Genomic DNA, 57,671 nt, shown 5'->3' with positions numbered 1-57,671 from the left:
CTCGACGGCTGCACCGGTGTGTATCATTTTACCATTCTCAACGTGGGCTGTATTTTTCTCTGGTTTACTTGAGGAAACTGGCGCTGCTGCTGAGGGGGAGGCATGGAGCTATTTATTAGTGCTATTCCTTATATGATTTACGCTTGGGTTTGTTTGGTTGTTGTTGCTTTAGTGATTAACCGTAACATTCCTTTATTGGGTAAAATGAAAGCTGCTGAAGAACGTGCAATGACGACAGGAGCAGTATTGTGTGAAGAAGATGCCGCTGCTGAACATGAAATTAAACCGGCAGTGAAAAACAGTCATATGCTTAACTTCTTTATCCCAATCGGGGCACTTATATTTTTCACTTGGTTATTTGATATCGACATTATGGCCGGTGCAATGGCTGCCATTTTTTTAACTGTGGGTTTATATGCGTTACAAAATATCATGCCTATTGGCAACATGTTCGATGCTATTTTAAGTGGCTTTATCGATATGATTGCACCATTAGGCACCCTCTTTTGTGGTTTTATGTTAGCACAGGTAAATGATTCATTAGGAACAACATCCTATGTGATTGAATCTGTATCTCAATTCATGACAGTGGCTTACTTACCCGCCCTTGTATTTATCACAATGGCTGCATTAGCGTTTGCAACAGCATCATTCTGGGGGATCTTTGTTGTGGGGATGCCGATTGTTATACCACTAGCAATGAACTTAGGAGCAGATTTACCGATAGTCGTAGGCGCATTAATATCAGCATCAGCCTTCGGTTCACACGCTTGTTTCTACGGTGACTCAACTGTGTTATCTGCTAAAGCATGTGGCATTAGCCCAATGAATCATGCTTTAACGCAATTACCTTATACATTAATCACAGCAGCCATATCTATTATATTTTTTCTTATTCTTGCTTAAAAGTCTTTAAAAATAGTTAAGTAAAATGACCAAAAAATTAACGGATAATCGCATCATAATGCTTAAACAGCACTTCACAAACATCTAAGCAATTCAGCTTAGATGTCTTTTATATTTTTGAAAAAAACTAAATAAAGGTTTTCTATGATAGATAAAACAGGCTTTTTATACCATGAAATTTGTATGTGGCACGATACAGGTAACCGCTCTATTTATGATGACAGTGGCATTTATTTCCAACCAACAACTTCCTATGAGAATCCGGAAACTAAACGTCGATTAAAAAATTTATTAGAAGTTAGTGGTGCTATGAAGCAACTAAAGTCTATTGATTCAAAGGTGGCGTCGATAGAAGCATTACAACGATTTCATACTGAACGCTACATAGCATCTCTTTCGGAAAAAAGTGCAAAGGGAGCCGGTGATGCAGGAGAAGGTAGTCCTTTTGCTCAAAATGGCTTCACAATCGCTCGTCAATCAAGCGGTATGGCTATTCAAGCAATGGAATCGGTTTTAAAGGGTGACGTTAAGAACGCTTACTGTTTAAGTCGTCCACCAGGGCACCATGCTAAACGAGATACTGGTAGCGGCTTCTGCTTGTTAGGGAATATTCCAATAGCTATTATGGCAGCTCAAGCGAAAAAGTTAGTTAAACGCGTTGCAGTGATCGACTGGGATGTCCATCATGGAAATGGGACGGAAGAAGCATTCTATGACAGTGCCGATGTACTGACAATTTCTATTCATCATGATAATAACTTCCTGCAAATTCAGGTGGTATTTCTGACAGAGGAACGGGCGAAGGTCATGGTTATAACTTTAATATCCCTTTACCTGCAGGGAGTGGTATTGGCGCATACCTGACTACATTAAATGAATTAGTGGTTCCTGCCTTACAACGTTTTAAACCAGAGATCATCGTTGTTGCTTGTGGCTTTGATGCAGCTGCGGTTGATCCATTGGGCCCTATGATCCTTAATAGTGAAACTTATAGAAAAATGACGAATATCCTAATGAAAGAAGCTAACAGACTCTGTAACGATAGATTAGTTATGATTCATGAAGGTGGATATTCACCAAGTTACGTGCCTTTTTGTGGGCTTGCCGTAATAGAAGAAATGAGTGGGCAACGTACAAAGGTTGTCGATACTCTAAGCGATGAAATTGCAGTATGGGGGCAACAAGAAATACAACCACATCAACAGAATCTGGTTGATAGTTTAAAAAGCTATCTTAAAGATATTTGTTAATTAACCAATACGACTACGATTTCATCCCATAAAAAGAACACATCAGTCCATTATTTATAACAGATAATAGACTGATGTTTTAACGTCTTTATTTTAAGTTGTGCTTGCAGATATAAGTGTTGTGACTATCAGCTCTAACTATATAGCGTCAATGCTAGTTAATGAAAGTGGCATTATATTTAAAATTATAATATTTTTCAGATTATACAATGACGTCAGTGTTACGCAGTACGAGGTAATTTATTGAAACTATAACTGAGATCATTTAGCCGCTTATTACCCAGCCGAACAAATGTCTACTTAACCTCAAACTAAGCCTTTTCCTACGTAAATTTAGCTCTCTTAATGAATATATTTGGCATTATTCAAAAAAAGCATAAGAAATACCCTAAATAGTAATTTTACTAACATATTAGCAATGCCAGCTAAGGACAAAAAGAATAACCAAGAATTAATATATATCTACAACAAAGATATAAACGTATAAATTCAATAGCTTAATGAAAATTAAATAGTTAGATATAGTTTATCGACTTGCTCAGACAACCTGAATCAAAAATGATTGATGCCAAAAAGTCCATAATGAATGGAATTATAATGTGATGACCGTCACATAAATTAAGTGCATAATGTTTCCATCGAGTGAGAGAAAAGCCTATAGGGATATGCTACTCACTCTATAAATAACAGTAATAAACTTAACTTTTATAGAGGCAACAATCATGAAAAAATTAGCTACATTAGCAGCAACTTTACTTATCAGCACAAGCGTATTTGCAAGTACACAAGTTGTTCACTCAGACAAACATTTTAACACTGATTCTTTCGCTAACAAAGCACAAGCTTATGAAGCAGGTTTTGATTACTTAGATAACTTAAAAGACTTATCTGATGCAGAATTACGTCAAAAACTGTTAATTATCTCTCAGACACCAGCAACCGATATTGAAATCAACAACTCTAAAGTATTTGTTGAAGAATTCTCTCAAGCTCGTGGCGAAGTCGCTTACCGTGCCGTTATAGATGTAGATTACAACTTTACTACACTTCAAAACGACAACTAATTATATGAAGTAGCTCTCCGAGGGAGCCTTTTAATCACCATACTTGGTATAGAACAGAATTAAGGTATATAAAATGAAAAAATTAACTACATTAGCAGCCGCTTTATTAATCAGCACTGGCGCACTAGCAAGCACACAAGTTGTTCACTCAGAAAAAAACTTCAACACTGATGCATTTACTGATAAAGCACAAGCGTATGAAGCTGGTTTTGCTTATGTTGATAACCTAGAAAATTTATCTGACGCTCAATTACGTCAGAAATTATTAATTATCACTCAATCACCAGCAAATAACATTGAAATTGATAACTCTAAAGTATCAGTTCAAGAGTTTGCTCAACAACGTGGTGAAATCGTTTACCGTGCTGTAGTTGACGTTGATTACCACTTCTCTACGATTAAGTCTGATAATCATTAATCTGATTTGTTAAACTTAACTGCATCAATGCCAGCTTTTATGCTGGCTTTTTTATGTCTGCCTATTTATACATCTCTTTATAATTATCTATGTACGATTCCCAAATAGGTGGAGTGCCTATCATCTTTTGCACTGTATCGATAAATAACTTTACTAATGGTGTTTGATTACGATGTGGGTACACTGCATACAATCCCCAGTTTGTTTCAGGCAATTTATAATCAGTTAATAGCGGCACCAACCCTTTTTCTTTAATATTTTTGTCTAATGCAAATAGGCTGCGTTGTGAAAAACCTAACCCTGCTTCCACTGCATCTAATAACACACTGAGTTCATTTACCTCGAGTCTGCCCGATAAAACATGGGTCTCCATCTGGTCACTATTGGGTTTATCTGAAATGATTAACTTATTCGCTGTGATTTCACCATTTGAATAAATAATAGCGGGTAATTTAACCAGCTCTTCAGGTGTTTTTGGCTCTCCATAGGTATCGATAAAACGTTGAGAAGCTAAAATAGCAGTATCGTTATTTGCTAGTTTACGCGCAATAAGGCTGGAATCTCGGGGTGGTCCTATTCGAAAAGCAATATCAAATCGTTCACCAATAATATCAGCACGTCTATCTTCTAAAACAAGTTTAATATGGGTATCTGGGTACTCAGCCATAAACTGGGTTACCGCATCTTGAATATACATTTTACCAAATAGAGAGGGACTAGTTATTCTTAGCAACCCTTTTGGTGCTGAATGATAAGACTCAGCTAAACGTTGTGTATTAGCCAGTAATTCGCGAACCGATTCTGCCTGCTTTAAAATCTCTTTACCGGCATCGGTTAAAGATAATGCGCGTGTTGAGCGGTTTAGTAATCGCACACCTAAATCATTTTCTAATATTTTTATCTGCTTGGATAACGCAGAACGGTCAATGTTTCTTATCCCTGCCGCTTTTGCAAACGAACCATGCTGTACTACATCTAAAAAGAGATCCAATCTCGTTGACATACCCATTACAATTAATCCTTTAATAAATCATCAGCGTAAACTACTCAGACAACGCATTAGTCTGAAACAGACTGCATTAACTCTCTGTTGAAAACATTTATTTTTATCATAAATATAATATTCTCAACACTGCTTTCTTCATTGCACATTTATAAATGGTCACAAACTAATATAATTATCTATTTTTAACTATTTACAGCAATTATTGATCATATTATTTTCTCCCTTCACTACTAACATACTCAAATAAACTTGTGTAATATCGGCATTATTCTATTCCCTACAATATCGAGTGCACCATGGAAGTTGAGTTATTAGAAATTCAAGACTTTATCAGCCAATATCCCCCTTTTGATGAGCTTCCTGAAGATGCCCTGATAGAGGTTGTTAAAAGCATAGAAATATCTTACCAACGGGCGAATACCAATATCGTTGAGTTTAAAGATGAAATCAATGAATTATATATGCTACGCAGTGGTGTTGTTGAATTATATCGACGAAACGGCAACCTATATAATCGATTAGACCAAGGTGGTTTATTTGGTCAAATGGGATTATTAACCAATAACAAAGTACGCTTCCCTGCAAAAGCAACTAAAGACACTCTACTCTATTGTATTCCAGGTCATATTTTTTATGATCTCTGTGAGCGTTTTGAATACTTTGCAGATTATGTTGAATCAGAAGATAGCGCACGCTTAAAACAAGCTGTGACCAATAAAAGTGAAGGATCTGATTTAACCACTTCTAAAGTAACCACGCTGCTAACTCGTGAACCATTAATTTTAGCAAGTGATACAAGTATTCAACGTGTTGCTCAAATTATGGCTGAAGAAGGTCAATCCGCAGCGTTAATTAATGACCTTAAAAATGAGCAAGAAAAACATTTCGTGGGATTAATTACCGAACACGATCTTTGTGCAAAAGTTGTCGCTTCAGGTTTAAGCGTCGACAACCCTGTTTCAGATGTGATGTCTACGGATCTTATCTCTTTAGATCACAACGCTTATATTTCTGAAGCTATGTTGCTGATGCTACGAAATAATGTCCACCATTTACCTATTTTGAAGAAAGAGCGTCCAATTGGTCTAATCGAAGTATCTGATATCGTTAGGTATGAATCGCAAAACAGTCTGTTATTTGTAAGCAGTATTTTCCAGCAACAAAGCCCCGAAGATTTAGCGCAATTATCTAATCAATTAAAAGATTGTTTCATTCGCATGGTTAATGAAGATGCTAACTCGCACATGGTTGGCAGAGCGATGTCTGAAATTGGGCGTAGTTTTAAACAGCGTTTATTAGAATTAGCTGAAGAAAAGTTCGGCCCACCACCTATTCCCTACTGTTTTTTAGCTTTAGGCTCGATGGCCCGAGACGAGCAACTATTGGTTACAGACCAAGATAACGGACTCATATTAGATAACAACTATGATCCTGAAATTCATGGTAAATATTTTGAAGAACTGTCGCACTTTGTGTGTGATGGTTTAGATGCGTGTGGTTACACTTATTGTACTGGCGATATTATGGCTACTAATCCAGAATATCGTAAAACCCAAATGCAATGGGAGGCCTGCTTTGGTGAGTGGATAGACGATCCAAACCCAAAAGCCTTATTAAACTGTAATATCTTCTTTGATTTAAATGGCGTGTATGGCCGTACAAAGTGGGCAGAACAACTGAACCGCTTTATCCTTAGCCGCACTAAAAACAATAAGCGCTTCTTAGCTTGTTTAGCTCGCAATGCATTAAACCGTAAACCACCATTAGGGTTCTTTAAAGATTTTGTAATGGAAAATGATGGTCGTCATAACAACTCTATCAATCTTAAACGTCGTGGTACTGCACCATTGGCTGATTTAATACGAGTTCATGCTTTGGCTATTGGTTCACAATCTCAAAACTCATTCCAACGTTTAGATGACATTATTGAAGCGGGTATTTTACCAAAATCTAAAGGCGCTGATTTACATCATGCCATGGAGTTAATATCCATCGTACGGTTACGCCACCAAGCATTAGATGTGGAGTCAGACATTGAGCCCGATAATAATATTGAGCCAGAAAATATGTCTGACCTTGAACGACGCTATTTGAAAGATGCTTTCTTAGTCTTAAGTAATGCACAAAACTTTTTAAAATTCCGTTATACGGCTAATACTTTTTAGGGCTATATATGCATAATTTTATAAATAAAGAGATTTTAAATTGGAATGCGTATTTACAATTGCAGGCTCGACATTGCAAAGATAAGCGTTTAGCTGAATTCTATCAGGTCGGTACTTATAACGATGATACACCACTAAAAGATATAGAATTTGTCGCTTTAGATTTTGAAACGACTGGTTTAGATCCAAAGCAGAATAGTATTATCAGCATTGGTTTAGTACCCTTCAATTTAAACCGAGTGTTATGTAGTAAAGCTAAAAAATGGTATATCACTCCACAAGATAAGTTAGAAGAAGAGTCGATTATTATTCATGGTATCACTCACTCCGATTTAAAGGGAGCGCCAGACTTGCTGCGAGTATTAGGTCCTTTTCTTGAGCAAATAGCAGGGAAAGTGGTTGTGGTTCATTATCGTAATATTGAACGAGCTTTTTTAGATTTAAACTTAAGAGCATTAATCGATGAAGGGGTAATTTTCCCCGTTATAGATACCATGCAAATCGAAGCCGCTATACAAAGTAAACAATGTGAAGGTTTTTTAAACTGGTTAAAGCGCAAAAAACCTGGTTCTATTCGCTTAGGAAACAGCCGTTTACGTTATAACTTACCCAGTTACCAACCCCATGATGCGTTAACCGATGCCATCGCCACTGCAGAATTACTGCAAGCCCAAGTCTTGTATCATTACGATCCTGAAACACCTATCAAAGATTTGTGGTTATAGATTCATAGCACTGATTTCCTATTTGCATATTCAATAGATATAAAAAAACCGATTAATCATAGATTAATCGGTTTTTAAATCACTTTAATATAGTTTAGTTAACGCATTACTACTTGCTTAACTTAGGCTCTGTTCTCATTCCCATAATCAAGCTTACACACATGATTAATAGAATAATTGTAAACGGTAATGCTGTTGATATTGCACCCGCTTGTAGCGCTTGAATCGATGACGTTCCACCAACCCATAACAGTGCAATTGCTATCGCGCCTTCTACTGAAGCCCAGAAGATACGTTGTGGCACAGGTGCATCGACTTTACCGCCCGCTGTAATACTATCAATAACTAATGAACCTGAATCAGAAGAGGTAATAAAGAATACCAATACTAATACAACAGCAATTAACGATAAAATATTACCCAATGGTAATTGGTCAAACATTTGGAACATCGCAAGCGATACATCCGTTAACCCATTAGTACCTAACTCACCTACATTATTGATAATTTGATCGATGGCAACACCACCAAATACAGACATCCACAGGATAGTTACTAATGTTGGAATGATTAATACTGCTGTTAAAAATTCACGAACAGTACGGCCACGTGAAACACGCGCAATGAACATACCTACGAATGGTGACCATGAAATCCACCAAGCCCAGTAGAACACTGTCCAGCCATGCATCCAAGCTTCATCTTCACGACCGTGAGGATTACTTAATGGAATAATATTTTCAACGTAACCCATTACAGTTGTTGGGATAGTACCCATTGAAACAGCCATAGTTACTAATGCAACAAACACCACTAATACAATGGCTAATAGCATGTTAACGTTACTAATTAACTTAACACCACCATCAATACCACGAACTACAGATATAATAGCTAAAATAGTCACACCAACAATGATCGATATTTGTGTCGTTAACCCATCATCAATACCAAACACGTGATGGAAACCACTCGCTGCTTGTTGTGCGCCTAACCCTAAGGATGTTGCTAAACCAAATAGTGTTGCAATTACCGCTAGAATATCAACAATGTGTCCAGGTAAACCCCAAGTGCGATCGCCTAATATAGGGTAAAAAATAGAACGCATTGAAAGCGGTAAGCCTTTATTGTAAGCAAAGAAAGCTAATGATAATGCAACAACACCATAAATTGCCCAAGGGTGAAGACCCCAATGGAACATAGTCGCACCTAGTGCTAATTTCGCAGCTTCCGGCGTATTAGGATCAACATTCAACGGCGTTTCATACCAACCAGTGAAGTAAGCCACTGGCTCAGCAACCCCCAGAACATTAAACCAATACCCATACCTGCAGCAAATAGCATTGATAACCATGATAGTGTCGAATAATCACTTTTTGCGCCAGCACCACCTAAACGGATTTTACCAAAGGGTGAAACGATTAGTACCAAGCAAAAAATAACAAACAAATTAGCAGACCACATAAATAGCCCATCAAATGCACCGATGATTTGCCATTTCAAGCCATCTAATGTTGCTTTAGAGACTTCTGGATCCACCAGCATAATTGTCACTAAAAACAGCGCAATAAAACCTGCACTAAATCCAAAAACAGGATTATGAACATCAAATCCCCACTTTTGTACGTTATCTTGACCTACTGTATAGTCAGTATTATCTATACTGTACTTATCCTTATTTAAACTCATTTTTCCTCATTTAGAGCATTTCACTCTGTTTGTTTACCTTTAAAACCGTGACCATGTTAACAAAACCAAGATGACATTTCAGTGATTTAAATAAATTTAACCTTTTAACACTGGCTATAAGATTAAAAAGCTAACAATCTGTCGACTTATCAACCCAAAAAGCACTGAACCTTCAAGCTAGCTTTCTTATACTCACTACTTAAAAATCAACAATATCGATCAATTTTTTCTTTGTTTTGCCTGCTTTTGTTTTACAATATCCTTTTTTAGCACTTCTCTTCATCAAGCTCGCGTTTTCCTTATTAGTTAATCGCCACATAAAACTTAACTTGCTCATGAAGAAGTACTATTCACTTTCAACCTGGAATCTTACATGTCTCTTCGAATTGCAATTAATGGTTATGGTCGTATTGGCCGTAGTGTGGTACGTGCTTTATTTGAAGGCGGCCATCAATCTCAAATAGAGATTGTCGCTATTAATGAACTCGCCGCTGCCGAAGCTATCTGTCATTTAACACAATATGATTCAACGCATGGGCGTTTTCCTTTTACTGTGACACAAACAGAGCAACAATTAACAATTGCTGATCACCCAATTAAATTACTCGCTTTTGAAAACATCGGTGACCTACCATGGCAAGCATTAGATATTGATATGGTTATTGACTGTACAGGTATTTATGGATCGAAAGCCGATGCACAAGCACACTTAAATGCAGGTGCGAAGAAGGTGATCTTCTCACACCCTGCTGACCACGATGTAGATGCGACTGTGGTATATGGGGTTAACCATCAATCATTAACTGGGCAAGAAACTTACATTTCAGGGGCATCTTGTACTACTAACTGTATCGTCCCTGTGATTGCCAGTTTAGATGCTGCTTTTGATATTAAGTGTGGCACAATCACAACGATTCACTCTGCCATGAATGACCAACCTGTGATTGATTCTTATCATCACGACCTGCGCAGAACACGGGCAGCCAGTCAATCAATCATTCCTGTTGATACTAAATTAGCGGCGGGTATAGAAAGAATTTTACCTAAGTTTGCCGATAAATTTGAAGCGATTGCGGTACGGGTGCCAACCATTAATGTGACTGCCATGGATTTAAGTATTACCGTAGATAAAAAAGTATCCATTGATGATATCAACCAATGTTTAAAGAAGATCTCAACCACATCATTATCGGGTATTCTAGGTTACACAGAAGCGCCTTTAGTCTCGGTAGACTTTAACCATGACCCACGCTCTTGTATTATTGATGGAACACAAACACGTGTTAGTGATGGCCACTTAGTCAAATTGCTAGTGTGGTGTGATAATGAATGGGGTTTTGCAAATCGTCTAATTGATACTTGTTTGTACTTTAAACAACTAGCGGCTCAATAATAAAAAAGCAGGCAGGTTGATTAACCTGCCTCCTTCCCATTGTCCTAACTGACTAGCAAAATGATCTTAGTTTGCTGGAATAAACTCATCACTGCACTCGTAGGATCCCATTTCAAAAATTCTACACACCCAAGGTCTGTTTTCATAAATGGTACATAACTTGGTTTCACGATCGACACAAATACACCAACCATCATCTAATTTTTTCATTGTTTCACCACCCCATTGATCACGATCGATATATTTCTCAGGTACACCTGTATCGGTAATCAACATCACCTCTAACTGGCAGCAAGCAGCATTACATTTAGCACAAGTTAATTCACTTTTATCTATATTGGTCACTGATATCGATTCAGCAGTTGGGATTGAGTTATCGTTTGGCATCTGTCCACTAGAATTAAATATAAAATGTTAAGCCTATAGACCTTAGCGTGTAAAAGATACCCATAATATAATTGTTTATTCTACCGCTGGTATAAAACGATTAGGTGACTTAACTCCCTGTTGCACAAACTCAGAAAATTGTGCCATTAATCTTTGCATAAAAGGTGATAAATTATCAAAATCAATATTGTCTAACAGGTTTTTAACTTCTAATCCCAGTTCAGTGTCTCCCTCAATGTTTAAACGACGTTGAAAAAATAGAGTATCAGGATCTTCTTTGCGCCCTGCGATTAGGATCAGGTCATTAACATTAGCAGTAAAACTTACATCAGACACCCCATCAACTGGTTTTATAATTAGTTGGTCAGTAAAACTGACTTGCCAACGTACCGATAAATCATCGATGCTAATGGTTAGCCACTTACCCTTTAAAAAAGCGAGTTCCCCTTCTTTAATTTCTTCAGAAAATAACTGATTTAATATTAAACTTAGCCCTTTTTGTTGCACATAAAAAGGTATCAAGCGAGAAGGAAACGATAACGCTCTGGGTGCATTTATAACAAGTTGATGGTGTATCTCTTTTTTAAATAAGGCCAACATGATCATTACTCTTAGTCAGTGAGAAGGAGAATGATTACTTTAATCTGTTCCGCTAAAAACAACTTGCTGTACATCAATTAATCATGGTTTATCTGATGACTTTATTATATAGATAATCACTATTAACCCACTAATATATGCCCTACATCAATAAAAACATTCACTTACTGACTACAATAAGCCATTTAAAAATGGGAGTAAGCGATGGAATTATTATGCCCCGCAGGCAGTTTACCTGCGCTAAAAACAGCTATCGACTGCGGTGCCGATGCCGTTTATATCGGCTTAAAAGATCAAACTAATGCCCGTCATTTTGCAGGCCTTAATTTTAACGCCTCTAAGCTCAGCAAAGGCGCACAGTACGTCGCTGATCACAATAAACACTTACATGTTGCTATCAATACTTTCGCTCACCCTGGCCAAGAAAAACGTTGGTTTAATGCCGTTGACCAATGTGTTGACTTAGGCGCCAATGCAGCGATTATTGCAGATATCGCGACCTTAGATTATGCCACGCAAAAGTACCCAGATTTAGCGCTGCATTTATCAGTGCAAGCATCCGCGACCAATACGGCTGCCATCGATTTTTATCAGCGTAACTTTAATATTAAACGCGTGGTATTGCCGCGTGTTTTATCACTACATCAAGTGAAACAACTAACGCGTAACAGTGATATGTCACTGGAAGTATTTGCCTTTGGTAGTTTATGTATTATGGCTGAAGGCCGATGTTATTTATCCTCTTATTTCACTGGCGAATCACCGAATACCGTTGGTGCTTGTTCACCCGCTAAGTTTGTTCGCTGGCAAGAAACACCGCAAGGTTTGACCTCTCGTTTAAATAATATCTTAATCAACCGATACCAAGACGATGAAAAAGCCGGTTATCCTACTTTATGTAAAGGCAGATTTAGTGTTGATAACCATCTTTACCATGCCTTAGAAGAGCCAACCAGTTTAAATACCCTGTCGCTTTTACCGGATTTAATTGAGATGGGTATTAGCTCAGTAAAAATTGAAGGACGACAACGTAGCCCCGCTTACGTAGAGCAAATCACCAGCGTCTGGCGAGCAGCTATTGATAGTTACACTCAACACCCTGCTCACTATCAAGTTAAAGCACAATGGAATCAACAATTAGCTAACCTCTCCGAAGGCAATCAAACCACGCTAGGTGCCTATCACCGAGACTGGCAATAAGTGTTAAGGACATATATGAAATTATCATTAGGACCCATCTTATATTATTGGCCAAAACAGCAAACGATAGATTTTTACCAACAAGCTATAAATAGTGACGCTGATATCATTTACTTAGGTGAAACCGTCTGCAGTAAGCGACGAGAATTAAAAACCAGAGACTGGATTGAATTAGCTAAATCACTGAATAAGCATAATAAAGAGATAGTGTTATCAACCATGGCTTTATTAGAAGCCCCTTCTGAACTCAGTGTGATCAGAAAATTATGTGAGAATGGCGAAGTCAGCATCGAAGCTAACGATTTTGGTGCAATCCAACTATTAACAGAGAAAAAGTTGCCCTTTGTATGTGGCCCCGCTATCAACTGCTATAACGCAAATACGTTAAAGATATTAGTTAATAAAGGCATGCAACGCTGGGTGATGCCCGTAGAGTTATCGAGGGATTGGTTATCTAACATTGTTGAAGATACCCATAAAATGCAGTTTCGAGATCAATTTGAGGTGGAGCTATTTGCTCATGGCCACTTACCCTTAGCTTATTCAGCACGTTGTTTTACCGCTCGCTCTGAAAATAAAGCCAAGGATAATTGTGGTTTAACCTGCATCAATTACCCTCAAGGTCGCATCGCTAGCACTCAAGAAGATCAACAGGTTTTTAAACTGAATGGTATCCAAACCCTTTCTGGTTACTGTTACAACTTAATTAATGAGCTGCACAGTATGCAAGGGTTAGTCGATATTATAAGGATCAGCCCCGACTCAACGAAGAGTTTAGCGACAGTGTCAGCGTTCAAAAAACAGATAAATCAATTACCAAACCAACAACAATACTGGCCGCTGGACAGTCTACAATGTAACGGTTATTGGCATAATATTGCCGGCCTAGCGCAGAGCTGATGGATATTAATTAACAATGCTCATGGTTTTAACATGAGCATACACGTGACTGCCTACTGCTAACTGTAATTTGTTAAAAGAGCGTAACGTGATGTATGCATACATATATTGCTCACCTAGCTGTAACGTCAAAATCACCGCTTTTTGCGCATCCATGTGTACCTCTTCCACCGTTACCGATAAACAGTTAAGTAAGGAGCTTCCGACAATAGGTTGTAATGCAACAATCACATCTCGACTGTTTATTTTGACTTGGATCTGCTCGCTATCGGGTTGTGATTCTGCGGAAACATAAAGCGTTTGTAGCTCTAAACACCCCTTGATTAACCCTTCACTCTGATCATAACCTTTTACTAACACATTCAAAATCAAACCTTGATGTGCAAATTTAATCAATGATAAATCACTGTTTAAAAACAGTTGTTGTGGTTCGCCACTGGCTTCTATTTTGCCATCGTTAACCAACAACATATGACGACTTAAATAAAACAGCTCTTGTTCAGAATGGGTAATATACAAAATAGGGATCTGTTGGCTGATCGCTTTAATAAAGGGTAATAACAACTGCTTACTACCTTGATCTAATGATGAAAGAGGCTCATCCATGACTAATAACTGAGGGTCCGTTAATAAAGCACGGGCAATGGCCACCCGCTGTTTTTGTCCACCCGATAATTGTGTTGTTTGATGCGAGAGTAATTCACTAAAACCTAATTTATCAGCTAATTGCTCAATGGAAAAACCAGCATGACCCGCTTTATTCACCGCCAACTGAAGGTTTTGTTGCACATTTAGATGCGGAAATAATCTTGGTTCTTGAAATACCACACCAATACGGCGTTTTTCCGTTGGCAATAACTGTTTTGAGTCAGTAGATAGCCAAGTTTTGTTAGAAAATTGAATGGCACCAGTACAAGGCTCTAAGCCAACTAAACAACGTAATAAGGTAGTTTTTCCTGCCCCCGAATCACCGAAGATAGCGCAAACACCAGACAAGTTAACCTGCGCCTTAAAATGCAGCTCGCGGTTTTGCCCTGTTTGCTTGTGGGTAAATGACTTTTGAATATCAAACTTAAGCATTTAATATCCTCTGTTGGCGTTTTTGTAAAAAGCCATAGATCAACACCAACAATGAAACAGAAAAGGCTAGCAACATAAAAGATAATTGATGTGCTTCACTGTACTGTAGGGACTCAACATGGTCGAACAATTGAATTGATAACACCTGTGTTTGGCACTGGAATATTCCCACCAATCATGAGGACCACACCAAATTCACCAATGGTATGTGCAAAGCCTAATGCTCCAGCAATAATAAAACTGGGTAATAGCATGGGAAAGATTATTTTGTATAACCGTTCATACTTTCCATAACCTAAAGTGGCACTTACCTCTAAATAACGTTTATCTAAATGTACAAAGGCACTCTGCAAAGGTTGCACCACAAAAGGCAAAGAGTAAACGACAGAGGCAATCACTAGCCCGGAAAATGAGAAAGCTAATGAGTGCTCATTGAAGCTTAACCACCAACGCCCTAAAAAATGATTGGGAGAAAAGGCTATTAATAGATAAAAACCTAATACAGTTGGCGGTAAAATTAAAGGCAATGCGACTAAGGATTCGACTAAAGGACGGATCTTAGCTTGGCTTCTTGCTAACCACCAGGCTAGCGGTGGTGCAAACAACATTAACAATATAGTTGTAACACTCGCTAGTTTTAAGGTTAGCCAAATAGCTTGTAGATCACCCTCACTGAACACTAGTTATAACCCTGTGAATGAATTAACTGTTGAATCGGCTTCGACAGTAAATAGTCACGAAACAAGTTTGCTTGCTCTGCTTGTGCTGTGCCTAATACCACACCTGCCTGAATAATTGGTTGATGCCATTTAGCAGGGACCAAAAGATAATGTTGTTGTTTTTTTTGCACTAACGCCGCATAAGCCACCAAGCCTGCTTTGACATTATTAGACTCAACAAACTGGTAAGTTTGGCTAATATTACTGCCTTGAATGTATTGTAGATCTTCCCATTTACCTACGGAAGTTAACGCTTGCTGCGCAGCCACTCCGTAGGGTGCAAACTTAGGGTTAGCAATCGCTAAACGACCTGTATAAGCCATAAAATCTTCGATACTCGGATTTGTCTCAGCGGAAGGCATCCAAAAACCTAATCGCCCTTGTGCATACACAAAAGGTTGATTGTCACCGACTTTGTTAGCCTGTTGCAAAAGATCAACATGCTCTTGATCCGCAGATAAAAAAAGATCAAAGGGTGCACCATGTAATATTTGTTGGTACAAGGTCCCTGTTGATGCACTAGATATATTGACGTCAATGTCGTATTCATTACTAAACTGATCAGCGATATCCTGTGCTGATACTTTGAAGTTACTGGCAACAGCAACATTGATCGTCGCTTGACTAGCAACACTAAAACAACTTAAACCAACAAAAATAACAGAAACTAACAACCTAAGCATAATGGAAAAACCTTAATTTATACCCAATCTCTAGGACGAGTATGAATAGAAAAAAATTAATTACAAACAAAGCCCAATTATTCAGCCCATTTAGACAATGTTTTTTGATCGCTTTCCCTAGCATCAACCCATTTTGTCTGACCGTTTTCCATGGTCTCTTTTTTCCAAAATGGTGCTTCCGTTTTTAAATAATCCATAATAAATTCACAGGCAGCAAAGGCATCGCCACGATGTTGGCTGGCTATCCCAACAAATACAATTTGGTCTGTAACGCTTAACTGTCCGACACGATGGATCACTGTACTAGCAATAATATGCCAACGTGCTTTCGCTTTTTCTACAATGTCGACTAAGCACTTCTCAGTCATGCCAGGATAGTGTTCAAGAGATAAATCACTCACCGCTTGGCCATCGTTAATGTCTCTCACTAAACCAGTAAACGTAACGATCGCACCAATTGAAGACTGACAACGTAAACGTTCATATTCAACCTGTTGATTGAAATCTTGCTGTTGTACACTAATCATTTAACCACCCGTTACCGGTGGAAAGTACGCCACTTCATCACCCGATTTTAAAGTGACATTAGTGTTAACCATGGCTTGATTGACCGCTTTTAAACAAGGTTGTGAGTTTAAAATCGAAGACCATTCTGCTTTGTATTGCGTCAAGTATTGAAAAAGTTGGTCGGTATCTGCAGCTTGTGATGCTTCAACCTGTAAGCTTCTTTTACCTAATTGCTCACTGAGTTTGGCAAAGAATAAAACCGTAATCATTTTACCTCCTCCTATTGACCATGTTGTTGTGAAGAGAAATGCCGGATTTACCGCCGGTTTTTTCAAGTAACTTCACCGCAGAGATAACCATATCTTTTTGAATGGCTTTACACATGTCGTAAATAGTTAAGGCTGCAACCGATGCCGCGGTTAACGCTTCCATCTCAACACCCGTTTTACCTGATAGTTTACATAAACTTTCAATTCTCACTCGATTTGATTCTGGCTCAGCGCTAATATTTACTTCTACTTTAGTTAAGGCTAACGGGTGACATAACGGGATCAAATCTGACGTTTTTTCGCCGCCATAATGCCCGCAATTCGGGCAGTAGCGAATACGTCACCTTTATGGTGTTGGCCATTAATAATCAAAGATAGCGTTTCTTCTGACATCTCGATATAAGCTTCAGCAATGGCTTGACGGACTGTACCTTCTTTATCTGTCACATCCACCATATTCGCTTTACCGTCTTGGTTAATATGGGTAAAACCGCTAGACATTATTTCGCTCCTACATGTGGCATAAAGTTACAAGGTTTATGCTGAGAATTGATCTGCTCTGCAATAATATTTGTCCAAGCTGTTTTACAAGCCCCCGTTGAACCAGGCATACAGAAAATGACCGTATTATTAGCAAAACCAGCCAGAGCACGACTTTGAATCGTTGATGATCCAATCTCTTGATAAGAAACAGCACGGAATACTTCACCGAAACCTTCAACCTGTTTGTCGAATAACACCGACACTGCTTCTGGCGTAGTATCACGGGCAGTAAAGCCAGTTCCACCTGTCGTTAAAATAACTTCTATTGTTGGGTCTGCAATCCATTGAGAAACCACAGCACGAATTTTATAAGGGTCATCAATGACGATTTGTTTATCGGCCAGTTGGTGCTCGGCTGCTTGTAATGATTCCACTAAATATCCACCTGAAGTATCTGTCGATTCGTCACGTGTATCTGATACGGTTAAAACAGCAATATTAGCGGCAGTAAATGCGTTAGTTGATAGATGGCTCATGATGTTCCTTGTCGTCTACTTAATAGTCTATGTAATGTTCTACTTAATGGTCTACGTAATTAAAATAATATCTATTGTTCTATTCTGTGGGCTTAGCCTGGCTTAACCTTGAATAAGTGGTTAAACAATCTTGCCATTGTTCTGGTGTATTGGTGTTTTCAAAGCGCACTTTATCAGTCTCATTTGCAGATACCCCTTCAATACCAAGGGTTTCAAACAAGCGATATAAAGAACGGTATTTTTTATGTGGAGTTTGCATTATGTTGGTCAAATAGGTTTTTAGCGCCCTATTTAAGGTCAAAATAAGCGGAAAAATAGCCTCTTTATAATATAGACCAGCAGCTTGGGGTTGAGCCAAGTAACGATCAATTAGCTCAGTACAATCTTGCTCCGCTAGCAGTGGCATATCTACGGGAATAATAAACAAGGCATCATAATCAGCCGATAATTGCTCCACACAAGCAGCGATACCTGCCAATGGCCCTAACCCTGCATATTGATCTACAATACAGGGGAAATTAGGGTAATCGCCGCTCACAAAACATTGTCCTATTCCAGCCTGTTTTAATAGCGTAAAGGCATGTACCAAGAGTGTATGTTGATCAAGAGAAAGCATCGCTTTATCCTGTCCCATCCTTGATGACTCGCCACCGGCTAATACAATACCAGCTATTTTTAACTTCTCGCTCATGACTTTCTCAATATTCGCGACTACTCACCATCAGTGAATAGCAACCAACTAGCCCAAGGGAAAGTGTGACGTTTTCTTTGGACTGCAAACATACAGCTATTTAACCGCCAATTGAGGCTAAATGAGGTGTCCCACCGGTTAACCCTAAATCCAGAAAATGTGAAGATTTTTTCTCTTTTAAAGCGGCTAAGATGGTGCTTTTAAGTTCTGCTTTATCTTTACTATCTTGTAATAGGTGTCTTAAATCAACACCGTCTTCACCAAATAGACAAAGATGTAAACGTCCCACCGCAGAAACACGTAGACGATTACAATTATCACAGAAGTCTTTACTGTAGGGCATAATTAACCCTATCTCACCTGTATAATCAGGGTGAGAAAACACTTCAGCTGGGCCATCATTAATCACACGGGGTTTCTGTTGCCATTGCTGCGCTAATAAGGTTTGTTTAATGGTCTCACCAGACTGGTGATAACGATTAAAAAAATCATTATTATCATCGGTTTGCATTAACTCAATAAAACGCAGTTGTATTGGTTGGGTTTTGATCCAATTAAGGAAGGTATTAAGGTCATTATCATTCAAGCCTTTCATCAACACACTATTGACTTTGACTTGATCAAATCCGGCGTTTACGCACGCGTCGACCCCTTCCATCACTTTATGGAAGATGTTCTTACCAGTAATAATATTGAAGGTATTGGCATCTAAGCTATCAACACTGACATTAATGGCACTTAATCCAGCTTGATACCAATCCACGGCATGTTTACTCAGATTAAAACCATTAGTGGTTGTCACCACTTTTTAATACCAGGTGTCTCGGCGATTTGCTCAATAATACCAGAGAAATCTCTGCGCAAGCTGGGCTCACCGCCTGTTATCCTTACTTTACTGGTACCTAATTCTGCAAAAGCATTGATTAGGTTTTGTATTTCACTTTGTGATAAAAATTGTTTTTGATGGGTCCGTTGGTAACCATCGGGTAAACAATAATTACATTTGAAGTTACACTCATCGGTAATCGATAGGCGCAAGTATTCAAACTTTCGATAATATTTATCGACTAATTGCATGGTCAGTTCCTTTCCAAACACGGGAGGCAAACCCATTTCTAAGTTTACCCTTCTTAACCAAACACTTAGTTAAGCGGCTAGTATCACATATTTCACAAAAAACATGTTAAACTTAGTGATAAAAGCTCGGAGCTAAATTATATATAAATGACATCCATTCCCTACTCGGGTCTTTCAATCAACTGGTAACCTTTTATTCTTAACTATCTATGAAGATTAATCTACTATTACACTCACTTTCTATAACAAAAGTGATTTCGACAATCGCTTTACTGATTTTAATACTTTCAGGTACGCACGTTTTCATTTTTATGACAACGACGCAAAGCCAAAGTAGTAATCATGATGCTATCAAAAGTTTAACAGCACTGCGACATGAAGCTGATAGTTTTATTAATCCCAATCAACTTGATCGACAACAGATTCAACTTACCGCTACCGAATATTCTCCATTAGTGGCTAATCAACTATTACAAAATAAATTTTTTGATGTTAATCAAATACATGAGGCGAATATAGAATTAAGGTTTGAGTTAATAGCGATTCAACAACAACTCGATCAATTATCCGACCAAGCACTGACCTTAAAACTCAAGCAACTGGTCAGTAGTATTGAATATACCATTAACCAATATCGCACATTAATTGATAAAGAGTCTTCAGTTATCTTTGTTTCACAGATTATAATGTTTACCTTTGTTGCGCTGAGTGCACTATTTCTGCTGTTTTACTGCCGACACTGTATAGTTAGACCACTTAATAAGCTCGAAGAAAACGTTTACTCTATCTCTAATCACCACTTTAATGTGGATTTTATTGAGAGTAATAACGAAGTTGGTTTTTTATCAACAGGTTTAAAAAGCATGTCAGAAGAGTTGGAATCATTAATTACTGCCATGCAAAAGAAAGTATTCGATAAAAAAACCGAATTAGAAACAGCCAATGAAAGTATCCAATTCTTATTTACGATTTCACAAACCCTAAGTACAGTGAAGTTAACTCACCCAATCATTATCGAAGCCTTAAATGCCCTCGCGAAACAAACTAATTTAAGTAAGTTATGTTTAGAGTTGGTTAATGGCGTGGAAATAGACAGTGATTATGGCTGTGCGACAAGAGATAGTAGAAGTAATAAACGTATCCCGATCATGATTAACGGGGAACCTTTTGGATATTTAAATTATATTCAAGCCACACCTATGTCTGAGAACACCTCTATCATAGTGAGCTTTAGCAGCTTGCTCGCACGTGCTTTATATCAAGAAGAGTATAGCTTACAAGAGCAGAAATTATTGCTAATGGACGAGCGTGGTGTGATTGCTCGTGAATTACATGACTCTATTGCACAAGCATTATCATTTTTGAAAATTCAATGTGCAGTGTTAAATAGACAAATTGATGCTGATAGTGAAAAAAATGACGTTAAAGAATCTGTCAGTAATATTAAAGAAGCCGTCGGTGATGCCTATGTACAACTGCGCTCACTGCTCTCAACCTTTAGGTTAAACATCAGTGAATCTGACTTTAAAGAAGCAGTATTAGTGATGATTTCGCAACTACAGAAACAAACCACGGCTAAAATTCAATTAGGTGACTTTGAATCAAACTTTCAAACTCATGCAAATCAGCATATACATCTATTGCAAATTATTCGTGAAGCTATGGTTAATGCAATGAAACATGCAAACTGTAGCAATATTATTGTAAACTGTGTCATTATAGATCAAAAAGTTATCATAAGTATTATCGATGATGGCATTGGCATTAAAGAAAAGCCTGGCAAAGATAATCACTACGGCATTGAAATTATGAATCAGCGTGCAGCTGAGCTAAATGCTAAGCTTGAGATTAAAAATTTACCGCTAGGCACTGAAATTAAACTCATATTTGAAATCTAATTTTCACAAAAATCACTTATATTTCATTTTTTAACTATTTTTAATTTACATTATATTGTTTTCGATTATTGTATTTTAACTATGACTCGATAAAGGAATCGCAAATGAACAATGTATCTACCGTTATTGTTGTTGATGACCACCCGCTAATGCGTAAAGGCGTTACACAACTACTCAGTATTGACCCCAATTTTGTGGTAATAGATGAAGCAACCAACGGCATTGAAGCTGTGAGCATGGTTAAAAAGCAACACCCAGATATGGTACTGCTAGATTTAAACATGAAAGCCGTGTCTGGCTTAGAAACTCTAAAAGCACTTCGCAATGACGGCATTAGCAGCAAAATCGTTATTTTAACGGTATCCGATGCTAAACAGGATGTTATTTCATTAATTAACCAAGGTGCAGATGGTTATCTTTTAAAAGATACTGACCCAGAGATTTTATTAGAAAATTTACACCGTATCCAACAGGGTAAATTAGTAGTAAGCGAAGAGTTAACGGAATACTTAGATTGCTTAGACCAAGAAAATAACATCAGAGAGAAGATCTCGACATTAACGCGTCGTGAAAATCAAATTATGGGTGAAATTTCAAAAGGCTTAAGTAATAAAGAGATTTCAGATAACCTTAATATCTCTGAAGGTACTGTAAAAGTGCACGTTAAAAGCTTGTTGAAAAAGCTTGAAATTAAATCCCGTGTTGAAGCAGCGGTATTGTTTTTAGAACAGCCTAAATAGCTAGCTTTTAAGTTGTTTTAAGTAACTAATTAACCGTTACAACTCCTTCAATATCAAACAATATCGTCATATCATATAGCGATATTGTCGCAGATAGTAAACCTTTATTTTGGTACACTGCCAAGTAAAGGTTTTTTGCGTTTAATCCCACTCCACTTTCTGAACCACAACATGAGATACAATAATAATAGCTATGCTTTCAGACTCACTAAAAAAAGAAATTCGTAATAATTACGAACTCATCACCCAAGCTTTGCCGCAATTTAAAGCGCGTAAAGCACAAAACTATTTAGTGGCAGAAATAGCAAAAGTATTAGCAGGCAATTATGATAAATCTCGTCGTATTTTGGTGGCTGAAGCAGGTACAGGCATTGGTAAGTCTCTCGCTTATATTTTGGCGGGGTTACCAGTGGCATTGCGCGCTAATAAAAAACTGATTATCTCAACGGCAACAGTGACACTACAAGAGCAATTAATCACTAAAGATCTGCCCTTCTTTCTCCGTCATAGCGACTATAAATTTACTTTTACGCTTGCCAAAGGTCGGCAGCGTTATTGTTGTGAGCATAAATTACTTAACCAACAGACTGATAATCCAGAACAAACACAATTATTCACTGAAAAACCACAAGTGGGTGATCGCGAGTTATTAGATCGGCTTAAAAATGCTTATTTAGATGGTAAATGGGATGGCGATCAAGATAGTTGGCCTAAACCTATTCCACGCCGTGTTTGGCAGCAGATTGTCTCCGATAAACATAGTTGTAAAAAAGCCTTGTCGAATCACCGTCAATGTCCTTTTCATCGTGCCCGAGACAATATCAATAAAGCAGATGTGATTGTGGTCAATCATGCCTTGCTATTAGCTGATTTAGAGTTAGGTGGCGGTGTCATATTACCTGAGCCAGATGCCTCCTTTTATGTATTAGATGAAGCACATCACTTGCCAAAAATTGCTCGTGACTTCTCTAGCGCCAATGTGAATATAAAAACCAGTCAAGAGTGGCTTAAAAAGATTAAACAAGTTAGTACTCATGTAAATCGTGTGGTGCATCGCCAAACGACCATCACACCAGGTATTAACATGCTGGAAAGTGCCAATGAGATGGTCAAAGATTTAAATGATATTGAGCTCTACTTTAGAAATAATCCACCCAATTACAATAAATCCAATCAATACCGCTTTAGCATGGGGGAGGTCCCACAAGGCATTGTTAACTCTCTCATTAGTTTAAAAGAAGAGACTAAAAAATGTTTAAGCGCTGTTAATAAACTATCTAACATCACCTCTGAAGAGTTAAAGGATGACAATATTAAACTCAGTGATGCAGAGCCGTTATTAGTAGAGACAGGCTTTTATATACAGCGCTTAGAGGCACTTTCTGACCTGTGGAAAATGCTATTAAAAGAGCGCAGCTCACACCAAGCACCAATAGCGGCTTGGATAAACAATGAAAATGACGCTTATACTTTGTGTGCAAATCCTTTAGAAGTCGGTGGTTTATTGGAATATATGTTGTGGTCGCAGGCTGCAGGGGTGATCTTGTGTTCAGCAACACTAACCTCCTTGAATAGTTTTGATTATTTTATGCGCCAAGCAGGTTTAACCCAAAATGATGGCACGCAGTATTTACGTTTAAAATCCCCTTTGATTATCCGAATATTGAATTACATGTTGCAGCGATGGCAAAAGATCCAACGGAATCAGGTTTTGATAATGAGTTAATTGAGAATATTACTCAGCGTATTGAACAAAAAGAGGGTAACTTAGTGTTGTTTGCCTCCTATTGGCAGATGAATTTAGTGGCCGATAAACTACGTCGCAAATTTCCTAAATCTTTATTGATACAAGGTGAAACGTCACGAACTAAGATGATTGCAATGCATAAACAGAATTGCGATCAAGGTTTAACCAGTATTTTATTTGGTACAGGTAGTTTAGCTGAAGGTTTAGATCTACCGGGCATTACCTCACTAACCTTATTATTACTAAACTCCCTTTTGCTGTACCTGACTCTCCAGTAGAAGAAGCTCATGCAGAATGGATAACCTCTAAAGGTGGTAACCCATTTATGCAAATTACTATTCCAGAGGCGAGTAAAAAATTGATTCAATCCTGTGGTCGTTTAATTCGAAAAGAAACTGATACAGGTAAAATTACTTTATTAGATAAACGTGTGATCACTAAGCGTTATGGTAAAAGTCTGATCGATTCCCTTCCTCCCTTTGCTTTAAAGATAGAGAAATAGATGACAGAGTTTGTTTTAGACCCACACAGTTGGATGTTACTCGCCTTTGTTGGATTACTGGCTGGATTTATCGACGCCGTTGTCGGCGGTGGTGGCATGTTAACCGTGCCAACGCTATTGAGTGTTGGTCTGCCCCCTCACCTCACCTTAGGCACTAATAAACTGTCTGCCAGCTTTGCTTCCGGTACCGCTGCTTTCACCTATTTTCGTAAAAAGCTATTTGATCCTGGCTTTTGGAAGCACTGTTTTTACAGTACCTTAATCGGAGCATTGAGTGGCACTATTGTGGTTAATTACATCTCTACTAACTTTCTTAATAAGTTTTTACCTGTGGTGATTTTAATCGCCGCAATTTATACTTTGTTAAGCCGCGTCAAAGAGATTGATAACGCAACATTACCTGAGAAAACCACCAAGCACAGGTTAACTCAGCGTATTCAAGGTTTTATTTTAGGTTTTTATGACGGAGTTTCTGGGCCAGGAACCGGCGCTTTTTGGGTGATCTCAAATATGCACCTATACCGTTTAAACATTCTACTTTCTAGCGGCATAGCAAAGGCGATGAACTTCACCAGTAACTTTGTCTCATTACTGACCTTTATCTACTTTGGTCAGGTTAATTGGTTTATCGGCTTAACCATGGGCGCATGTTTGATGCTTGGTGCCTTTATTGGTGCACATTCAGCTATCTACTTTGGTGCTAAATTTATTCGTCCATTATTTATAATTATTGTCTTAATCATGGCAGTCAACCTAGGATATAATGCATGGTTCAGTCCGTCGATTTAAAACATTTAGCCGCGCTTGAGGAACAAGTCAAAGCTTTACATTTACGCTGCCAAGTATGGGATAGTAAAATAACACTGACGGAAAATAAATCGTTTCGCTTTGAAGTACACCTATTCCAACAAAGTAGTTTAACCTTAAGCGGTTATAGTGAACAATTAAATAACACCCTTGCCCATTTACGCTATGTGATCAGTCATAATATGGGTGACACTATCATCAATTATGAGTGTGAGCAGTTTGTTAATCAATTTTCGGCCTTACTTAATATTGTTAATCAATTGGACGCAGGTAAAGCAGAAGGGTTATATAAACGCTATTCAACACAACAGGAAAAAGTGTACCAACAGTTACAACGTCAATACCAGTATGAAAAAAGACTCTTGACCATGATTGATGAAGAAAATACTTTATACGAAGCCGCATCGCTAGCACATAAAGAGATTCATAGAAGTCGTGTTGGTGTGTTAAAAGAACGTTACCAAAAATGTAATGAGTTTACTCAATCCTTAGAATTTAAAATGGATGCCTTAGATAATGACTAAAGAAGTTACCCAAACTACTCCCCCTTTGGCTGACGCCCCTATCGAGATTAAATTAGCAGTGGATCTTATCCAACTGTTGGAAGACACCGATGTTGAATTGGAAACCACCATAGCCGCGTTAGAGATAGCCTTAACAGACTTTAAAAAGAAACGCCCTCAATCGATATCTAAGTAATATCTCTACCTATGAATTCACCATCGTCCGTCTGTTAATAAATAATCGAGCACAAAAAAGGAGAACCTAAGTTCTCCTTTATTAACTAACTGATAACTACTTACTTGGTTACTTAACTACACTTTACGCCAAGTTGTACCGTTTGCACCATCTTCTAACACAACATTTAACGCGGCTAATTTATCACGTGCATCATCAGCACTTGACCAGTCTTTATTTGTTCGTGCTGTATTACGCTGTAAAATAAGTGCTTCAATTTCAGCAGTTTCATCACTTTCACCTGTATTTCCTTGCAAGAATTGCTCAGGTGTTTGTGCTAATAAACCTAATACATTAGCGAAATTAACTAACAAACTTGCTAAAAAAGCAGCCTGTTGTATATCGTTGTTTTTGGTGCGATTTACTTCTTTCGTTAAATCGAATAATACCGCTAGCGCTTCAGGTGTATTAAAGTCATCATCCATCGCTTTAACGAATGCTTGATAGTATTTGCTATCATTCGTTTGTTGCTCAAATTCATTCAAATCAACTAATTCAATATCACGAATTGCAGTATATAAACGCTCTAAACTTGATCTTGCTTGTTTTAAATTATCTTCAGAATAATTCAATTGACTGCGGTAATGACCTGAAATCAAGAAATAACGTACTGTCTCACTGTCGTATACCTCTAATACATCTTTAATAGTAAAGAAGTTATTTAAGGACTTAGACATTTTCACTTTATCAACTTGTACCATACCTGAATGCATCCAAGTATTAACGTATTGACCATGGTGAGCACAACAAGATTGCGCTATTTCATTCTCATGATGAGGGAAGCTTAGATCTGAGCCACCTCCATGAATGTCAAAGACTTCACCTAAATGTTTTCGATTCATTGCGGAACATTCAATATGCCATCCTGGACGTCCTTCGCCCCATGGAGATGCCCATGAAGGCTCTCCTTCTTTTGCCATTTTCCACAGAACAAAGTCCAACGGATCATGTTTACTATCTTCCACTTCAACACGAGAGCCTGCTTGCAGCATCTCTAAGTTCTGTCCGCTCAACTGTCCATACTCTGGAAATGAGGACACTGAAAATAAGACATCCCCCGAATCTGCTACATAGGCATGCCCTTTTACAATGAGCTTTTCAACCATTTCAATCACGTCTGGCATGTGGTCCGTAACACGTGGTTCGATATCAGGGCGAATCATATTTAATGCATCAAAATCCGCATGCATTGCATCGGTAAAGCGTGCTGTTAACTGCTCACAAGTTTCGCCGTTTTCAGTTGCACGTTTTATAATTTTATCATCAACATCGGTAATATTACGTATAAAGCTTAAATCATAACCACTAAAGCGAAGGTAACGTGCGACAGTGTCAAAGGCAACAAAAGTACGACCATGACCAATATGACAATAATCGTAAATTGTAACACCACATACATACATACCCACTTTGCCAGCAACAAGGGGTTTAAATTCTTCTTTGGTTCGAGTTAGGGTGTTATAGATTTTTAACATTTTCCATCCAATGCGATTACTGTAAAAAAGGTTATTCTAACCTGCCAAAAGGACAAATTCACGCTTTCTCTGAGTTGATTGAAGCAATTAATGAATTTCTGTTGTCAATAAATTAGCTTAAGCACTAAGTCATTAAAATATTAGCTAAAAAACAGCTAATTTAAATAGTGTTTTTAGGTTTCTCAAGTTGCCTGTCTTTTTAATTTAAAGACGTTTAAGGTATGATGTAGCTCTTTTTATAGATAGGATTTAACAATGATTACTTTACACACAAACTTCGGCGATATCACTTTAGAAATGAATGAAGAAAAGGCACCAAATACAGTGGCTAACTTCCTAAATTACGCAAAAAGTGGTTTTTACGATAACACAATCTTTCACCGTGTGATCGACGGATTTATGATCCAAGGTGGTGGTTTTGCACCAAACATGGAAGAAAAAGATAGCCAAAAGCCAATTAAAAATGAAGCAAACAACGGTCTATCAAATGTAAAGTACTCAGTGGCAATGGCTCGTACTATGGAACCGCATTCAGCATCAGCTCAATTCTTCATTAATGTAGGCGATAATAAATTCCTAGACTTTAAATCAGAAACGACTGACGGTTGGGGTTACTGTGTATTTGCTTACGTCGTCGCTGGTGAAGACGTGGTAGACAAAATCAAAGGGGTAGCAACAGGTAATTCTCACTTTGTACACCAAGATGTACCACTTGAAGATGTTGTTATCACTAAAGTTACAGTAGCTTAGATTATTATGCGCACTTTATTCATTGCTGACTTGCATTTAAGCGAAGATCATCGACACATTACAGACGCCCTATTTGGTTTTCTTGATAAAGAAGCAACCAATGCTGAAACCCTCTATATTTTAGGGGATATGTTTGAAGTTTGGATTGGAGACGATGAACATACACCATTAATGGATGAAGTTGCGCAAAAGCTCACTAGCTTTGCTAAAAAGAATAATTGCAAAATTTACTATATTCACGGTAATCGAGATTTTATGCTTGGTAAGCGTTATGCCAAACAAGCATCAATGACATTGTTACCAGAGCATACTGAAATTGATTTGTATGGTACCAAAACCTTAATCATGCACGGTGATACTTTATGTCTTTTTGATAAGAATTATCAGCGTCTGCGTAAGGTGATCCATAACCCTTTCTTACAGTTTATTTTTAACTGCTTACCATTGAGTTTACGTAAACGTATTGGTTGGAAAATTCGCACTGCAAGTCAATCAAAAAAGCAATATAAAAATAATAATATGATGGGTGTGACTGAACAGGAAGTAATTCGTTTAATGGAATACCATGGTGTTCAACAATTAATTCATGGGCATACACATCAAGCCTTTAACCATCAACTTGAAGTCAATGGTCAATCAGGTAATCGCTTTGATGTGGGTGATTGGTATAAAAACTTAAGCTTTGTGGATGCTAATTCTGAAGGTACGGAACTAGTTGTTTTGCCTATCGACTTTTACCAACAATAGCCCTCTTCTAATAAAGATAAGCCTGTTATATACAATAATCGATATTAATTATTCGCTTATTTATTATCATGAGTATTATGGCTTTTGTTTTAATAGACGCCTTAATACTTTACCTACATTATTTTTAGGTAAGTTATCCACTATTTTTATAGTTTTAGGCTGTTTATAACCCGTTAAATAATCACGACAATGGGATTTTATGGCATCAACCGATATTTGTAGATCATTGATCACAACAAATAATATAACCACTTCATTGCCATCCTTATCTTTTTCGCCAACCACTGCAGCTTCAAAAACCCCTCTAATTTCAGTACAGTTTCTTCAATCTCATTAGGATAGACATTAAAACCAGACACTAAAATCATGTCCTTTTTACGGTCAACGATACGCAATAGTCCCTCATTATCGAACAATCCAATATCACCCGTTTTAAACCAACCTTGATCAAAAGCAGAGGCAGTTTCGGTAGCATTATTCCAATATTCAGTCATGACTTGCGGGCCTTTGACTTGCACTTCACCTGCGCAGTTCTGTTGTTCAACAGCCTCACCATACTGGTCTATCAAACGTATATCCGTACTTGGCATAGGTAGACCTACTGCACCAGTATGTTTAGGAGAGTTATACGCATTAACACTCACGATAGCTGCTGTTTCAGTTAACCCATAACCTTCAATAACCGTATTACCTGTAATACGCTTCCAATCCGCTGCTACCTTCTGTTGTGTAGCCATGCCTCCGGCCACCGTAAATTTAAGAGACGAAAAGTCTACCTTGCCTATTTTAGGATGATTAAGTAATGCCCTATACAAGGTATTAACACCGGTAATGAAAGTAAATTTATTATTACTTAAGTACTTAACAAAAGCGCCAACATCACGTGGATTTTCAATCAGTAAGTTTGTATCACCTCTTTTAAGGAAAAATAAACAATTAACACTCAATGCAAAGGCATGAAATAATGGTAATGCAGTAACCATCATCTCTTTACCTTGCGTTAATCCCAGCCCAAAGGTCTCCTCAGCTTGAGCAAGCACCGCAGCTATATTGCAGTGGCTCATACTCGCGCCTTTTGAAATACCTGTCGTTCCACCTGTATATTGAATAAAAGCGATATCATTAATACTGATCATTGGACGGGTATATTGATAGTTAGCCCCTATTTTTAATGCAGCATGGTAATCGCAAGTGTTACTTAGTGTAAACTTAGGCACCATGCGTTTAATATGAGCCACCGTAAAGTTAACGACTTTTCGTTTCAATAATGGCAATCCATCACCAATTTTGGTCAGTACGACGTGTTCAATATTCGTTTCTTGAATAATACTTTGTAGGGTATGAGCAAAGTTCTCAGCAATAAAAATAGCCTTTGCACCGGAGTCATTTAACTGATGCTTTAGTTCAAAAGGTGTGTATAAAGGATTTACAGTAACAACGATTAACCCCGCCCTTAATATACCGAGTAAGGTGATCGGATATTGTAATAAGTTAGGCATCATCAAAGCGACACGGTCACCTTTTTTTAACCTAGTTGCATGCTGTAAATAGCTAGCTATATGGCGAGATTTTTCCTCTAAATCAGAAAAAGTTAATTCATGCCCCATATTAATGAAGGCAGTATGGTTAGGGTGGCGATCAAATATATCTTCCACCATATCAACTAAGTTGATTAACGTACTTTCATTAATTTCAGCACTGACGCCAGGGGTATTTATTAAGCCAAGGCTTATACATGAGTCATTCCTACAGACATAAAAAAGCCGACTAAACAGTCGGCTTTTAAAATTATTTTTAAACCGACATTACATGTTGGCATAATCCAAAGTGATATGTCCTGCTTCAATCAAAAATGCGTCCAAAGGTTCAAAGTCATCGGGTACATCATCTAATGATTTAACCGTTTTAAGACCTGCACGTTTTAGGCGCTCATTAGTGCGAATAAGATTTTTAGCTTTATTCTTTTCACGTTCAGCAACACGCTCTTTTTCCATTAAAGAAACACTCTTATCATCTTTTTCAAGTTGATACTCTTTAATATCTTCAGCTAAATAAGTGAACTCTACTTCTTTTTTAATACGTTGTTGATGTTCTTGTTCTAATGTATCTATCGCTTTTTGTAGATCACCTACTTTACTGTATTTAGCCGATTTAATATTGTCCCAAGGTAAAGCATTTTTCGCTAAACTTTCACCTGTATCTTTAGGATCGATAGCTGTTGGGAATGCAATATCAGGCACTACACCTTTGTTTTGTGTGCTGCCACCGTTGATTCGGTAGAATTTCGCGATAGTGTATTGTACTGAACCAACTGCATCTTGGTCAGTATCATAGTAGCGAGCGATACGACGATGTTGCTGCACCGTCCCTTTCCCGTAGCTTTGCTCACCAATAATAATTGCGCGACCGTAATCTTGTAACGCCGCAGCAAAGATCTCAGAAGCTGAGGCACTATTACGATTAATTAAAATAGTAAGTGGTCCGTCGTAGGAGACATCTTCATCATCATCAAATTGTACGGAAATCTCTTGACGACTATCTCTCACTTGTACAACAGGCCCGGTTTTAATAAATAGACCTGTTAATAAAGTTGCTTCACTTAACGCACCACCACCGTTATTACGAAGGTCAATCACGATGCCTTTAACATCTTTCTTAGCTAACGATGCTAATTCACGTTCAACATCTTTACTTAAGTTGATGTAAAAACTTGGAATAGTGATCACACCGATATTTTTACCGTCAATCACTTCAACAGAAGATTTAGCTTCTCTATCTTCAAGGTGAATCTCTTCACGAACAATCTTGATAACTTTATTTACGTCACCTGTTTTGCCCGATAATATTTGTAGTTGAACCGTGGTGCCTTTTGGTCCTTTGATCAACTCTACTATGTCATCTAAACGCCAGCCAACAACATCTACGATTTTCTCACCTTCTTGGCCAACACCAATAATTTTATCGTCTTTTGCTAATAGTTTAGATTTTTCAGCCGGACCGCCTGGTACAAGACTACGCACGATAGTGTAATCATCTTCAAGCTGAAGCACTGCGCCAATCCCTTCTAATGACAGGTTCATTTCCATTTTGAAACGTTCTGCATTACGTGGTGATAAGTAACTTGTGTGTGGCTCAATAGTGTAAGCATATGCATTCATGAAAGTTTGGAATACATCTTCGCTTTCAGTTTGCGTTAGGTATTTTAATGAGTAGTTATAACGTTTAGTTAATAACGTTTTAATTTCAGGCCACTCTTTACCAGATAGTTTTAATGTTAATGCATCAGACTTAACACGAGCTTGCCATAACGCATCTAATTCATTTTTATCTTTTGGCCAATCTGCATCAGTACGATCATATTGATAAGATTGCTCTGTATCAAAAGTGATCTCTTTATCCAATAAAGAAAGTGCGTAGGTAAAACGTTCGAATCGACGAGTTAGATTTAACTGGTAAATTGCGTAGATAGAATCTAACTGACCAAACTTCAAATTATCATCGAAGCTATATTGGTAAGCTTTCATCTCATCGATATCACTTTGCATAAAGATTTGTTTATTAAAATCTAATTGCTCAATGTAACGATCAAAGACTTTTTTTGATAATTCATCATTAAGAGGAATATATTTGTAATGAGAGCGACTGAATAAGTCACTCACTCTTTTCGCCACTTTTGCATGTTGAGATTCTTGATGAAGCTGTGGAATCTCGTCTAGTGTTGTACTATCAGAGGCGGCAAAGGTGACCCCAACAAAACATAACTGGGATAAAATTAATACATGACGAAAGAGTTTTTTCATTAAAAAGACCTTTTATACGATTAAATGCTTAGCTTTCACTTTCACAACCATTCCTGAATCTAGTTGCACTTGAACTTCTTCTTTTAAGATTTCTACTACTGTAGCAGAGACGGGAGACTTACCTAGCAAGACTTTGACTGGCTGAGACACTTTTAGTTCATTGTGATTAGCTTCTTTGTATTGGCTTAAATCAATCTCAGGTTTTTTAGCGGCTTTTTTTGGTGCTTCTTTTTTACGGTTTGGAATAGCCACTTTTTTAGTTGCACGATTTGGCGTTTTAGCCGCATCGTTTTTCTTTTTATTTGCGAATGCTTTTTCTTTACTTTCTTTTAGTGACTGTTGAGCATGATCAGCATGTTCTTGTGATACTTCATCACCTTCAACACCGTCTAAATCAACACGCTTAGCACCTGCTTTAACGCAGTGTAGGTAGCGCCAGCTCATTGTGTATTGACGTAATGCACCACGTAATTGTGTTTTGCTTACACGAGGTTCATCTTCTAAACGAGCCGCTAATTCTTGAAATACACCAATTTTTAATGGTTTTGCAGACTCAGATGCAGCAATAAAACAAGCTGGAAACTGTTCTGTTAAGAAGGCAATGATTTGTTTGTTATTTGTAAACTTTTCTGTGTTTTCCATGTAAAACCTAATATTTAAAAACGATGTTGAAAGATAGCCAGAGTAAATCTCTGATTATCATTAAGAAAATTATTCAGTAGTATAATGATGCGTTTATTAAATGTGAAACGAATTATCGCTCTAGCCGCTTATTCCAGCTAATTTAATGATATTTATTATGAATAGTTAATGTTTATCCACTTCTTCTACCCCTTTTTTGTAAAAACAAGTAGAATCTCCACATTATTTATAAGTTATTTTGTTTGATTTTTAACCTAGAGGGACCGATGAAACCTGAACTATTATCGCCAGCAGGCTCTTTAAAAAACATGCGTTACGCTTTTGCATATGGTGCAGATGCAGTTTACGCCGGTCAACCCCGTTACTCTTTACGTGTTCGTAATAATGAATTTAATCTTGAAAAATTACAAATTGGTATTAACGAAGCACATGCTCAAGGTAAAAAATTATACGTTGTATGTAACATACAACCACATAACTCTAAATTAAAAACCTTTATTCGCGATATGAAACCTGTGGTTGATTTAAAACCAGATGCATTGATCATGTCTGATCCAGGTTTAATCATGATGGTACGTGAAGTATTCCCTGATATGCCAATCCATTTAAGTGTGCAGGCTAACGCAGTAAATTGGGCGACGGTTAAATTCTGGTATAAACAAGGAATTGAACGTGTGATCCTATCTCGTGAGCTTTCACTGGATGAAATTGAAGATATCCGTTTTCACTGTCCAGAGATAGAAATAGAAGTATTTGTACATGGCGCGTTATGTATGGCCTATTCAGGCCGCTGCCTATTATCAGGCTACATCAATAAACGAGATCCGAACCAAGGAACTTGTACTAACTCTTGTCGCTGGAAATACGATGCCCATGAAGCAACACAAAATGAAACCGGCGATGTAGTCGCGATTCAAGCTGTTGAACCCACTTTAGGAGAAGGTCAACCTACGGATCAAATGTTCCTTCTACAGGATCAAGGCCGCCCTGGTGAATATATGCCTGCTTATGAAGATGAGCATGGTACTTACATTATGAACTCTAAAGATTTGCGTGCGATTCAACATGTTGAGCGCTTATTAAAGATGGGCGTACACTCTTTAAAAATTGAAGGCCGTACCAAAAGTTTTTATTACTGCGCACGTACCGCACAAATTTATCGTAAAGCCATGGATGATGCGATTGCCGGTAAACCTTTTGACCCTTCATTAATGTCATCCTTAGAAAATTTAGCACACCGTGGATACACTGAAGGTTTTTTAAGCCGACACACACATGATAAATATCAAAATTACGATTTTGGTTATTCTATGAGTGAGACTCAACAATTTGTTGGTGAGATAATCGGTCGTGATAATAATGGTTTGGCTGAAGTGAACGTTAAAAACAAATTCTTAGTGGGTGATAAGTTAGAATTAATGACACCGCAGGGTAATATCAACTTTAAGCTTGAAGCATTGCAAAACCGTAAAGGCGAACTAGTAGATGTTGCACCAGGCTCTGGTCACACGTTATTTATGCCGATCCCTAAAGAGATAGATTTAAACCATGGTTTATTAATGCGTAACTTAACTCAGGGTAATGATACCCGTCAGCCGCACAGTAAATAATATGGCATTATTAATCGAAGAAACGTGTATCAACTGCGATATGTGTGATCCCGAGTGTCCTAACGAAGCGATCACGTTTGGCGCAGAGATATACGAAATCAATCCCGATTTGTGTACCGAATGCGTGGGCTTTTATGAAAAGGCAACCTGTGTTGCAGTTTGTCCAATAAATTGCATTATTACTGACCCACAGCATATTGAGACACAAGAGCAATTACTTGATAAATTTGCAAATTTACATGTTAGTTAAGCATGCCCTTAACCGCTAAATTTACACAGGGTGATATCTCCCATCACATTATAAAAATGGCACTGACCAACGTAGTTGGGTTAAGTGTCTTTTTTATTGTGGATTTAATCGATATCTACTTCATCAGTTTATTAAAACAGCCGCATTTACTTTCTGCCATTGCTTACGCAGCTGCTATTTTATTTTTTACCACCTCTTTTACCATTGCCATGATGATTGCTAACTCTGCAGTTGTTGCACGGCAAATTGGCCAAAAACAATATCAATCCGCTCAACATAGCGCAATGGCCAGTTATTTGATCACTATTATTATCAGTCTCCTATTAAGTCTCTTAGTGTTTTGTAACGCTAAAATGTTACTACAAATGATCGGCGCCGAAGGCCTAGTTTTAGAGGCCGCTTATGACTACCTTACTATTACTATTATCACCTTCCCAATCGTTGCATTGGGTATGCAAGCTATTGCCACTTTACGCGCTTTAGGTAAGGCAAAAGTCGCTATGCTCTGTACCCTTTCAGCCGGTGTAGTGAATCTATTATTAGATCCACTTTTTATATTTTATTTTGATTTAGATATTAAAGGCGCAGCATTTGCGTCGTTACTTGCACGCGCTACTATGGTTGGGTTAGCTATCTATTATCTGTTCACTAAAGCAAACTTTATTCCTCAAATAGATATCCAGCGAATTAAACATGCCATGCCTGATATCACTAAGGTCGCGATTCCTGTCTGTATTACCCAGTTATCCACACCACTTACCCATCTATATGTGACTTATGAGATTGCAAAATTAGGCACAGATATCGTTGCAGCATGGGCAGTAATCAGTCGTTTAATCCCTGTGATATTCATGATCCTATTTGCTATGCCAGGTGCGATTGGACCTATCATCAGTCAAAATATGGGAGCACAACAATTTGCTCGCGTTAAATCAACCCTAAACCACGCCTTAAACTTTATTATTCGTTATGTTTTAGTAGTGGCTTTACTACTTTCCTTTGCTCAAGAGTGGGTGGTGATGTTGTTTAATGCTAAAGGGGAAACGGCTAGTTTATTGCGTTTTTTCTGCCAATATATCTGCATTAGTTTTATTTTTGTGGCGATGAACCTGGTTGCCATGTCCTTTTTGAATAATGTTGGGCACCCAAAACTAGCCACCTTACTTAATATTGGAAAAATGACACTAGGCACTATCCCTTTTGTAAGTATCGGTGCTTATTATTACGGCGCAAATGGCATACTTGTTGGGCAAGCACTAGGCAGCGTTAGCTTTGCTTTGATAGCAATTATATTGTGCTATCAAATTCAACGTAAGTTAGATTATAATTAGCTGATATCAGTGAGATTGATTTTAGTAAATAATTGAATTAACTTATTAAATATTAAGTTACCCTGATATTGTTTATCCTATACCGATGAGCACTATAATTATCATAATGGAATAAAATAATGCTATGCGTTTAATTTGCTTATTGTCTTTGATTGCTACCCTAAGTGGTTGTTACCAAAACAAAACATTAACACAAAATACGCTTATCTATTGTACTGATAGTCAACCGACATCATTCAATCCGCAAATAAGTGACGACATAGCCAGTTTAGATGCCACTACACATCAATTGTTTAGTCGTTTGGTAAAAATAGATCCTAATACCAATGAGTTTATTCCCGATTTAGCCACCAGTTGGCAACAAAGTGAAGATAAACTGCGCTATCGTTTTACTTTGCGTGAGAATGTGAGCTTTCATCAAACCGATTATTTTACCCCTAGCCGTTATTTTAATGCTGACGATGTACTGTTTAGCTTTAATCGTATGTTTGATCATCAGCACCCTTACCATATTATCAACAACAAAACGGTGAATTATTTCTATAACCACCCTTTCACTGAATTATTATCTTCTATTAACAAAATTGATGATCACACCGTTGAGTTTGTTTTATCAAAACCAGATGTGACATTACTTGCTAATCTAGCTGCGCACTATGCAGTCATACATTCGGCGGAATATGCAGAGCAACTAATGACACAAGGTCAACCAGAACAGATCGACTTTAAACCTATCGGCACAGGGCCATTCTCTTTTAAAAATTATGATAGTAATGGCACCATTCGTTATCAAAAAAATCAGCAGTATTGGCACTCATTGGGTAATATAGACGACCTTATCTTCTTCACTAATCCCAGTGCAACTAAACGTTATGCAAAGCTCTTATCAGGTGAATGTGATGCAATCTCTTACCCTGCAGCGAGTCAATTAGAGACCATTAGCCAAAATAAAAATATTAGCTTAAATAGCAAATCAACAGCTAATATCTCCTTACTTGCATTTAATACTAAAGCTGAAAAAGTCGCAGCGCCTCAAATCCGACGCGCATTAGCTAAAGCAATCGATACAGAGACTATTTTACAAGCCGTCTATTTTCAGAGCGCAACACAAACCGACACGCTATTAAGTAAGCAGTCATGGGCATTAAAACCACGCTTTAATGAGACACTATTTAATCCAGAACAAGCTAAAAAAGAGTTAATCACTGCACAATATGATTTTTCTCAAACGCTACAGATAGTATTGCCCGATGGCGCTAATGTATTTAACCCAAACTTCCATAAAACAGCGGAATTAGTTCAAGCTAATTTATTAGCCATTGGTGTACAAAGTAAGATTGTCAGCGTGAACGATAATGGTTTACAGGAGCATCTCAACAGCGGTAATTACGATATATACCTAACTGGGATTAATGTCCATATAAAAGACCCTGACAGCATTTTTAGGCCACTATTGAGCTGTCACTCAACCCCAGAAACAGGTAATACTAGTTACTGGTGTGATGCAAAAACACAAGCGTTACTGGATAAATCATTAACTGAGAGTAACTTTGCTCAACGCATTAGAAATTATTACCAAATACAAGACCAAATCCAAGTGCAAAGACCTTATCTGCCCATCGCACATGTTTTAAGATTAGATGCAATTGCTAAAACAATTTTAAACGTAGAAGTTAATCCATTAACCGGTATTAACTTCCAAAATGCCATTAAACAAGATCTGAATTAATATGCTGTCATTCTTAATAAGACGTTTAAATCTATTAGTCATCACGGCGTTTATTTTAACGATACTCGCCTTTGCCATTGATCGTACCATTTTAATACATCACCAAACGAAAGCACCTATCGCGCAAGACTATATTCTTCAATATTTTGCTTATTTATGGGATCTATTAAGTGCAAATATTGGTCACTCTGCATTAGACCATCAACCATTATTACAACGAGGTTTAACCTTCTTTGCTTCAACTTTAGAACTGTGTTTTGTTGCACTATTGTTCTCATCGATCATCGCCATTCCATTGGGCTTATTAGCAGGATTATTCCGTAATACTAAATTAGATTACGCGATCATGACTATCGCTATTATAGGATTAGCCTTGCCGGTATTTTGGGTCGGTGTGATGGCCGGATTATTACCAAGTGTATGGGGGGATATATTACCCGTGGATGGTAATATGAGTTTAGTTTACGACGTACCAGTAGTCACTGGGTTTTTATTAATAGATACCTTATTTGTTACCCCGCAATATGGCCTGTTTGCATTTTTTGACCGCGTTGCACACTTAATATTACCTGCGGCGGTATTGTCCTTCTTTTGATTGCTGAAATTGTCCGTTTAACACGTCACTCAATGACCATGGTGATGCGCAGTAATTACATTCAAACCGCTTATGCTAAAGGTTTCTCTCGTACCAAAATTGTATTTGTACATGCTTTAAATAACGCCCTGCCGCCAATTATTCCGCAGCTACGATTACAACTCAGCACCATACTCTCTTTTGCCATGACCATTGAGATTGTATTTAATTTAAACGGTATAGGCACCTGGCTCTACAACTCCTTAAAATCAGGAGATTATCACGCGTTACCTGCTGGCATGTTAATTATCACTGGGTTTATTTTAATATTTAGTATTGCTATTGAAATCATGATGGTGATTATTAGCCCGATTAGAAGAGGTTCGTTATATGCTAATTAATAACGGCTTTAATGAAGATAAAATTCAATCGCCACTGCGTTATATTTGGTCTATTTTTAAGAGCAAAAGCATTGCAGTATTGGCTATGTGGGCCATTGTCATTTTAATTTTTATCTCACTATTTGCATCCTGGATAGTACCTCACTCACCATTATTACAAGATCCTGAACAAATGTTGTTACCACCTTATTGGGTTGAAGGTGGCACGATTGACCATGTGTTGGGCACTGATGAACTAGGTCGCGATACCCTATCTCGCTTGTTTCATGGTGTGCAATATACTTTAGGCGGCGCGTTAATCATTACCTTTTTCGTTTCTCTTATTGGTATGACGATTGGTGCGGGTGCGGCCTTAACAAAAGGGGTAAAAGCCAGTATTTTACATCATCTATTGGATGCCCTATTAGCTATCCCGTCATTACTATCTGCGCTGATATTAATTACTTTTTTTGGCCCGAGTTATATCAACTGTTTGATCGCCATTGCACTGTCTTTATTACCACAGTTTATTAGAGCCAGCTTTTTAGCCATAGAACAAGAGTTAAATAAACAATATATTATTGCTTTACAACTAGATGGGGCTGCAAAAACGCGATTATTTAGATATGGTATTTTACCTAACATTCTTGAGCCTACTATTACTATCTTAAACCGTCTATTTACTATGGCGATTATAGAGATCGCAACTTTAGGGTTTTTAGGCTTTGGGGCGCAATTACCGCAAACAGAACTAGGAGCCTTAATCGCCAATAGCATGGAGTTAATTTATTTATCACCTTGGTTAGTGGCTTTTCCTGGTCTGGCTATCTTTATTATCATCATTATCGTCAATGTCTTTGCAGAAGGTTTACGTCACGCAGTGATCGAGGGGGAAGAATAATGGCTTTATTAGATATTAGAAACCTCAGTATTGATATCGAAACTGCTCAAGGCAAGATTCGTGTGATTGACAAAGCAACATTGAATATTGTTGATGGCTCGATTCATGGCTTAATCGGTGAATCAGGTTCAGGAAAAACCTTAATAGCGAAAGCAATTTTAGGTTTGCACAGCAGTAACTGGACCGTTACTGCTGACCGTATGTTCCTGGATAAAACCGATCTCACTAAGCTTTCTGTCAAAGAGCGACGGAATATACTAGGCACTGAAATATCAGTGATCTTTCAAGAGCCAAGTTCTTACTTAGACCCAAGTCAACGAATACGTAAACAGATAGAATCGGTATTGCCTAAAAAAACTTGGCAACAACGTTTTAGACCAATTCTCAGTAAAATTAAGCGGGTCAGTGTGCCTTCAAGGCGCTTACAAATAAAAGAGCTATTGCATAAAGTAGGTATACAGAATGATGTCGCGGTATTAAAAAGTTTTCCACATCAATTGTCTGAGGGTGTTTGCCAAAAGGTGATGATAGCGATGGCGATTGCCAATAATCCACGATTGATCATTGCCGATGAACCGACAACGGCCATGGAGGCTGTGACACAATCGCAAATATATCGTTTGTTATATAAACTTAATCAATTGAACAACACAACGCTATTAATTTTGAGTAACAACTTTGCCAATACCAGCAGTATTTCTGATTACATGACCCTAGTCTATTGCGGGCAGAGTGTAGAGTCAGGCTCCTATAAACAGATTATGGGCTCAGCAATGCACCCTTATACACAAGCGATGCTTAGAACCATGATTAATAATGAAGAGTTTCATGAGCATAAAGCACAGCTTTATACCTTACCGGGTAATATTCCCTCATCAAACCAACTACCTATCGGTTGTCGACTCGGTCCAAGGTGTCCTAAGGCTCAAAAGATATGCGTTAAGAATCCAACCTTAACCATAAAAAAAGGTCATAGTTACCGTTGCCATTACCCTAGTAAATTGAGTTAGTTATGTCGTCATTATTGAAAGTAACCGATCTATGTAAAAGCTTTAAGCAACCCTATGGTCTTTTTAGTAGTCGCGAAAAAGTAGCCTTTGGACCAGTGAGTTTTACTTTAGAAAAAGGTGAAACGTTAGCCGTGGTTGGCGAAAGTGGATCAGGAAAAAGTGCATTAGTACGAACCATTGCAGGTGTACTCAAGGCAAGCTCTGGTGATATCTATATCAATGGCGAATCTATTTGTACATTAAGTTCCCATAAACGCTGCGTAGCAGTGCGTATGATATTCCAAGATCCAAGCAGTTCACTGAACCCTAAGATGACAGTGGGAAAAATACTTAACGCGCCTATTGAGTTAAATACTAACCTAGATGCTAAACAACGTTATCAACGTATTTTAGATACATTAAAATTAGTGGGTCTATTGCCCGATTACTTAGCTTTTTATCCCGAAATGTTATCGGGTATGCAGAAGCATCAGGTGGCTATCGCTCGGGCGATGATCCTAAATCCAGATATTATTTTAGTGGATGAAATCTTAACCACTTTGGATATTTCTCTTCGCTTTAAAATTGTTAATCTATTATTAAAAATTCAACAAGCAAAAGGCCTTAGTTACATATTTGTTGCTCATAATATGCACCTTGTAAAGCATATGAGTGACCAAATTATGGTGTTACATCAAGGAAAAATTGTCGAAAAAGGGCCTGCTGAAGAGGTCTGTGAACGCCCACAACATGAACAAACTAAATATTTACTCTTAACTCACCAACCTGATTACCGTAAATAATCACAAATCTGAACAGTTGCATTCTTTAAACAATTAAAAGGCAGTTACCCTGTTACTGCCGTTTCTATACTCGCAATGACCCCTTACCCCCTTTAATAGCATCTATCATAGTCATTTCAGTCTCTTTAGGTGTTAAAACGACCAAGGTTCAAATAACCCAATTGATGTAACAATTAATCAACAAAAAACTAAATAATGATTTAAAATTGCTATATAATTAAAAAATTAATTATTAATCATATCATTGTTGGAATGTGATGCTGTTCATCCATTCTCTTATTCGAATCAAGTATATGCAGCAAATAGTCATTTTAAGCCTATACTTAATCGTAAAGAAAATGAGTATTTCAATAGGTAAGACCAAAGGAGTTGAAAGATGAACAACCTTGGACGGAATTTTTGGGTATCTAATTTTCTTATTATATTGATCATTATTGCATTAGTGTTTGTTATTAAAGCTTTATTTAACCCAATCCTCTCCAAACAACAGCAGCAATACGGTCTAGATAAGCGACTTGCAGTGTTAAATGACATCACCTCTGAAGCAGATTTAAAACATAAAATCGAAATCAATAATTTTAGTTATATTAAGGTAACCAATGACCGTTTATCGGCACCACTGACCTACATAGAGCAAAAAGAAGCGCAATTATTCCGTAAAATATTACCTATCTCTCCCTCGACACAACACTCTATTTCTACAAACCAAGTTATTGAATACTCAGTCAAAAATTTGGAATACTCTACGCTATATCAACATATCATCTTGTTAATTGTAGCGGCTTTAGTGATCACTACCCTGTTCTGCAACCTACTTTATTTAACCTTGTTTAGAAAAAATGAACAGTTATTGATTGAAGAAACACTAGATGACAGTGATGTAAAATCTATCTTTACCATAGCGGCTAAGGCAATTAAGCAAAAAATCAGGAACTTAAAGTCTGATGTTTCTGATAAAGAGATGAGAATAAACAAGTTAAGCAATCAGGCCAATCGAGACAGTCTCACTGAGTTAAATAATCGTCATGCTTTTCGCTCTGAACTAACTGAGCTATTATCCAGTGACAACAACCAAGATCATGCCATCTTATCTGTGATTAGAATTTTCGAATTATCAACGGTTAATGCCAGTCGCGGTTTTCAACAAGGTGATCACTACTTACTTAATGTTGCCAAAATTATTAAGCAAGTTGCATTAAATTATGCCAACACACAGGTTTTCCGTATTAGTGGGTCAGACTTTGCCGTTATTGCACATAACATGACCACTACTGATGCACACAAATTCAGTGATGAATTAAAATTTAAATTTGACCAATACCAGGCCACCCATAACCTTGAAAGTGTAGCTTTTAATGGCATGACGCGAGTTTCAGCTAAACAGTTACCAGAGCATGTGTTAGCAAGAGCTGATATTGCCCTTGCCAAAGCACAAATAGCTGGACCCAATGCATGGGCGCTTGAAGAGCACAGTGAGTTCCAATTAGGAGAGCAACATTGGCGAGCCGTGATCAACGAAGTGATTGAGAAACGCTCATTTACTTTTTTACAGCAGCCGGTGCAAGCTATTCATCGTAATATGAAAGGGTATCAAGAGATTTATACCCGCTTTTTAGGCGAAAACGATAACATCATTCCAGCCAGTACTATTTTCTCAATGGCACAACGCATCGATATGATTGTGAAACTTGAGCAATTAATTATTGAACGCACTATTGCCAATTACCGACAAAAAAGTGATTTTAATACGCATTGGGGCATTAACGTCAGTTATGCCTGTATCCAAAACAGCGCCTTTCTTATTTGGTTAGAACGTTTGCTCTTAAAAGAGTCTGATATTGCCGGTTCATTAGTATTTGAAGTGCATGAAAAGCCGCTAGATAACCACCTTACCGCCAGCAAACGCTTTTTTGACATGTTAAAACGTGCAGGCAGTCGATCTGCCATCTGTCGATTCGGTAAAGGTATCTGTTCATTCCGTCTGTTTAAAGAGTTAAAACCTGACTACATTAAGATTGACTCTAGTTTAATTGTGGATATCGAACATGACAGCACTAACCAGCAATTTATTCGCATGATCATAGATGTTGCTCATCGCATGGAATGTCAAGTAGTCGCCGAAGGGATTGAACGACTTGAGCAAAAACATATCCTAGAGCATATGTATATTGATGGCATACAAGGTTTCTTAATTGCTCGCCCTACCCCACTATAAAGGCTAAAACACAAAGGGCGAATAGTCAGTTCAGTCCTTTACATCTACACTTCTCTTTTTATACAATGCGCGTGCTTTTAACTCTCCCTAAACAAGGCTTACAATGACGCAGCAACTTTCAGAAAAAGAACAATTTAAACTCAAAAAATTAAACAAAGTGTTGCGTAGACAAACGGGGCAAGCGATCGCAGATTACAACATGATTGAAGATGGCGATAAGGTCATGGTTTGTGTATCGGGCGGAAAGGATAGCTACACACTTTTAGAGATGCTGAGTCAGCTTAAGGCCGTTGCGCCAATTAACTTTGATATCATCGCCGTTAACTTAGACCAAAAGCAACCAGGCTTCCCTGAACACATCCTACCTGAATACCTATCTAAATTAGGTGTTGATTACAAAATTGTCGAGCAAGATACTTATAGCATAGTCACAGAAAAGTTAGAGCCAGGCAAAACTACCTGTAGCCTATGTTCTCGTTTACGCCGAGGCATCCTATATAATACCGCAAAAGAAATTGGTGCAACAAAAATTGCTTTAGGGCATCACCGTGACGATATGCTCGCTACTATGATGCTTAACCTATTTTTGCAGGAAAAATGAAATCAATGCCAGCAAAATTAGTCTCGGACAATGGAGAACATGTTGTGATCCGACCTCTGGCTTATTGTAAAGAGAAAGATATTGAAGCCTTTGCAACATTACAGAAGTTCCCAATCATTCCTTGTAATCTATGTGGTTCTCAACCTAATTTACAACGCAAATTAACTGAAGAGATGCTCAGTGAGTGGGATCAAAAATTTCCAGGCCGCTTAGAAACCATGTTTACCGCAATGCAGAATGTGGTGCCATCGCATTTAGCAGACACTGCGCTATTTGACTTTAAGTCGATTAATAATCAATCTGGCGTGATTGATGGTGGCGATATTGCCTTTGATAAAGAGTCCTTCTCTAATCCGACTCACAGTGAAGAAAATACAGACAATGAGTTCTATCAACAGCAACCCGCAGTGCAATTTACCCAAGTAAACTAAGACTTTATTGATTGAACACAATAAAAATGGGAGTTTCAGTCAAGCCTTACTTGTATTTACAGTTGATAACAGATAATTTACTGGGATAGAATCACAAAATGGTAAGTGAAGTGATTTTTAATTACCAAAATGTCTGAAAAGCATACAATTTTAATAAACTAACGGAGTTAAACATGAGAACACCTCTTGTAATGGGTAACTGGAAACTGAACGGTACTAAAGAGTCAGTTGCAACATTAATCAAAGGTATTGAAGGCGCAGCTGATGCAGCGAGCAATGTTGAAGTTGCAGTATGCCCACCGGCTATCTTCATTGAGCAAGTTGCTAACTTAACAGCAAACAACAGCATTGAATTTGGTGGTCAAGATGTAAGCACAAACGTTTCTGGCGCATTCACAGGTGAAACGTCACCAGTAATGGTTAAAGAGTTTGGTGCTAAGTACAGCTTAGTTGGTCACTCTGAGCGTCGTCAATACCACAACGAAACAGATGCAGTTGTTGCAGCTAAATTTGTTGCTATTCAAGAAAATGGTCTAGTACCTGTTCTTTGTATCGGTGAGACACTAGAAGAGCGTGAAACTGATAAAACTTTTGCTGTTGTTGAAGCACAACTAAAAGCAGTAATCGACGTTGCTGGTATTGCTGCAATTGAAAACTCAGTAATCGCATATGAGCCAGTATGGGCTATCGGTACAGGTAAAGTTGCAACTTCTGAGCAAGCACAAGAAGTTCATGCACATATCCGTTCATGGTTAAATGCACAAAGCGAAGTAGTAGCTGAGAAAGTACAAATCCTTTACGGCGGTAGTGTTAAAGCAAACAGTGCAAAAGAGCTATTCGCTCAAGCTGATATCGACGGTGGTTTAGTTGGTGGTGCTGCACTAATCATTGAAGAATTTGTTGGTATCATCGAAGGCGCTAAATAAGCCCTTTCTAAATACTAATACTATCAAGGCACTTCGGTGCCTTTTTTATGACTCCTCAACAATATTTCTAGTATTGTCATTGGCTTACTACCCTCTTCACCATAACTGAATCCTGTAGCAACCCCATCAATTAACTGTTCTGAATTACCTGTTAAAATAATTGCAGCCTTAGTTAAATATTTAATCAATAGGACCTTAATACCAATCACACTAAGTAACTGAACAATTTTTATTTGTTAAAATAACTTATTACTTCGCTGTAATTTTCGTAAATAGAACAATTGTTTAACTTAAATTACGCCTTGAACTAAGTCATTTTTCCTGCGCAAAATTGTGATCACTTATTTAATATCATTGTTATTACCACAAACACTATATTTTTTATAATTACTATTACCTTGCTCACACTCTGTTAACTAAATTGATACGAAAATACTACACATGCTAAATCCAAGTGTTATGATGTTTATTAATTATTATTTAATCAACTGGAGTAAATTATGAATTCTTCAATTAACACTCATACTGGTAGTGCTGGAGTTTCAATCAATAAAGTATTAAAAAATACTTATATGTTGTTAGGCATGACACTTGCGTTTAGTGCAGTAACTGCAACTATTGCAACAATGGCAGGCATTGGTCCAATGATGTCATTAGTATTAATGCTAGTTGGCTTCGGTTTGTTGTTTGTTGTTTCAAAAACAGCTGACTCAAGTAAAGGTCTTTTCTGGGTATTTATGTTTACTGGTGTGATGGGTGCATCACTGGGTAATATGTTAAATCACTACCTGGCAATGGCTAACGGTCCTGCACTTATCATGCAAGCATTAGGTACAACAGCGATTATCTTCTTTGCTTTATCTGCATATGTACTAACTACACGTAAAGACTTCTCATTCATGGGCGGCTTCTTAATGGCTGGTATGATTGCTGTCGTGGTGGCAATGATTGCTAACATCTTCCTACAAATTCCATTAATGCAATTAGTGATCAGCAGTGTTGTGGTTATGATCATGTCAGGATTAATACTGGTTGATACAAGCCGTATTATCAATGGCGGTGAAACAAACTACATTCGTGCAACGGTTTCATTATACTTAAACATCTTTAATATCTTTGTTCACCTATTGAGCATCCTAGGTATTTTAGACGATTAATAAAACTAAGAATGACGATAGCGCACTTTTTAGTGCGCTTTTTTTGCCTACAATTTATATTCATCATTGACCCCTTGCTATTGCCGAGCCAAACCCATGAAAATATACCTTTGTTTATTGTTTATTACCCTACTAACGGCCTGTAGCGATTCCGTCACGTTAACTCCCCTTAACCAGCAACAACCTATCCTAGCTTTTGGTGATAGCTTAACCTCTGGGCGTGGCGCTGAAAAACAGCAAAGTTACCCAGTACAATTAGGTTTGTTATTAGATAAGCAAGTTATCAATGCAGGTGTGAATGGAGAAACCAGTCAACAAGGGCTTAAACGTTTACTTAAACTATTAGACCAATACCAACCGCAATTATTGATCCTTTGCCATGGTGGTAACGATATTTTACAAAATAGAAATTTAGATAAGATGCAGGACAATCTAGCACAGATGATAGAGATGGCACAGAATAGAGGCATTGAAGTGGTGTTATTATCAGTACCAGAAGCGAGTATCTTTTTACCTGATATTGAGCAGTACCAGACATTAGCTAAAAAATATCAGATTCCACTTGGCAATGACATTATGCGGGATGTATTAAAGAAACCTGCTTTGCACAGCGATACTGTACATCCAAATGCACAAGGATACCGACTCATTGCACAGGGAGTGTATGACTTACTAGCAGCGTACGGTGCGTTAGATTAACGCACCTTATCTCGTATTAAGCGAGTGAGAGTTTAATGGCTATAACCTAACTCTTTAGCTGGCTCAATATTACTCGCAGTCCAGGCTGGATAAATCGTCGCCACTACACTCATTACAAAAGCGACGACAGTGATCACCAGTACCTGTTGATAATCGATTTGTGAAGGTAAGTAATCGATAAAATAGATATCACCCGATAAGAACTTACGGCCAATTAAACTTTCAATCGCAGCAAAAATACCGCTTAAATTTAACGATAGGTAAATCCCTAATAACCCACCAAATAAACTGCCCATCAAACCATTGAACGCACCTTGCACTATGAAAATAGCACGTAATGACCATTTATTAGCGCCCATGGTTTTTAAGATAGCAATATCACCTCGTTTCTCATTCACCGCCATCACTAAAGTTGATACGATATTAAAGCAAGCAACCGCAACCACTAACAATAAAATCACATACATTAATGACTTAACCATTTGAATATCTTGATATAAGTAACCTTGACTAGTGATCCAGCTTTTCACATACATATAAACAGGAATGTTATAAGCCACTTCACGTACTAAGGTTTGTGCTTGTAATACATCATCCACTTTAAAAGCGATGCCCGTTGCATGCTGTACATTCAAAATCTGTTTGGCTTTATTGATATGAATAAAGCCTAAGGTGGTATCAACTTGACCACCCATTTTAAAAGTCCCAGTGAGTGTAAATGCAAATTTGCGTGGGGCCTTTAATTTAACAGAGCTAGGTTGAGGTAATAATAAAGTCACCGTATCACCCACAGCGAGATTAAGCTGTTTAGCCACGGGCTCACCCAAGATAATACTATTATCCGCAGTGGATAATAGCTCCCAACCTCCTTGCTTAATATACTTCTCAACGGCAGTTACTTGCGTTTCAGTGTCAGGATCTATTGCACGCATTTGCAGTGCTTTCATATGTATATTATTTTGCAACAAAGCATTCATCACAATATAAGGGCTTGCACCTGCTATACCAGGATGTTCTCTGACTTGGGATAAAATTGCTTTCTCATTTTTGAAATCGCCCTCTACCACCTCTAGTTCCGCATGAGGAATGACCGACAGTAGTTGATCTCTTAGGGCTTTTTCAAAACCATTCATGGTAGAAAGGCCAACAATTAATACTGCCACCCCTAAAATAATGCCAAAAATAGAGGCCATTGAGATAAACGACACAAATTTGTTTTTGTGCTTGGCTTTGCTATAACGTAAACCAACAAATAACGATAAAGGTCTAAACATTATTGCGTATCCTGTAAGATGCCGTTACTCATATACAACTGTCGGTCTAACTTATTAGCCAACTGTTGATCATGCGTGACCACAATAAAAGCGGTGCCCAACTCGGCATTTAACTCTTTTAACAATTGATAGACAGACTCAGCACTTTTTGCATCTAAGTTACCGGTTGGTTCATCGGCTAACACCAAAGACGGTTTGTTAATCAATGCTCTTGCAATAGCAACACGTTGTCTTTCACCACCAGAAAGCTCTGAAGGACGATGAGCAACACGCTCACTTAAACCGACACGGGTTAATAACTCTAAGGCTTTTTGTTGTGCAACTTTAATCGGCTCACCAGCAATCAACAACGGCATGGCAACATTCTCTAACGCTGTAAATTCAGATAACAAATGATGAAACTGATAAACAAAACCTAACTCTTGATTACGCCATTTTGCTTGCTGTTTTGCTGATAACTTATGAATGTTTTTACCATTAAAAATAACTTCACCCGTTGAAGGTGCATCCAGAGCACCTAATAAATGCAATAAAGTACTTTTACCTGACCCTGATGTCCCAACAATTGCTAATAACTCACCTGGCTCAACGGCCAAGCTAACACCTTGCAACACTGACGTAGCTAAACGCCCTTCTTGGTATACTTTGCTTAAATCCTGACAAACTACTATTGAATTACTCATATCTTAATGCCTCAACTGGGCTAACTTTACCGGCTCTGTAAGCTGGGTATAAAGTTGCTAATAAACTTAAAAACATTGCACCCAACATGATGGATACTATTTGGACAGGCTCATGTACAACGGGCAACAGACGTGTACCGCCAGACGCATTGGCTAATAGATGCAACCCTAAAAAAGACATGATTTCATTAATATACGTACTTAATAACAAGCCTAATCCAGTGCCAATTAATGCCCCAACAATGCCACTAAATGCACCTTGAATAATAAAGATTAAATTAATGGTATTGGCGTTGATGCCTAGGGTTTTTAATATCGCCACTTCAGCACTTTTATCGGTCACCACCATCACAGAAGAAGATAGAATATTAAATGCAGCCACCGCAATAATTAAACAAAGCAGCAACCAGATCATATTCTTTTCCATTTTTACTGCTGCAAATAACTCACCGTGTGTACTGCGCCAATCAATGATCATCTCATCTTCTGCTAAAGCAGGCGGCGTCCAAGTCTCTACTGCAAAAGGTTCTGTGAAATAGAAGCGTAAGTCTGTTACCTGATCGGTTTGAATACGAATTAAACGAGCTGCATCTTCAGCACGCATCAAGACTAAGTATTTATCTACATCAGAGCCCACATCAAACATTCCAGCCACGGTAAAGTTTCGCTGGCTAGGCACCTGACCTAAAGGTGTATAACGCACACCTCGGGTTGAGGTAATTCTCACTTTATCACCAATGGTCACCCCCAACATACGCGCCAATTGGTCACCAATAATAATGTTATATTCACTCGCTACCAGTTTATCTAAACTGCCCACGACAATATTACTTTTAACCGTGTCACTGGCGTACTTATCAGGGTAAATACCCTCAATTTTAACGCCTTGCAATCCGGTCTTACTTTGTAAAATGCCTTCAGCATTGATCATAGGTTCAACATCAATGATTAAAGGATCAACGGGAAGTTGATCTATACGCTGTTGCCAATTCGTAATGGTGTTATCTTGGTTGGTTAATTTTGCTTGAGGAATTGAGCCTAAGATACGATCTTTTAATTCCGCTTCGAAGCCATTCATCACAGAAAGCACTGTGATCAACGCCAACACACCGAGAATAATGCCACCCGTGGAGAATAAAGAAACAAAGGACACAAATTGGTTATTACGCTTGGACTTGGTATAACGTAAACCAATGAAAACACTTAAAGGATAAAACATAGTTACCTTTTATAATAATTATCTAAGACAGATTGGATAAGATCAAGGCGCGCTAAAAGCACCGTTAATCTCACTAAATGTAGCCTTAACTTATTGATTACATTTTAATGCCGGTCATTCTAATGTATCTTTATTCGCTAAGACAGACAAAACTCCTAATATAAGGTGTTTCGCCACCACTTAATCACTGCTTGGTTTGTAGATATGAATAATAATGAATACTTTTTAGTAGAACACACACTTTCAATCAACTTAAAGTCAATTGATAAAACGCAGCTTCCTGCCAATCAACTGGCCTTTGAGCAAGAGATCCCAGGTCCATTTCGTATGGCCAGTGATTTAGCACAAGCCGACGCAAACATTCTCGCTCCGTTAAAGTTAAATAACGAAACCAGCAAAGCATTATGGCAATACTTACAAGCTCAAAATCAAAAAATAAATACTCTATTGAGCTATGTATTAACCCAGCAAGATGAAGAAAAATCACGTCATCAAAGTATAAAGTTTAGTGCTGGAAACTTAATCATAAAAAACAATAACACATTGAAAGAAGAAGATATTGTTAGGTTAAAAATATTTTTACCTGAAGAATCATCTGCCATTTATTGTTATGCTACGGTCAGCAAATTAAACGCCGAGCAGTGTACATTAACTTACACGCTTATTCGAGACCAAGATCGAGAGTTATTGATTCGAGCGAGTTTACATATACAATCTCAACAGCTAAAAGATAGAGCTAAATTACGTGAATCAAAGCAATAACCTGTACTAGGTTAAACTGATACCCTGACTCTATAGTGCAATTTTCGCACACACTTTACTAAGCAACTAAATAGATAAAATAAGTCAAAACATGAACAATTTACTCGACATACAAACATTAAAATCCACCACCGATACTCAGCAACTTGCTAACTTAGTCGGTAGTAGCCAAAGTTTAGTGATTAGCCAATGCGCACAAAACAACCCACAAAAGTCGCCGTTAATTGTCATCGTTAATGACACACCCAGTGCCATTAAGTTGCATCAGGAGTTATTATTTTTTGCTGAAAACAAGTTCGAAGTAAACCTATTTCCTGATTGGGAAACCTTACCCTACGACCATTTTTCTCCACATCAAGATATTATCTCAACGCGTATTGAAACCTTATATCAATTACCTTCAATGAAAGAAGGCATTTTGATTGTGCCCGTGACTACCCTGCTATTGAGATTAGCGCCACCTAGTTATTTAAAACAAAATACTTTAGTGGTGAAAACTGGCCAACAATTAGACTTGCAACTACTACGAGAGCAGTTACAGGAGGCCGGTTATTACGCCGTTGACCAAGTACAAGAACATGGCGAGTTTTGTGCACGAGGTTCGTTATTAGACATTTACCCAATGGCCAGCGATACCCCATACCGCATCGACTTTTTTGATGACGAAGTAGACTCTATTCGCCCTTTCGATACAGAAACACAACGCTCTCTGCCAACCATTCAACAGATAAAAATGTTACCTGCTCATGAATTTGCAACAGATAAGCAGGCGATAGAAAACTTTAAACAAGCATATCAAGATAAATTTCCAGCAAAAATTTGTACCAGCAACGATTCTATCTATCAGCAAATTTCACAAACTAATTTACCCGCTGGTATCGAATATTATCTACCGCTATTTTTTAATGAGACAGCGACTCTATTTGATTATTTTCCTCAGCAAAGTCGTTTGTGTATTGTCGGCGATATCAATACAGCTATCGATGATTTCTGGAAAACCATTACCCATCGTTTTGATGAACGTGGTGTTGATTTATTACGCCCATTATTGCAGCCGATTGAGTTATATCTGCGTCAAGAGCAATGCTTTAAGCGTATTAATGAGTTTCCTAAATACCAGTTGCAAGATACCTCTTTTGCCGCGCCTAAGGCAGGTAAAAGCAATTTACCACTGACCACCTTACCTGATATTAGAATTAACCATAAAGATAAAAATCCACTAGCAAATATCAGTGATTTTATTGACAGTTTCGATGGCACCATCTTGTTAAGTGCTGAGTCAGCGGGCCGTAAAGAAGCGCTACTAGAACTACTGAGCCCACTTAAATTATCGATAAAATCAGTTAATCACTTAAGTGAGTGCCAACCGAAAAAACAAAAAGTACATATTACGGTCAGTCGTGTTGAACATAGTTTTATGATCATCGACTCAGCTTTTGCTTTTATCACTGAAACTGAGTTATTGGGCAATAAAATAACCCAAAGACGACGTCAAAATAAAGATAATAACGGAGAGGAAAACTCTGAGCATATTGTCCGTAACCTAGCTGAATTAAAAGTAGGCCAACCTGTGGTTCACATCGACCATGGTGTTGCACGTTATTTAGGGTTACAAACCATTGAAGTATCAGGCAGTATTAATGAGTTTGTTACCTTAGAATATCTTCGTGGTGACAAATTATATGTGCCCGTGACCTCATTACATTTAATCAGCCGTTATAGTGGCAGTGATGTGGAAACGGCACCTATCAGCAAACTAGGTAATGATACCTGGGCCAAAGCGAAAAAACGTGCCGCTGAAAAAGTACGTGATGTCGCTGCCGAGTTACTGGAAATTTATGCTCAACGCGCCGCTAAAAAGGCTTTAGATATAAGCTAAACAAAGAGCATTATGCCTTATTCAGTAATGACTTCCCCTACCAAGAAACCCATGACCAAGCGCTGTCTATTAACGCTGTAATTTCAGATATGTGTTCATCACAACCTATGGATAGACTAGTTTGTGGTGATGTGGGCTTTGGTAAAACAGAAGTGGCAATGCGTGCTGCCTTTATGGCAACTGATAATGCACGTCAAGTTGCGTTACTAGTACCAACCACACTTCTTGCACAGCAACATTTTGAAAACTTCCGTGATCGCTTTGCTAATTGGCCAGTAAGAATTGAAGTGTTATCACGCTTTAAAACCGCCAAAGAGCAGAAGCTTATTTTACAAGATGCCGCCGATGGAAAAGTAGATATTCTAATTGGTACTCATAAGCTATTAAGTGATGGCATTAATTTCGCCGATTTAGGTTTATTAATTATTGATGAAGAGCATCGTTTTGGTGTACGTCAAAAAGAAAAAATTAAACGTCTGCGTGCACAAATCGATATATTAACCCTGACTGCAACGCCTATTCCGCGAACATTAAATATGTCCATGAATGGCATGCGTGATTTGTCTATCATCGCATCGCCACCAGCTAAACGTTTAGCGGTAAAAACATTTGTAGAGCAACGTACCGATCAAACTATCAGTGATGCAATCACACGTGAAATCATGCGTGGTGGTCAAGTCTACTTTTTACATAATAACGTTGAAACTATCGAAAAAGCAGCGTCAGATTTACAAACATTATTACCGCAAGCCAGAGTTGCCATTGCCCATGGGCAAATGAATGAACAACAGCTTGAACGTGTTATGTCTGATTTTTATCATCAGCGTCAAAATGTCCTAGTCTGTACCACCATCATTGAGACCGGTATTGATATTCCTACTGCCAATACCATTATCATCAATCGTGCTGATCACTTAGGGTTAGCGCAATTACACCAATTACGTGGTCGTGTGGGCCGCTCGCATCATCAGGCTTATGCATATTTATTAACACCAACACCTAAACTAATGACTAAAGATGCTAAAAAGCGCCTGCAAGCTATTGGCTCATTAGACACCTTAGGGGCTGGTTTTACACTGGCAACTCACGATTTAGAAATACGTGGCGCCAGGGAATTATTGGGTGATGAGCAATCAGGTCAAATTACCAGTATCGGCTTTAACTTGTATATGGATATGTTAAATCAGGCGGTTGATGCATTACGCAATGGTCAAGAGCCTAGTCTAGAGCACCTATTATCAACGCAAGCAGAAGTTGAATTAAGAATTCCGGCACTGATACCTGATGATTATATTCCAGATGTGAATATGCGTTTATCTTTGTACAAGCGTATTGCAAATAGTAAAAATAATAATGAACTTAATGAGATACAAGTAGAACTAATTGATCGCTTTGGTTTATTACCTGACTCAACTAAAAACTTAGTGGCTGTCACCGCAATAAAACAAAGATGTTCAAAACTAGGTATTGCTCGCATTGAAGCCCATGCATTGGGTGGCGCAGTAACCTTCACTGAACATACAAAGGTTGATCCCATGTTTCTCGTTTCATTACTGCAAACACAAACAAATACCTTTAAACTTGACGGGCCAAGTAAATTGAAATTCAGTATCGCATTGGAAAATAGTGCAGAACGTCTAAACTGGTTGAAACAGCTACTTGATAGTTTTAAATTAAATCTTATTAAATAAAATCAAATAAAAAGGATAGCCTTTTGAATTTACGTTATATTTTACCATTATTTTTTGCAGCAACTTGTTCCTTGAATGCCCAAGCAGCAGGTGACCGCTGGTTTGACGTGGAGATATTAGTCTTTAAACGCAATGTTGATGTACAAGATAATAGTGAACAACTAGATCAAAATAATGTTTATTTAAAACAGCGCCAACGTCTAGAAGTAATCAAAGCCGCACCAGCGACCAGCTGTTTAGATGGGCAGCCTTGTTTACACCAACAAAATCCTGTGCGTTTAACCGATGCACAAATGGTGAAAGGTGGACATAGATTACAACGCTTAAATGGCTTGATGCTTAATGAGCAATTAAAAAGATTAAACAACCACCAACTTTTCACACCACTACTCCATACAGCATGGCGTATGCCAATACAAAATAAACAAAATGCATCACCTATTCATCTATTTGCAGGTAAAAACTATGCATTAGCCATGGAGCAAGCAGGTTTATCTTCTAATTCAAGCACTGCATCAGCACAACCAGATCAATCAATGGATGTATTAGCAGCGTTACAGAAGAAAGAGATCTTACAAGATTTGTATGAAATTGATGGGAATCTACTAATCTATGTAGAGCGTTACCTGCATATTGATAGCCAATTGATTGTGCGTACTGAAACTGAGAAATCAGTCTCATCGCCATTATCGGTGCGCGGATCAGAAACTAAAGCAGTGGAGCAAGACGGTGTAGTGCAAATCGTTAATCAAGAGCCTGTTCAGCGAAATGTGCGTACAGAAAAAGCCATCACTGAAACTTTATTTGATCAATCAACCCGTTTGCGTAGTGAAGAGATACATTATTTTGATCATCCGCTATTTGGCATGATCATTCAGATTAGAAAAATTAAATAAAACAGATCACGCACTTTCAGCTTAATTATTTAAGCGATAAGCCGCAATCAAAAAAGGAAGCTATTTAGCTTCCTTTTTAGTGTAAATTTAAATCCCCCTAAATAGCTCTGGTTTCCCATAACTGTTTGGCTTTTTGTAATGCTTCATCCTGCGAGCATTCAGGTTGCATCTGTTTCAGTACCATGGCCATGGTGGTGATCACGGCAGCATCACCATAGGCATCTTCAATCTCTTTATTCCATACTTTTAATAAGTATTCAGCGGATACTTCGGTATGTGCTCCGGAGAAGTCTTCGAGATAAGTAGGCCAATCCTGTTCGATATAACGTGTTTGTCCATCTACTTGTGTCACTCCACAAGCTAAGGTAGAGACACGCGGATTCACTTCACTCTCACCCCTTCACCTTTGAAAGCGATAATACTATGTTCATTGTTTAACAATGCCGCTTCAGCGTGTATTTTCTCGTAACTTTTATGGAAAACACCGTGAATACTATAAGGCGCATTCGTTGGGTTAACGCTGCGTGCTACTGTATTCAAAGGCGTACGTAAACCAACTTGTTCACGCAGAGCTAATAATTCGATTAGTTCTGGACAATATGCCGATAACGGTACATACACTAGTGCATTTTTTTCTAAGTCTAGTTTAGCCTGCTCTGGACTATCCGCTATTTCAATACCTAATAACGGACAAGCAGATTCCACTTGGTACTTGATCAAATCAACGGTCATATGACCATGTAAAAATATCTTAATACCATTCGCAGCTAATACTTTTGCCGCCAATAATAACCAAGGTGGCTGTCTTTTTTTACCTGCAAAGCAAGGCCAATCCAGATCAACGGGTAACGTTTGCCATTGCTCAGATACTTTTCCACGTAAAGCTTCAATATAACCTGCCGCTTCTTCTGGTGTTTCACAACGTACACGTTGCAGCATAAGTAACACAGCCAATTGCAAAATCGTGGCATCACCGTTTAAATAATCACTTAATGCTTGTTTTGCTTCTGCCATGGTTAGAGGACGACGCCCTTTTTCACCACGCCCTGTTAATTTTATATATTCACTAAACAACAC

General features: G+C 38.0%; 50 protein-coding genes, 8 pseudogenes and 1 riboswitch (2 of these 59 only partly in view). Of the genes and pseudogenes, 36 read left to right on the top strand and 22 right to left on the bottom strand.

Annotation, left to right across the window (positions count from 1 at the left end; all coding sequences use genetic code 11):
• The 6 genes from ACLKL2_RS01100 to ACLKL2_RS01075 form a co-directional block, all read left to right on the top strand.
• Positions 1 to 136 carry the 3' portion of a hypothetical protein gene (locus ACLKL2_RS01100; RefSeq protein ID WP_413693045.1) on the top strand. 572 nt of this gene lie to the left of the window's left edge, so the window shows 136 of its 708 coding nt (coding positions 573-708); its start codon lies off the left edge, out of view; the stop codon is at positions 134 to 136.
• On the top strand, positions 103 to 906 hold the full coding sequence (locus tag ACLKL2_RS01095; RefSeq protein WP_413693044.1) for a Na+/H+ antiporter NhaC family protein: 804 nt from the start codon (positions 103 to 105) through the stop codon (positions 904 to 906). Before ACLKL2_RS01100 ends, ACLKL2_RS01095 begins: the two co-directional genes overlap by 34 nt.
• A gap of 144 nt (positions 907 to 1,050) precedes the next feature.
• Positions 1,051 to 1,770: a hypothetical protein gene (locus ACLKL2_RS01090; RefSeq protein ID WP_413693043.1), complete on the top strand. Its 720-nt coding sequence runs from the start codon at positions 1,051 to 1,053 to the stop codon at positions 1,768 to 1,770.
• Positions 1,686 to 2,156, top strand: coding sequence for a hypothetical protein (locus tag ACLKL2_RS01085; protein WP_413694219.1), 471 nt, complete (start codon positions 1,686 to 1,688; stop codon positions 2,154 to 2,156). The genes ACLKL2_RS01090 and ACLKL2_RS01085 overlap by 85 nt, the downstream gene beginning before the upstream one ends.
• A 722-nt stretch (positions 2,157 to 2,878) precedes the next feature.
• Positions 2,879 to 3,220, top strand: coding sequence for a DUF3316 domain-containing protein (locus ACLKL2_RS01080; RefSeq protein ID WP_113819407.1), 342 nt, complete (start codon positions 2,879 to 2,881; stop codon positions 3,218 to 3,220).
• A gap of 73 nt (positions 3,221 to 3,293) precedes the next feature.
• Complete coding sequence (locus ACLKL2_RS01075) at positions 3,294 to 3,638, top strand: DUF3316 domain-containing protein (RefSeq protein WP_113819406.1); 345 nt, start codon at positions 3,294 to 3,296, stop codon at positions 3,636 to 3,638.
• 61 nt (positions 3,639 to 3,699) lie between these two features.
• On the opposite strand, the gene ACLKL2_RS01070 is transcribed toward ACLKL2_RS01075, so the two are convergent.
• Positions 3,700 to 4,647, bottom strand: a complete 948-nt coding sequence (locus tag ACLKL2_RS01070; protein WP_113819405.1) for a LysR family transcriptional regulator — start codon at positions 4,645 to 4,647, stop codon at positions 3,700 to 3,702.
• Positions 4,648 to 4,940: 293 nt separating this feature from the next.
• Between ACLKL2_RS01070 and ACLKL2_RS01065 the strand changes: the two genes are divergently transcribed.
• Entirely contained in the window at positions 4,941 to 6,809 is a 1,869-nt protein-coding gene (locus tag ACLKL2_RS01065; RefSeq protein WP_113819404.1) for a DUF294 nucleotidyltransferase-like domain-containing protein, read from the top strand.
• An 8-nt stretch (positions 6,810 to 6,817) separates the two neighbouring features.
• On the top strand, positions 6,818 to 7,534 hold the full coding sequence (locus ACLKL2_RS01060) for a 3'-5' exonuclease (protein WP_113819403.1): 717 nt from the start codon (positions 6,818 to 6,820) through the stop codon (positions 7,532 to 7,534).
• Positions 7,535 to 7,643: 109 nt separating this feature from the next.
• Here the strand turns inward: ACLKL2_RS01060 and ACLKL2_RS01055 are convergent.
• A pseudogene (locus ACLKL2_RS01055) lies at positions 7,644 to 9,223 on the bottom strand (BCCT family transporter).
• Between the two features lie 373 nt (positions 9,224 to 9,596).
• Between ACLKL2_RS01055 and epd the strand changes: the two are divergent.
• Positions 9,597 to 10,616: an erythrose-4-phosphate dehydrogenase gene (gene epd, locus ACLKL2_RS01050; RefSeq protein WP_413693042.1), complete on the top strand. Its 1,020-nt coding sequence runs from the start codon at positions 9,597 to 9,599 to the stop codon at positions 10,614 to 10,616.
• Between the two features lie 66 nt (positions 10,617 to 10,682).
• On the opposite strand, the gene ACLKL2_RS01045 is transcribed toward epd, so the two are convergent.
• Positions 10,683 to 11,003, bottom strand: coding sequence for a YkgJ family cysteine cluster protein (locus ACLKL2_RS01045; RefSeq protein ID WP_413693041.1), 321 nt, complete (start codon positions 11,001 to 11,003; stop codon positions 10,683 to 10,685).
• A 75-nt stretch (positions 11,004 to 11,078) separates the two neighbouring features.
• The gene (ubiT, locus tag ACLKL2_RS01040; protein ID WP_413693040.1) at positions 11,079 to 11,603 is read right to left on the bottom strand and encodes a ubiquinone anaerobic biosynthesis accessory factor UbiT; all 525 of its coding nucleotides are present in this window, start codon (positions 11,601 to 11,603) and stop codon (positions 11,079 to 11,081) included.
• 204 nt (positions 11,604 to 11,807) lie between these two features.
• Between ubiT and ubiU the strand changes: the two genes are divergently transcribed.
• Both ubiU and ACLKL2_RS01030 read left to right on the top strand, forming a co-directional pair.
• The gene (gene ubiU / locus ACLKL2_RS01035; protein WP_413693039.1) at positions 11,808 to 12,803 is read left to right on the top strand and encodes a ubiquinone anaerobic biosynthesis protein UbiU; all 996 of its coding nucleotides are present in this window, start codon (positions 11,808 to 11,810) and stop codon (positions 12,801 to 12,803) included.
• Positions 12,804 to 12,818: 15 nt separating this feature from the next.
• Positions 12,819 to 13,703 (top strand): U32 family peptidase, encoded by an 885-nt coding sequence (locus tag ACLKL2_RS01030; protein WP_413693038.1) that lies wholly within the window; start codon positions 12,819 to 12,821, stop codon positions 13,701 to 13,703.
• Positions 13,704 to 13,709: 6 nt separating this feature from the next.
• On the opposite strand, the gene modC is transcribed toward ACLKL2_RS01030, so the two are convergent.
• The 9 genes and pseudogenes from modC to moaA all read right to left on the bottom strand — a co-directional run bounded on the left by modC (position 13,710) and on the right by moaA (position 19,748).
• Positions 13,710 to 14,783: a molybdenum ABC transporter ATP-binding protein gene (gene modC / locus ACLKL2_RS01025; protein ID WP_413693037.1), complete on the bottom strand. Its 1,074-nt coding sequence runs from the start codon at positions 14,781 to 14,783 to the stop codon at positions 13,710 to 13,712.
• Positions 14,776 to 15,463 (bottom strand): annotated as a pseudogene (gene modB, locus ACLKL2_RS01020) (molybdate ABC transporter permease subunit). Before modB ends, modC begins: the two are co-directional and overlap by 8 nt.
• Positions 15,463 to 16,185: a molybdate ABC transporter substrate-binding protein gene (gene modA / locus ACLKL2_RS01015; RefSeq protein WP_413693036.1), complete on the bottom strand. Its 723-nt coding sequence runs from the start codon at positions 16,183 to 16,185 to the stop codon at positions 15,463 to 15,465. Before modA ends, modB begins: the two are co-directional and overlap by 1 nt.
• A 77-nt stretch (positions 16,186 to 16,262) precedes the next feature.
• On the bottom strand, positions 16,263 to 16,712 hold the full coding sequence (gene moaE / locus ACLKL2_RS01010; RefSeq protein WP_413693035.1) for a molybdopterin synthase catalytic subunit MoaE: 450 nt from the start codon (positions 16,710 to 16,712) through the stop codon (positions 16,263 to 16,265).
• Positions 16,713 to 16,961 carry a MoaD/ThiS family protein gene (locus ACLKL2_RS01005; protein WP_413693034.1) on the bottom strand — a complete coding sequence of 83 codons (249 nt, stop codon included), beginning with the start codon at positions 16,959 to 16,961 and terminating at the stop codon, positions 16,713 to 16,715.
• Between the two features lies 1 nt (position 16,962).
• A pseudogene (gene moaC / locus ACLKL2_RS01000) lies at positions 16,963 to 17,462 on the bottom strand (cyclic pyranopterin monophosphate synthase MoaC).
• A complete protein-coding gene (moaB, locus tag ACLKL2_RS00995; protein ID WP_413693033.1) occupies positions 17,462 to 17,980 on the bottom strand; it encodes a molybdenum cofactor biosynthesis protein B in 519 nt (172 codons plus the stop codon). Before moaB ends, moaC begins: the two are co-directional and overlap by 1 nt.
• A 79-nt stretch (positions 17,981 to 18,059) precedes the next feature.
• The gene (mobA, locus tag ACLKL2_RS00990; RefSeq protein WP_413693032.1) at positions 18,060 to 18,671 is read right to left on the bottom strand and encodes a molybdenum cofactor guanylyltransferase; all 612 of its coding nucleotides are present in this window, start codon (positions 18,669 to 18,671) and stop codon (positions 18,060 to 18,062) included.
• Between the two features lie 100 nt (positions 18,672 to 18,771).
• Positions 18,772 to 19,748, bottom strand: a pseudogene (gene moaA / locus ACLKL2_RS00985) (GTP 3',8-cyclase MoaA).
• A riboswitch (molybdenum cofactor riboswitch) is annotated at positions 19,739 to 19,892 on the bottom strand. It overlaps the preceding pseudogene by 10 nt.
• A gap of 167 nt (positions 19,893 to 20,059) precedes the next feature.
• Here moaA and ACLKL2_RS00980 point away from each other — a divergent pair.
• The 6 genes and pseudogenes from ACLKL2_RS00980 to ACLKL2_RS00955 all read left to right on the top strand — a co-directional run bounded on the left by ACLKL2_RS00980 (position 20,060) and on the right by ACLKL2_RS00955 (position 26,141).
• Entirely contained in the window at positions 20,060 to 21,646 is a 1,587-nt protein-coding gene (locus ACLKL2_RS00980) for a histidine kinase (protein WP_413693031.1), read from the top strand.
• 104 nt (positions 21,647 to 21,750) lie between these two features.
• Entirely contained in the window at positions 21,751 to 22,386 is a 636-nt protein-coding gene (narL, locus tag ACLKL2_RS00975; RefSeq protein ID WP_113819386.1) for a two-component system response regulator NarL, read from the top strand.
• Between the two features lie 193 nt (positions 22,387 to 22,579).
• Positions 22,580 to 24,635 (top strand): annotated as a pseudogene (gene dinG, locus ACLKL2_RS00970) (ATP-dependent DNA helicase DinG).
• On the top strand, positions 24,636 to 25,424 hold the full coding sequence (locus tag ACLKL2_RS00965; RefSeq protein WP_413693030.1) for a TSUP family transporter: 789 nt from the start codon (positions 24,636 to 24,638) through the stop codon (positions 25,422 to 25,424).
• Positions 25,403 to 25,966 (top strand): primosomal replication protein PriC, encoded by a 564-nt coding sequence (gene priC / locus ACLKL2_RS00960; RefSeq protein WP_413693029.1) that lies wholly within the window; start codon positions 25,403 to 25,405, stop codon positions 25,964 to 25,966. Before ACLKL2_RS00965 ends, priC begins: the two co-directional genes overlap by 22 nt.
• The gene (locus tag ACLKL2_RS00955) at positions 25,959 to 26,141 is read left to right on the top strand and encodes a DUF2496 domain-containing protein (protein ID WP_413693028.1); all 183 of its coding nucleotides are present in this window, start codon (positions 25,959 to 25,961) and stop codon (positions 26,139 to 26,141) included. Before priC ends, ACLKL2_RS00955 begins: the two co-directional genes overlap by 8 nt.
• 116 nt (positions 26,142 to 26,257) lie before the next feature.
• Here the strand turns inward: ACLKL2_RS00955 and cysS are convergent, their stop codons facing one another.
• Positions 26,258 to 27,655, bottom strand: coding sequence for a cysteine--tRNA ligase (gene cysS, locus ACLKL2_RS00950; RefSeq protein ID WP_413693027.1), 1,398 nt, complete (start codon positions 27,653 to 27,655; stop codon positions 26,258 to 26,260).
• A 255-nt stretch (positions 27,656 to 27,910) separates the two neighbouring features.
• On the opposite strand from cysS, the gene ACLKL2_RS00945 reads away from it, so the two are divergent.
• Entirely contained in the window at positions 27,911 to 28,405 is a 495-nt protein-coding gene (locus tag ACLKL2_RS00945; protein WP_413693026.1) for a peptidylprolyl isomerase, read from the top strand.
• A 6-nt stretch (positions 28,406 to 28,411) separates the two neighbouring features.
• On the top strand, positions 28,412 to 29,152 hold the full coding sequence (locus tag ACLKL2_RS00940; protein ID WP_413693025.1) for a UDP-2,3-diacylglucosamine diphosphatase: 741 nt from the start codon (positions 28,412 to 28,414) through the stop codon (positions 29,150 to 29,152).
• A gap of 75 nt (positions 29,153 to 29,227) precedes the next feature.
• Here the strand turns inward: ACLKL2_RS00940 and ACLKL2_RS00935 are convergent.
• From ACLKL2_RS00935 to proQ, 3 genes and pseudogenes are all read right to left on the bottom strand, one after another.
• Positions 29,228 to 30,889: pseudogene (locus ACLKL2_RS00935) on the bottom strand (AMP-binding protein).
• A gap of 68 nt (positions 30,890 to 30,957) precedes the next feature.
• The gene (gene prc, locus ACLKL2_RS00930; RefSeq protein WP_413693024.1) at positions 30,958 to 32,952 is read right to left on the bottom strand and encodes a carboxy terminal-processing peptidase; all 1,995 of its coding nucleotides are present in this window, start codon (positions 32,950 to 32,952) and stop codon (positions 30,958 to 30,960) included.
• Positions 32,953 to 32,964: 12 nt separating this feature from the next.
• Positions 32,965 to 33,594, bottom strand: coding sequence for an RNA chaperone ProQ (gene proQ, locus ACLKL2_RS00925; RefSeq protein ID WP_413693023.1), 630 nt, complete (start codon positions 33,592 to 33,594; stop codon positions 32,965 to 32,967).
• 266 nt (positions 33,595 to 33,860) lie between these two features.
• Between proQ and yegQ the strand changes: the two genes are divergently transcribed.
• From yegQ to ACLKL2_RS00855, 14 genes and pseudogenes are all read left to right on the top strand, one after another.
• Complete coding sequence (gene yegQ, locus ACLKL2_RS00920) at positions 33,861 to 35,204, top strand: tRNA 5-hydroxyuridine modification protein YegQ (protein WP_413693022.1); 1,344 nt, start codon at positions 33,861 to 33,863, stop codon at positions 35,202 to 35,204.
• A 1-nt stretch (position 35,205) separates the two neighbouring features.
• Positions 35,206 to 35,454 carry a YfhL family 4Fe-4S dicluster ferredoxin gene (locus tag ACLKL2_RS00915; RefSeq protein WP_113819374.1) on the top strand — a complete coding sequence of 83 codons (249 nt, stop codon included), beginning with the start codon at positions 35,206 to 35,208 and terminating at the stop codon, positions 35,452 to 35,454.
• Positions 35,455 to 35,456: 2 nt separating this feature from the next.
• Positions 35,457 to 36,785: an MATE family efflux transporter gene (locus ACLKL2_RS00910; RefSeq protein ID WP_413693021.1), complete on the top strand. Its 1,329-nt coding sequence runs from the start codon at positions 35,457 to 35,459 to the stop codon at positions 36,783 to 36,785.
• A 124-nt stretch (positions 36,786 to 36,909) separates the two neighbouring features.
• The gene (locus ACLKL2_RS00905; RefSeq protein ID WP_413693020.1) at positions 36,910 to 38,514 is read left to right on the top strand and encodes an ABC transporter substrate-binding protein; all 1,605 of its coding nucleotides are present in this window, start codon (positions 36,910 to 36,912) and stop codon (positions 38,512 to 38,514) included.
• Position 38,515: 1 nt separating this feature from the next.
• On the top strand, positions 38,516 to 39,109 hold the full coding sequence (locus ACLKL2_RS00900; protein ID WP_413693019.1) for a hypothetical protein: 594 nt from the start codon (positions 38,516 to 38,518) through the stop codon (positions 39,107 to 39,109).
• Positions 39,106 to 39,489 (top strand): ABC transporter permease subunit, encoded by a 384-nt coding sequence (locus ACLKL2_RS00895; protein WP_413693018.1) that lies wholly within the window; start codon positions 39,106 to 39,108, stop codon positions 39,487 to 39,489. The genes ACLKL2_RS00900 and ACLKL2_RS00895 overlap by 4 nt, the downstream gene beginning before the upstream one ends.
• Entirely contained in the window at positions 39,479 to 40,369 is an 891-nt protein-coding gene (locus ACLKL2_RS00890; RefSeq protein WP_413693017.1) for an ABC transporter permease subunit, read from the top strand. Before ACLKL2_RS00895 ends, ACLKL2_RS00890 begins: the two co-directional genes overlap by 11 nt.
• Positions 40,369 to 41,379, top strand: a complete 1,011-nt coding sequence (locus tag ACLKL2_RS00885; RefSeq protein WP_413693016.1) for an oligopeptide/dipeptide ABC transporter ATP-binding protein — start codon at positions 40,369 to 40,371, stop codon at positions 41,377 to 41,379. The genes ACLKL2_RS00890 and ACLKL2_RS00885 overlap by 1 nt, the downstream gene beginning before the upstream one ends.
• A 2-nt stretch (positions 41,380 to 41,381) precedes the next feature.
• Entirely contained in the window at positions 41,382 to 42,161 is a 780-nt protein-coding gene (locus ACLKL2_RS00880; RefSeq protein WP_113819368.1) for an ATP-binding cassette domain-containing protein, read from the top strand.
• 376 nt (positions 42,162 to 42,537) lie between these two features.
• Positions 42,538 to 44,376 carry an EAL domain-containing protein gene (locus ACLKL2_RS00875; RefSeq protein ID WP_113819367.1) on the top strand — a complete coding sequence of 613 codons (1,839 nt, stop codon included), beginning with the start codon at positions 42,538 to 42,540 and terminating at the stop codon, positions 44,374 to 44,376.
• Positions 44,377 to 44,479: 103 nt separating this feature from the next.
• Positions 44,480 to 45,408 (top strand): annotated as a pseudogene (gene ttcA, locus ACLKL2_RS00870) (tRNA 2-thiocytidine(32) synthetase TtcA).
• Positions 45,409 to 45,581: 173 nt separating this feature from the next.
• Positions 45,582 to 46,334, top strand: coding sequence for a triose-phosphate isomerase (gene tpiA / locus ACLKL2_RS00865; protein WP_113819365.1), 753 nt, complete (start codon positions 45,582 to 45,584; stop codon positions 46,332 to 46,334).
• Positions 46,335 to 46,834: 500 nt separating this feature from the next.
• Positions 46,835 to 47,491 (top strand): Bax inhibitor-1/YccA family protein, encoded by a 657-nt coding sequence (locus ACLKL2_RS00860; RefSeq protein ID WP_113819363.1) that lies wholly within the window; start codon positions 46,835 to 46,837, stop codon positions 47,489 to 47,491.
• Between the two features lie 96 nt (positions 47,492 to 47,587).
• The gene (locus tag ACLKL2_RS00855; RefSeq protein WP_413693015.1) at positions 47,588 to 48,190 is read left to right on the top strand and encodes an arylesterase; all 603 of its coding nucleotides are present in this window, start codon (positions 47,588 to 47,590) and stop codon (positions 48,188 to 48,190) included.
• 32 nt (positions 48,191 to 48,222) lie between these two features.
• Here ACLKL2_RS00855 and lolE read toward each other — a convergent pair whose 3' ends face one another.
• From lolE to ACLKL2_RS00840, 3 genes are read right to left on the bottom strand one after another with little or no spacing between them, the layout of a single operon-like run.
• Positions 48,223 to 49,464, bottom strand: coding sequence for a lipoprotein-releasing ABC transporter permease subunit LolE (lolE, locus tag ACLKL2_RS00850; protein WP_413693014.1), 1,242 nt, complete (start codon positions 49,462 to 49,464; stop codon positions 48,223 to 48,225).
• Positions 49,464 to 50,147 (bottom strand): lipoprotein-releasing ABC transporter ATP-binding protein LolD, encoded by a 684-nt coding sequence (lolD, locus tag ACLKL2_RS00845; protein WP_413693013.1) that lies wholly within the window; start codon positions 50,145 to 50,147, stop codon positions 49,464 to 49,466. Before lolD ends, lolE begins: the two co-directional genes overlap by 1 nt.
• On the bottom strand, positions 50,140 to 51,366 hold the full coding sequence (locus ACLKL2_RS00840; RefSeq protein ID WP_413693012.1) for a lipoprotein-releasing ABC transporter permease subunit: 1,227 nt from the start codon (positions 51,364 to 51,366) through the stop codon (positions 50,140 to 50,142). The genes lolD and ACLKL2_RS00840 overlap by 8 nt, the downstream gene beginning before the upstream one ends.
• A 204-nt stretch (positions 51,367 to 51,570) precedes the next feature.
• Between ACLKL2_RS00840 and ACLKL2_RS00835 the strand changes: the two genes are divergently transcribed.
• From ACLKL2_RS00835 to ACLKL2_RS00825, 3 genes and pseudogenes are all read left to right on the top strand, one after another.
• A complete protein-coding gene (locus ACLKL2_RS00835; RefSeq protein WP_413693011.1) occupies positions 51,571 to 52,128 on the top strand; it encodes a PilZ domain-containing protein in 558 nt (185 codons plus the stop codon).
• 91 nt (positions 52,129 to 52,219) lie between these two features.
• Positions 52,220 to 55,698, top strand: a pseudogene (gene mfd, locus ACLKL2_RS00830) (transcription-repair coupling factor).
• A gap of 23 nt (positions 55,699 to 55,721) precedes the next feature.
• Positions 55,722 to 56,594 carry a CsiV family protein gene (locus ACLKL2_RS00825; protein ID WP_413693010.1) on the top strand — a complete coding sequence of 291 codons (873 nt, stop codon included), beginning with the start codon at positions 55,722 to 55,724 and terminating at the stop codon, positions 56,592 to 56,594.
• A 97-nt stretch (positions 56,595 to 56,691) separates the two neighbouring features.
• On the opposite strand, the gene ACLKL2_RS00820 is transcribed toward ACLKL2_RS00825, so the two are convergent.
• A complete protein-coding gene (locus tag ACLKL2_RS00820; RefSeq protein ID WP_413693009.1) occupies positions 56,692 to 56,979 on the bottom strand; it encodes a hypothetical protein in 288 nt (95 codons plus the stop codon).
• Positions 56,976 to 57,671: the 3' portion of a glycosyl transferase family protein gene (locus ACLKL2_RS00815; protein WP_413693008.1), read on the bottom strand. 27 nt of this gene lie beyond the right edge of the window; the window shows 696 of its 723 coding nt (coding positions 28-723); the start codon falls outside the window, past its right edge; its stop codon occupies positions 56,976 to 56,978. The genes ACLKL2_RS00820 and ACLKL2_RS00815 overlap by 4 nt, the downstream gene beginning before the upstream one ends.

The organism is Psychromonas sp. KJ10-2 (assembly GCF_047323255.1).
Lineage (GTDB): Bacteria > Pseudomonadota > Gammaproteobacteria > Enterobacterales > Psychromonadaceae > Psychromonas.
This window is presented reverse-complemented; position numbering and strand designations above follow the sequence as displayed.

Bases quoted from the DNA above. Each gene is read 5' to 3' on its own strand.
- ACLKL2_RS01030 (WP_413693038.1), top strand. From the start codon at position 12,819: ATGAAATTATCATTAGGACCCATCTTATATTATTGGCCAAAACAGCAA.
- ACLKL2_RS00915 (WP_113819374.1), top strand. From the start codon at position 35,206: ATGGCATTATTAATCGAAGAAACGTGTATCAACTGCGATATGTGTGAT.
- prc (WP_413693024.1), bottom strand. From the start codon at position 32,952: ATGAAAAAACTCTTTCGTCATGTATTAATTTTATCCCAGTTATGTTTT.
- modA (WP_413693036.1), bottom strand. From the start codon at position 16,185: ATGCTTAGGTTGTTAGTTTCTGTTATTTTTGTTGGTTTAAGTTGTTTT.
- ACLKL2_RS01075 (WP_113819406.1), top strand. From the start codon at position 3,294: ATGAAAAAATTAACTACATTAGCAGCCGCTTTATTAATCAGCACTGGC.
- mobA (WP_413693032.1), bottom strand. From the start codon at position 18,671: ATGAGCGAGAAGTTAAAAATAGCTGGTATTGTATTAGCCGGTGGCGAG.
- modC (WP_413693037.1), bottom strand. From the start codon at position 14,783: ATGCTTAAGTTTGATATTCAAAAGTCATTTACCCACAAGCAAACAGGG.
- moaB (WP_413693033.1), bottom strand. From the start codon at position 17,980: ATGAGCCATCTATCAACTAACGCATTTACTGCCGCTAATATTGCTGTT.
- ACLKL2_RS00905 (WP_413693020.1), top strand. From the start codon at position 36,910: ATGCGTTTAATTTGCTTATTGTCTTTGATTGCTACCCTAAGTGGTTGT.
- ACLKL2_RS00980 (WP_413693031.1), top strand. From the start codon at position 20,060: ATGACAACGACGCAAAGCCAAAGTAGTAATCATGATGCTATCAAAAGT.
- lolE (WP_413693014.1), bottom strand. From the start codon at position 49,464: ATGTTTAGACCTTTATCGTTATTTGTTGGTTTACGTTATAGCAAAGCC.
- ACLKL2_RS00885 (WP_413693016.1), top strand. From the start codon at position 40,369: ATGGCTTTATTAGATATTAGAAACCTCAGTATTGATATCGAAACTGCT.
- ACLKL2_RS00910 (WP_413693021.1), top strand. From the start codon at position 35,457: ATGCCCTTAACCGCTAAATTTACACAGGGTGATATCTCCCATCACATT.
- ACLKL2_RS00855 (WP_413693015.1), top strand. From the start codon at position 47,588: ATGAAAATATACCTTTGTTTATTGTTTATTACCCTACTAACGGCCTGT.
- epd (WP_413693042.1), top strand. From the start codon at position 9,597: ATGTCTCTTCGAATTGCAATTAATGGTTATGGTCGTATTGGCCGTAGT.
- yegQ (WP_413693022.1), top strand. From the start codon at position 33,861: ATGAAACCTGAACTATTATCGCCAGCAGGCTCTTTAAAAAACATGCGT.
- ACLKL2_RS00940 (WP_413693025.1), top strand. From the start codon at position 28,412: ATGCGCACTTTATTCATTGCTGACTTGCATTTAAGCGAAGATCATCGA.
- ACLKL2_RS00900 (WP_413693019.1), top strand. From the start codon at position 38,516: ATGCTGTCATTCTTAATAAGACGTTTAAATCTATTAGTCATCACGGCG.
- ACLKL2_RS01005 (WP_413693034.1), bottom strand. From the start codon at position 16,961: ATGATTACGGTTTTATTCTTTGCCAAACTCAGTGAGCAATTAGGTAAA.
- ACLKL2_RS00890 (WP_413693017.1), top strand. From the start codon at position 39,479: ATGCTAATTAATAACGGCTTTAATGAAGATAAAATTCAATCGCCACTG.
- ubiU (WP_413693039.1), top strand. From the start codon at position 11,808: ATGGAATTATTATGCCCCGCAGGCAGTTTACCTGCGCTAAAAACAGCT.
- ACLKL2_RS01090 (WP_413693043.1), top strand. From the start codon at position 1,051: ATGATAGATAAAACAGGCTTTTTATACCATGAAATTTGTATGTGGCAC.
- priC (WP_413693029.1), top strand. From the start codon at position 25,403: ATGGTTCAGTCCGTCGATTTAAAACATTTAGCCGCGCTTGAGGAACAA.
- ACLKL2_RS01095 (WP_413693044.1), top strand. From the start codon at position 103: ATGGAGCTATTTATTAGTGCTATTCCTTATATGATTTACGCTTGGGTT.
- ACLKL2_RS00875 (WP_113819367.1), top strand. From the start codon at position 42,538: ATGAACAACCTTGGACGGAATTTTTGGGTATCTAATTTTCTTATTATA.
- ACLKL2_RS00880 (WP_113819368.1), top strand. From the start codon at position 41,382: ATGTCGTCATTATTGAAAGTAACCGATCTATGTAAAAGCTTTAAGCAA.
- ubiT (WP_413693040.1), bottom strand. From the start codon at position 11,603: ATGTTGGCCTTATTTAAAAAAGAGATACACCATCAACTTGTTATAAAT.
- proQ (WP_413693023.1), bottom strand. From the start codon at position 33,594: ATGGAAAACACAGAAAAGTTTACAAATAACAAACAAATCATTGCCTTC.
- moaE (WP_413693035.1), bottom strand. From the start codon at position 16,712: ATGATTAGTGTACAACAGCAAGATTTCAATCAACAGGTTGAATATGAA.
- cysS (WP_413693027.1), bottom strand. From the start codon at position 27,655: ATGTTAAAAATCTATAACACCCTAACTCGAACCAAAGAAGAATTTAAA.
- tpiA (WP_113819365.1), top strand. From the start codon at position 45,582: ATGAGAACACCTCTTGTAATGGGTAACTGGAAACTGAACGGTACTAAA.
- ACLKL2_RS01045 (WP_413693041.1), bottom strand. From the start codon at position 11,003: ATGCCAAACGATAACTCAATCCCAACTGCTGAATCGATATCAGTGACC.
- ACLKL2_RS00840 (WP_413693012.1), bottom strand. From the start codon at position 51,366: ATGTTTTATCCTTTAAGTGTTTTCATTGGTTTACGTTATACCAAGTCC.
- ACLKL2_RS01060 (WP_113819403.1), top strand. From the start codon at position 6,818: ATGCATAATTTTATAAATAAAGAGATTTTAAATTGGAATGCGTATTTA.
- ACLKL2_RS01065 (WP_113819404.1), top strand. From the start codon at position 4,941: ATGGAAGTTGAGTTATTAGAAATTCAAGACTTTATCAGCCAATATCCC.
- ACLKL2_RS00835 (WP_413693011.1), top strand. From the start codon at position 51,571: ATGAATAATAATGAATACTTTTTAGTAGAACACACACTTTCAATCAAC.
- ACLKL2_RS00945 (WP_413693026.1), top strand. From the start codon at position 27,911: ATGATTACTTTACACACAAACTTCGGCGATATCACTTTAGAAATGAAT.
- ACLKL2_RS01070 (WP_113819405.1), bottom strand. From the start codon at position 4,647: ATGGGTATGTCAACGAGATTGGATCTCTTTTTAGATGTAGTACAGCAT.
- ACLKL2_RS01080 (WP_113819407.1), top strand. From the start codon at position 2,879: ATGAAAAAATTAGCTACATTAGCAGCAACTTTACTTATCAGCACAAGC.
- ACLKL2_RS00860 (WP_113819363.1), top strand. From the start codon at position 46,835: ATGAATTCTTCAATTAACACTCATACTGGTAGTGCTGGAGTTTCAATC.
- ACLKL2_RS00955 (WP_413693028.1), top strand. From the start codon at position 25,959: ATGACTAAAGAAGTTACCCAAACTACTCCCCCTTTGGCTGACGCCCCT.
- lolD (WP_413693013.1), bottom strand. From the start codon at position 50,147: ATGAGTAATTCAATAGTAGTTTGTCAGGATTTAAGCAAAGTATACCAA.
- ACLKL2_RS00965 (WP_413693030.1), top strand. From the start codon at position 24,636: ATGACAGAGTTTGTTTTAGACCCACACAGTTGGATGTTACTCGCCTTT.
- narL (WP_113819386.1), top strand. From the start codon at position 21,751: ATGAACAATGTATCTACCGTTATTGTTGTTGATGACCACCCGCTAATG.